Annotated in this window: 52 protein-coding genes (2 of these 52 only partly in view); 1 reads left to right on the top strand and 51 read right to left on the bottom strand. The window is 28.3% G+C overall.

What is annotated here, in order from left to right:
• From ACYUE0_RS01090 to ACYUE0_RS00850, 49 genes are all read right to left on the bottom strand, one after another.
• Nucleotides 1-2,252: the 5' portion of a penicillin-binding transpeptidase domain-containing protein gene (locus ACYUE0_RS01090; RefSeq protein ID WP_460269184.1), read on the bottom strand. Its footprint begins 625 nt before the window's first position; the window shows 2,252 of its 2,877 coding nt (coding positions 1-2,252); it begins with the start codon at nt 2,250-2,252; its stop codon lies beyond the left edge, outside the window.
• 12 nt (nt 2,253-2,264) lie between these two features.
• A complete protein-coding gene (mreD, locus tag ACYUE0_RS01085; RefSeq protein ID WP_460269183.1) occupies nt 2,265-2,756 on the bottom strand; it encodes a rod shape-determining protein MreD in 492 nt (163 codons plus the stop codon).
• An 11-nt stretch (nt 2,757-2,767) separates the two neighbouring features.
• Entirely contained in the window at nt 2,768-3,613 is an 846-nt protein-coding gene (mreC, locus tag ACYUE0_RS01080) for a rod shape-determining protein MreC (RefSeq protein ID WP_460269181.1), read from the bottom strand.
• Between the two features lie 3 nt (nt 3,614-3,616).
• Nucleotides 3,617-4,627 (bottom strand): rod shape-determining protein, encoded by a 1,011-nt coding sequence (locus ACYUE0_RS01075; protein ID WP_061995088.1) that lies wholly within the window; start codon nt 4,625-4,627, stop codon nt 3,617-3,619.
• A gap of 22 nt (nt 4,628-4,649) precedes the next feature.
• A complete protein-coding gene (radC, locus tag ACYUE0_RS01070; protein ID WP_460269192.1) occupies nt 4,650-5,315 on the bottom strand; it encodes a RadC family protein in 666 nt (221 codons plus the stop codon).
• A gap of 45 nt (nt 5,316-5,360) precedes the next feature.
• Complete coding sequence (locus ACYUE0_RS01065) at nt 5,361-5,936, bottom strand: Maf-like protein (RefSeq protein ID WP_460269180.1); 576 nt, start codon at nt 5,934-5,936, stop codon at nt 5,361-5,363.
• A gap of 12 nt (nt 5,937-5,948) precedes the next feature.
• Nucleotides 5,949-6,209 (bottom strand): DUF4321 domain-containing protein, encoded by a 261-nt coding sequence (locus ACYUE0_RS01060; RefSeq protein ID WP_010292695.1) that lies wholly within the window; start codon nt 6,207-6,209, stop codon nt 5,949-5,951.
• 492 nt (nt 6,210-6,701) lie between these two features.
• Nucleotides 6,702-7,409 carry an SPOR domain-containing protein gene (locus ACYUE0_RS01055; RefSeq protein ID WP_061995010.1) on the bottom strand — a complete coding sequence of 236 codons (708 nt, stop codon included), beginning with the start codon at nt 7,407-7,409 and terminating at the stop codon, nt 6,702-6,704.
• 101 nt (nt 7,410-7,510) lie between these two features.
• Nucleotides 7,511-8,107 (bottom strand): C40 family peptidase, encoded by a 597-nt coding sequence (locus ACYUE0_RS01050; protein WP_460269179.1) that lies wholly within the window; start codon nt 8,105-8,107, stop codon nt 7,511-7,513.
• Nucleotides 8,108-8,533: 426 nt separating this feature from the next.
• Nucleotides 8,534-8,920 carry a hypothetical protein gene (locus ACYUE0_RS01045; protein ID WP_460269177.1) on the bottom strand — a complete coding sequence of 129 codons (387 nt, stop codon included), beginning with the start codon at nt 8,918-8,920 and terminating at the stop codon, nt 8,534-8,536.
• A 631-nt stretch (nt 8,921-9,551) separates the two neighbouring features.
• Nucleotides 9,552-10,538 (bottom strand): tyrosine-type recombinase/integrase, encoded by a 987-nt coding sequence (locus ACYUE0_RS01040; protein ID WP_460269176.1) that lies wholly within the window; start codon nt 10,536-10,538, stop codon nt 9,552-9,554.
• A gap of 72 nt (nt 10,539-10,610) precedes the next feature.
• Complete coding sequence (locus ACYUE0_RS01035) at nt 10,611-10,868, bottom strand: HPr family phosphocarrier protein (RefSeq protein ID WP_061995014.1); 258 nt, start codon at nt 10,866-10,868, stop codon at nt 10,611-10,613.
• A gap of 16 nt (nt 10,869-10,884) precedes the next feature.
• Nucleotides 10,885-12,078 (bottom strand): pyridoxal phosphate-dependent aminotransferase, encoded by a 1,194-nt coding sequence (locus ACYUE0_RS01030; protein WP_061995015.1) that lies wholly within the window; start codon nt 12,076-12,078, stop codon nt 10,885-10,887.
• A gap of 395 nt (nt 12,079-12,473) precedes the next feature.
• Nucleotides 12,474-12,734, bottom strand: a complete 261-nt coding sequence (locus ACYUE0_RS01025) for a stage V sporulation protein S (RefSeq protein ID WP_010292705.1) — start codon at nt 12,732-12,734, stop codon at nt 12,474-12,476.
• Between the two features lie 138 nt (nt 12,735-12,872).
• On the bottom strand, nt 12,873-14,411 hold the full coding sequence (gene rny, locus ACYUE0_RS01020; RefSeq protein WP_061995016.1) for a ribonuclease Y: 1,539 nt from the start codon (nt 14,409-14,411) through the stop codon (nt 12,873-12,875).
• 609 nt (nt 14,412-15,020) lie between these two features.
• Nucleotides 15,021-16,073, bottom strand: coding sequence for a recombinase RecA (gene recA, locus ACYUE0_RS01015; RefSeq protein ID WP_061995017.1), 1,053 nt, complete (start codon nt 16,071-16,073; stop codon nt 15,021-15,023).
• Between the two features lie 257 nt (nt 16,074-16,330).
• Nucleotides 16,331-16,873: a CDP-diacylglycerol--glycerol-3-phosphate 3-phosphatidyltransferase gene (pgsA, locus tag ACYUE0_RS01010; protein ID WP_061995018.1), complete on the bottom strand. Its 543-nt coding sequence runs from the start codon at nt 16,871-16,873 to the stop codon at nt 16,331-16,333.
• Between the two features lie 44 nt (nt 16,874-16,917).
• On the bottom strand, nt 16,918-18,240 hold the full coding sequence (rimO, locus tag ACYUE0_RS01005) for a 30S ribosomal protein S12 methylthiotransferase RimO (protein ID WP_199868722.1): 1,323 nt from the start codon (nt 18,238-18,240) through the stop codon (nt 16,918-16,920).
• A 202-nt stretch (nt 18,241-18,442) separates the two neighbouring features.
• Nucleotides 18,443-20,719 (bottom strand): DNA translocase FtsK, encoded by a 2,277-nt coding sequence (locus ACYUE0_RS01000; RefSeq protein WP_207710399.1) that lies wholly within the window; start codon nt 20,717-20,719, stop codon nt 18,443-18,445.
• A 463-nt stretch (nt 20,720-21,182) separates the two neighbouring features.
• The gene (locus tag ACYUE0_RS00995) at nt 21,183-21,917 is read right to left on the bottom strand and encodes a ClpP family protease (protein ID WP_061995020.1); all 735 of its coding nucleotides are present in this window, start codon (nt 21,915-21,917) and stop codon (nt 21,183-21,185) included.
• 58 nt (nt 21,918-21,975) lie between these two features.
• The gene (dapG, locus tag ACYUE0_RS00990; protein ID WP_061995021.1) at nt 21,976-23,169 is read right to left on the bottom strand and encodes an aspartate kinase; all 1,194 of its coding nucleotides are present in this window, start codon (nt 23,167-23,169) and stop codon (nt 21,976-21,978) included.
• Between the two features lie 13 nt (nt 23,170-23,182).
• Nucleotides 23,183-23,458 carry a YlmC/YmxH family sporulation protein gene (locus ACYUE0_RS00985; protein WP_010292723.1) on the bottom strand — a complete coding sequence of 92 codons (276 nt, stop codon included), beginning with the start codon at nt 23,456-23,458 and terminating at the stop codon, nt 23,183-23,185.
• Nucleotides 23,459-23,533: 75 nt separating this feature from the next.
• Nucleotides 23,534-24,808, bottom strand: coding sequence for a M16 family metallopeptidase (locus tag ACYUE0_RS00980; RefSeq protein ID WP_061995022.1), 1,275 nt, complete (start codon nt 24,806-24,808; stop codon nt 23,534-23,536).
• Between the two features lie 305 nt (nt 24,809-25,113).
• Complete coding sequence (locus ACYUE0_RS00975; RefSeq protein WP_061995023.1) at nt 25,114-27,222, bottom strand: polyribonucleotide nucleotidyltransferase; 2,109 nt, start codon at nt 27,220-27,222, stop codon at nt 25,114-25,116.
• 102 nt (nt 27,223-27,324) lie between these two features.
• The gene (gene rpsO, locus ACYUE0_RS00970; RefSeq protein ID WP_010292729.1) at nt 27,325-27,588 is read right to left on the bottom strand and encodes a 30S ribosomal protein S15; all 264 of its coding nucleotides are present in this window, start codon (nt 27,586-27,588) and stop codon (nt 27,325-27,327) included.
• Between the two features lie 123 nt (nt 27,589-27,711).
• Complete coding sequence (locus tag ACYUE0_RS00965) at nt 27,712-28,674, bottom strand: bifunctional riboflavin kinase/FAD synthetase (RefSeq protein WP_061995024.1); 963 nt, start codon at nt 28,672-28,674, stop codon at nt 27,712-27,714.
• An 11-nt stretch (nt 28,675-28,685) separates the two neighbouring features.
• A complete protein-coding gene (gene truB / locus ACYUE0_RS00960) occupies nt 28,686-29,573 on the bottom strand; it encodes a tRNA pseudouridine(55) synthase TruB (protein WP_199868719.1) in 888 nt (295 codons plus the stop codon).
• Nucleotides 29,574-30,533, bottom strand: coding sequence for a DHH family phosphoesterase (locus tag ACYUE0_RS00955; RefSeq protein ID WP_460269173.1), 960 nt, complete (start codon nt 30,531-30,533; stop codon nt 29,574-29,576).
• 5 nt (nt 30,534-30,538) lie between these two features.
• The gene (gene rbfA / locus ACYUE0_RS00950) at nt 30,539-30,883 is read right to left on the bottom strand and encodes a 30S ribosome-binding factor RbfA (protein WP_010292736.1); all 345 of its coding nucleotides are present in this window, start codon (nt 30,881-30,883) and stop codon (nt 30,539-30,541) included.
• Nucleotides 30,884-30,900: 17 nt separating this feature from the next.
• Nucleotides 30,901-32,970, bottom strand: coding sequence for a translation initiation factor IF-2 (gene infB / locus ACYUE0_RS00945; RefSeq protein WP_199868717.1), 2,070 nt, complete (start codon nt 32,968-32,970; stop codon nt 30,901-30,903).
• 17 nt (nt 32,971-32,987) lie between these two features.
• Nucleotides 32,988-33,305 (bottom strand): ribosomal L7Ae/L30e/S12e/Gadd45 family protein, encoded by a 318-nt coding sequence (locus ACYUE0_RS00940; protein WP_460269172.1) that lies wholly within the window; start codon nt 33,303-33,305, stop codon nt 32,988-32,990.
• On the bottom strand, nt 33,292-33,561 hold the full coding sequence (gene rnpM / locus ACYUE0_RS00935) for an RNase P modulator RnpM (protein ID WP_061995028.1): 270 nt from the start codon (nt 33,559-33,561) through the stop codon (nt 33,292-33,294). Before rnpM ends, ACYUE0_RS00940 begins: the two co-directional genes overlap by 14 nt.
• Before the next feature lie 9 nt (nt 33,562-33,570).
• The gene (gene nusA / locus ACYUE0_RS00930) at nt 33,571-34,671 is read right to left on the bottom strand and encodes a transcription termination factor NusA (RefSeq protein ID WP_460269171.1); all 1,101 of its coding nucleotides are present in this window, start codon (nt 34,669-34,671) and stop codon (nt 33,571-33,573) included.
• Between the two features lie 15 nt (nt 34,672-34,686).
• Entirely contained in the window at nt 34,687-35,148 is a 462-nt protein-coding gene (gene rimP / locus ACYUE0_RS00925; protein ID WP_061995030.1) for a ribosome maturation factor RimP, read from the bottom strand.
• Between the two features lie 333 nt (nt 35,149-35,481).
• Nucleotides 35,482-39,825 (bottom strand): PolC-type DNA polymerase III, encoded by a 4,344-nt coding sequence (locus tag ACYUE0_RS00920; RefSeq protein WP_460269170.1) that lies wholly within the window; start codon nt 39,823-39,825, stop codon nt 35,482-35,484.
• 17 nt (nt 39,826-39,842) lie between these two features.
• The gene (ispG, locus tag ACYUE0_RS00915) at nt 39,843-40,892 is read right to left on the bottom strand and encodes a flavodoxin-dependent (E)-4-hydroxy-3-methylbut-2-enyl-diphosphate synthase (RefSeq protein ID WP_061995032.1); all 1,050 of its coding nucleotides are present in this window, start codon (nt 40,890-40,892) and stop codon (nt 39,843-39,845) included.
• Nucleotides 40,893-40,903: 11 nt separating this feature from the next.
• On the bottom strand, nt 40,904-41,941 hold the full coding sequence (rseP, locus tag ACYUE0_RS00910; protein WP_061995033.1) for an RIP metalloprotease RseP: 1,038 nt from the start codon (nt 41,939-41,941) through the stop codon (nt 40,904-40,906).
• A 13-nt stretch (nt 41,942-41,954) separates the two neighbouring features.
• Nucleotides 41,955-43,112, bottom strand: a complete 1,158-nt coding sequence (locus ACYUE0_RS00905) for a 1-deoxy-D-xylulose-5-phosphate reductoisomerase (protein ID WP_061995034.1) — start codon at nt 43,110-43,112, stop codon at nt 41,955-41,957.
• Nucleotides 43,113-43,234: 122 nt separating this feature from the next.
• Nucleotides 43,235-44,239: an AI-2E family transporter gene (locus ACYUE0_RS00900; RefSeq protein ID WP_460269169.1), complete on the bottom strand. Its 1,005-nt coding sequence runs from the start codon at nt 44,237-44,239 to the stop codon at nt 43,235-43,237.
• A gap of 3 nt (nt 44,240-44,242) precedes the next feature.
• Nucleotides 44,243-45,040 (bottom strand): phosphatidate cytidylyltransferase, encoded by a 798-nt coding sequence (locus ACYUE0_RS00895; RefSeq protein WP_061995036.1) that lies wholly within the window; start codon nt 45,038-45,040, stop codon nt 44,243-44,245.
• A 15-nt stretch (nt 45,041-45,055) separates the two neighbouring features.
• Nucleotides 45,056-45,814 carry an isoprenyl transferase gene (locus ACYUE0_RS00890; RefSeq protein ID WP_061995037.1) on the bottom strand — a complete coding sequence of 253 codons (759 nt, stop codon included), beginning with the start codon at nt 45,812-45,814 and terminating at the stop codon, nt 45,056-45,058.
• Nucleotides 45,815-46,234: 420 nt separating this feature from the next.
• Nucleotides 46,235-46,792 carry a ribosome recycling factor gene (gene frr / locus ACYUE0_RS00885; protein ID WP_061995038.1) on the bottom strand — a complete coding sequence of 186 codons (558 nt, stop codon included), beginning with the start codon at nt 46,790-46,792 and terminating at the stop codon, nt 46,235-46,237.
• Nucleotides 46,793-46,813: 21 nt separating this feature from the next.
• A complete protein-coding gene (gene pyrH, locus ACYUE0_RS00880; protein WP_061995039.1) occupies nt 46,814-47,539 on the bottom strand; it encodes a UMP kinase in 726 nt (241 codons plus the stop codon).
• A gap of 100 nt (nt 47,540-47,639) precedes the next feature.
• Nucleotides 47,640-48,557 carry a translation elongation factor Ts gene (gene tsf / locus ACYUE0_RS00875; protein ID WP_460269167.1) on the bottom strand — a complete coding sequence of 306 codons (918 nt, stop codon included), beginning with the start codon at nt 48,555-48,557 and terminating at the stop codon, nt 47,640-47,642.
• Between the two features lie 127 nt (nt 48,558-48,684).
• Nucleotides 48,685-49,386 (bottom strand): 30S ribosomal protein S2, encoded by a 702-nt coding sequence (gene rpsB / locus ACYUE0_RS00870; RefSeq protein ID WP_061995092.1) that lies wholly within the window; start codon nt 49,384-49,386, stop codon nt 48,685-48,687.
• Nucleotides 49,387-49,690: 304 nt separating this feature from the next.
• Complete coding sequence (gene codY / locus ACYUE0_RS00865; protein ID WP_010292762.1) at nt 49,691-50,464, bottom strand: GTP-sensing pleiotropic transcriptional regulator CodY; 774 nt, start codon at nt 50,462-50,464, stop codon at nt 49,691-49,693.
• A 582-nt stretch (nt 50,465-51,046) separates the two neighbouring features.
• A complete protein-coding gene (gene topA, locus ACYUE0_RS00860; protein ID WP_460269166.1) occupies nt 51,047-53,149 on the bottom strand; it encodes a type I DNA topoisomerase in 2,103 nt (700 codons plus the stop codon).
• A 260-nt stretch (nt 53,150-53,409) separates the two neighbouring features.
• Nucleotides 53,410-54,492: a DNA-processing protein DprA gene (gene dprA / locus ACYUE0_RS00855; protein WP_460269165.1), complete on the bottom strand. Its 1,083-nt coding sequence runs from the start codon at nt 54,490-54,492 to the stop codon at nt 53,410-53,412.
• Nucleotides 54,493-54,506: 14 nt separating this feature from the next.
• A complete protein-coding gene (locus ACYUE0_RS00850) occupies nt 54,507-56,030 on the bottom strand; it encodes a YifB family Mg chelatase-like AAA ATPase (protein ID WP_460269164.1) in 1,524 nt (507 codons plus the stop codon).
• Nucleotides 56,031-56,170: 140 nt separating this feature from the next.
• On the opposite strand from ACYUE0_RS00850, the gene ACYUE0_RS00845 reads away from it, so the two are divergent.
• The gene (locus ACYUE0_RS00845; RefSeq protein ID WP_460269163.1) at nt 56,171-56,545 is read left to right on the top strand and encodes a YraN family protein; all 375 of its coding nucleotides are present in this window, start codon (nt 56,171-56,173) and stop codon (nt 56,543-56,545) included.
• Between the two features lie 52 nt (nt 56,546-56,597).
• On the opposite strand, the gene ACYUE0_RS00840 is transcribed toward ACYUE0_RS00845, so the two are convergent.
• Together ACYUE0_RS00840 and ylqF are read right to left on the bottom strand one after the other, a co-directional pair.
• Entirely contained in the window at nt 56,598-57,395 is a 798-nt protein-coding gene (locus ACYUE0_RS00840; protein WP_460269191.1) for a ribonuclease HII, read from the bottom strand.
• 35 nt (nt 57,396-57,430) lie between these two features.
• On the bottom strand, nt 57,431-57,671 hold the 3' end of the coding sequence (gene ylqF, locus ACYUE0_RS00835; RefSeq protein WP_061995046.1) for a ribosome biogenesis GTPase YlqF. It continues 608 nt past the right edge of the window; only the last 241 of its 849 coding nucleotides appear in the window; its start codon lies off the right edge, out of view — the gene reads right to left on this strand; the stop codon is at nt 57,431-57,433.

Genomic DNA, 57,671 nt, shown 5'->3' with positions numbered 1-57,671 from the left:
ATAGAGTAATTTATTGCTATAGCCATATTCTCTATATCTTTATCTGAATATTTTTTAGCCTTTAACTCATCACTTGATTCAATTAAATCCTTTAATAGATTTTGCATCTTTGGTAATATTTCTTCTTCCTTAGCTTTTGCCTCTTTTTTCATCTCTTCTTTTATAGCATCTATCAAAGCAGTTTTCTTTTCATTTACTTTTTTAATTGCCTCTTTTTCTTTATTACTACCTTTTTCATCTTTTTTAGTAATATCAATTCCCTTATAATGAGGTGTAGTATTTATTGAATCAGTACCTGTCTGCATAAAATTAACTAACTGATTTACATAATCATTTGCAAACTTACTTTTACTTGATTCATAATTATATACTTGACCAAAATTTTCTGCTATCTCTATACCTGTTGAAGGTTTTGTATTTGAGCCTGGTTCAACACCTAACCCAAATTTCCAAGCATATTTTGCTAAGTAATCAAGTCCACTTGAACTTTCTCCACCTTTTGCAAAAAGTCTATCTGCAACATCATAGAAAAAATAGTTACAAGATACTTCTAATGCTTTTCTTATATCTATAGCTCCATGTGATCCACCTGCTGTATTATAAATCCAACAAGCTCCATGATAATCAGAGTATCTTTTATTATATTCACCATCATCATATATAAGTGTATCTGGTGTTATTACACCTTCCTCTAAACCTGCAATAGATGTAAGTGGTTTAAATATAGAACCTGGTGGTATTAATGTAAATGTTGCATAGTTATAAAATGGTTTTGGGAATATATCATAAATATCCTCTCTTACTGTTGTATTACCTTCAATAGAATTATTTAACGGAAACATTCTATTTAACATAATATTAACCTTATCTTCATAACTTTTTGTAGCAACTTCTTCTTGAGTTAATACTCCTGGTATTGATGTAAGACCTCTACTTTCAATATACTCTTTTCCCATTTTTTCTAAGTTAGGATTAAAGTATTTTTCTGAATCCTCTGCACTAAGTGATCCTTCTGTAAATATATTAGGATCATATCCTGGTCTACTAGCTAGTGCTAATATTTTTCCTGTTTTAGCATCCATGAAAACAGCTGCACCTCTAGTAGCATTAGTACTGTCAACGTCAGCTACTCTACCTTGTTTTTGTAAATTAGCCATAGTATCATCTAAAGCTTTTTCTGCTATTTCTTGTAAATTTTTATCAATGGTAAGTTGAAGAGTTTTACCTGGGTAAGCTTCAACTTCACCTAACGTCTTTACTTTTCTACCTTGTTTATTAACTTCAATACTTTCCTGACCTTTAGTTCCTTTTAATATATCTTCAAAGCTTGACTCAAGCCCTGCTTTACCAACACTATCGCTACTTACATCGTAACCTTTTTCTTCATAGTTCTCCTGTTGCCATGAATCTATCTTAGATGTATATCCTAAAAACGCTGAACCTAAATCACCATTTGGATAATATCTCATCGGTTGAGTTTCTACACTTATTCCTGGTAAATCCGGTTGTAGCTGTTCAAATAGAAATGCAACTTCCTTTGATAAGTTGTTTGCAATAACTACAGGTTTATAACCAGAGTAACTTTGCATTTTCACAGCATCTAAAACAACTAATAATCTTCTTTTTTCCTCTAATGTATATTCATCTTTATCTAATAAATCATATTCTTTTAATAATTCGTTTAGACAATCTTCCGCAGATACTTTTAATAATTCTTCATCTACTTTTTTAAGCTGTTCTTCAGTAAGGTCCTTTTCATCTTTTCCTGGGTAAAGTTTTTTTATTGCTATACTTTGAATTCCCCTATCTTTTTTGAATCTTAACTCCATCCAACGCCTATTTGCATCATCTGTAGCTTTAAAATTAAACCGAACTTTCGGATCTTTAGATGAATCTATAGCTATTGCAAATTCATCTACCATCGCAACACCTTTTTCATCTAATTTTTTAAAGACTTTATCCATAGTAGTTAAAAAACTTTCCTTACTTTCCGTTGTCTCTGTAAACATCAGTGTATAGCTTTGAATACTAGTTGCAAACACTTCTCCATTTTTATCTAAAATATCACCTCTAGGTGCTACTTTAGATACATTTTTATAGTTTTTTTCTGTCGATTGCTTTTTAAATTCTTCACCCATTACAACTTGCAAATACAAAAGTCTGGAAATTATACCTGAAAATATTATTCCCATTGCAATAAAAAACATCGTATATCTTGAAAATTTTTTATCTGTTTTTTTGTTTTTTACCATAATATCACGTTCCTAAAATCTCCATTCTTTCTTTATAAATTTTGTTTCTGAAAGTTTGTAAACATATCTATATAATATAATCGATAAAACCATATTATATAAACTAGTATATAATATATTTTCCGTATTTATTTTTATATTCATTAAATATAATACTATTAGTATTATTATACCTTTCAAAATACTAAGGAATAATGTAGAAACTATCGGTACAAATGATTTTTCTTTAAAAATACTTTTTCCTACTACTGCTGCTATATAACAAATTATCATATTTGTTAGCATATTGACCCCTATTCCATTAAAAAAGTATAGATCTTGAATTGCACCTGAGAATATTCCTAATAGTATAGCTTCCTTTTCCCCATTTATAATTGAATAGGATATAATAAAGATTAATACTAAACTTGGATACACAGACTTTATAGCAAAAAATGTTACTAATGTATTATCCAGTATGGTTAGTAATAATGTTATTCCTATTAGTGTTAATATTTTCTTCATATTATCACCTACTACTTGTTTTTATCACTATTTTCTTTGTCAACCACTATAAGAACTTGTTCTAATGTATTAAAATCAACGCTTGGCTTTATTACTGCACTTTTCATAACAGCTGCCTTATCTTCTTTTACATCTAAAACTTTTCCTATTTCTATGCCTTTAGGATAAATAGCACCTAATCCAGATGTTACTATTGTATCACCTACTTTTATTCCTGAATCAATAGATAACCCTGTTATTTCAGCTAAAAACTTATCCTCATTTCCTTTATATCCCTTTACTATACCATCACTCTCTTTTGTTGATAATACATATCCTGCTACTGCTATATTTTCATTACATAATGTTTGAATTGTAGCTCGATTATTTCCAACACTTGTAACTTGACCTACCAATCCAACAGAAGTAACTGCAATCATTCCTTTTTCTATTCCATCTTTGCTACCTCTATTAATAGTAAATCCATCTAAAAAATTTTGTCCACTTAACCCTACTATATCAGCACCTATATATTCATAGTCTGATTTTGTATCTTTAAATTTTAAATTTTCCCTCAATCTAGCATTTTCTTCTGTTAGCATTGTATTTTCATTTTTTAACTTATCTAAATTTTTATTGTCTTCTTTTAACTTTTCATTTTCAGATTTTAAATCTTTTATATGAAATATAAAAGAAAATGAATTTTTAACTTTATTACCAATATTATAAACAACACCTTGAACACTATTTAAAGTTGTTCCTACACCATTTTCCACGAAAGACACATGTTTTCTTTGCACAGTATAACCTATAAGAAATAAAAAGCATACTGACAGTATTATTACTAGTACTGCCAGTTTATTTTTTAGTTTATCCAATTTTTAGCCTCTTTTATCCATTATGTCAAGATTATCTAGTGCTTTACCTGCTCCTATAGCAACACAATCTAATGGTATCTCTGCAGCTTTTACAGGCATATGAGTTTCGTGGTTTATTAGTGCATCTAATCCTTTTAGCATCGCACCACCACCTGTTAACATTATACCTTTATCCATTATATCTGCAGCAAGTTCTGGTGGTGTTTTTTCTAGTGTAGTTTTTATTGAATCTATAATTGATGCTACTGGCTCTTTTAAAGCTTCTCTTACTTCACTTTCACTTATTTCTATAACTTTAGGAAGTCCTGAAACTAAATCTCTTCCCTTAATTTCCATATGTTTATCTTCTTCTCCTAGATCAAAAGCTGAACCTAGTTCTATTTTTACTGCTTCTGCAGTACGTTCACCAATCATTAAATTATACTCTTTTTTTATGTAAGCAATTATGGCTTTATCAAGCTCATCACCAGCAACTCTTAAAGATTTACTAGTTACTATTCCACCTAGAGAAATTATTGCAACTTCTGTTGTTCCTCCACCAATATCTACGACCATACTTCCTGTTGGTTCATTTACTGGAAGTCCTGCACCGATTGCAGCTGCCATTGGCTCTTCTAAAAGACACGCAAATCTAGCACCTGCACTTTTAGTTGCTTCTTCTATAGCTCTTTTTTCTACTTCTGTTACTCCTGATGGAAAACATACCACTATTCTAGGGCTTTTAAATCCATTTTTCGCACCAGCTTTTTCTATAAAACTTCTTAACATTTTTTCAGTTACATCAAAATCTGCAATAACACCATCTCTCATTGGTCTTATAGCTACTATATTTCCTGGAGTTCTACCTATCATTTGTTTTGCTTCTTCACCAACTGCTAAAACCTTATTAGTTTTTTTATTTATAGCCACAACTGATGGCTCTCTTAATACTATTCCTTTTCCTTTTACATACACTAGAGTATTAGCCGTTCCTAGGTCTATACCCATATCTCTTGACTTTGAAAAAAATCTCATCATCTTTTTTCTCCTTTCGTTTCTATAAAAATGCTCTTTCTTTTAAGCTAACATATATACCATTTCCTATAATAATATGATCTAAAACTTCAATACCAATTATTTTTCCACATTCTCTTAATCGCATTGTAATGTTTATATCTTCTTTACTTGGATTAGGATCACCTGAAGGATGATTGTGGCATACTATAACTGAAGCACTATTATTCTTTATGGCCTCAACAAACACCTCTCTTGGATGTACAATTGAGCTATTTAAACTTCCTATAGATATATCTTTTACAGACAAAACTATATTTTTAGTATTTAACATTATAAGCTTTAAATATTCCTTTTTCAAATGCTTCATATCTTCCATAACATAATTAGCAGCACTTAGTGGACTTAAAATTCTATACTCTTCACCTGACTTAAATGATTTAAACCTTTTAGAAAGTTCACATAATGCTACAAGTTGTGTAGCTTTAGCTTCACCTATCCCTGATAATTTCATAAAATCATTTATACTAGAATTTAAAAGTCCATTTAACCCCTTACAACTCACAAGTATCCTATTACATAATCTAAGAACATCTTCCTTTTTACTTCCTGTTCTTAATATTATTGCTAAAAGCTCAGAATTGGATAAACATTCACTGCCATATCTTAATAGCTTTTCTCTAGGTCTCTCACCTTTTGGCAAATCCATAATACTTAAATTCTTCAAAAAATCACTTCCCTGAAATAATTGTACTTAAAGATTTACCCCCATCTCATTAATCATTAAATTCAACCTATTTAAAGGCAATCCAACGACATTATAATAACAACCATTGATTTTTTCAATAAAAACAGCTGCTTTTCCTTGTATACCGTAAGCCCCTGATTTATCCATAGGTTCTTTAGTTTGTATATATTCTAATATTTGATCATCAGTTAACTTTGAAAATTTAACTTCTGTACAAACTGCATCTGATAGCATTTCATTTGTTTTTAAATTCAAAACTACTATTCCAGAATAAACCTTATGGGTAGTATCACTAAGACTTTTTAGCATATCAAATGCTTCTTTTTCATCTTTAGGCTTAAGCATCAGATTTTCATTATTAAAAACAATGGTATCACTAGCAATTATTAGTTTCTCACCTTTAACTCTATCTGCAACTTCCAAAGCTTTTCCTTTAGAAATCTTAATAACATAATCCCTGCACTTTCCTTCAAAAGGCACAGTGCTTTCATCAAAATTACTTGGAATTATTTCAAATTTATCAGTAATTAAATTTAAAAGTTCTCGCCTTCTTTGTGATGAGGATGCTAAAATTATATCCATACAAATTCACTCCTAATATTTCCTAAATAATATCATTGCTACTATTATACAAATAATAGACATTAAATTAAGCTTAAATTGTAATCCAAACGTTATACTTATAACCTTAAGATCTAGTAATATAGGTTGTTTCAGCCCTATAAAATAGGATAACCCTAAAATGTCTAAAAAGCTAACACTTTTTGACAAAACTTCCCCAATAAAGCTTCCAGAAATGCAGGCTAATAAAATAACAAAAATATACTCTTTTGCCTTTTTATCTGAACTCTTCAAATTTTAATCCCCCATTTTATTTCTTTATCTTATATAGTTTATCACTTAATAAAATTATTAACAAGTATATAAAACACATAATAATAAAAAATATATTTATTTTTATGTTTGAATTCTTTTTAATTTTTTTTAATAAACTATTAATTTTATGTAAATAATGTAATATTATACAAACATACATTATCATACTAAAAATCTATAACAATAGATTTTTAATATGACTATTTATTTTTAATTTTTAACAGTATATACGTTTTCTAAAAAACACATAAAAAAAGCAAAGACTTTAATGTCCTTGCTTCCTTATTTTTAACTTTATAAATATATATAGTTCCAAGTTGACTTTTAAAATTATCCATTTCAAAACTTGCATACCCAAATAGTGAGACATGCTTCGAATCACTTAGAATTCAACACTGCATCTTGTATGAAAATATTTTAAAGTTATTGAATAAATTTGAATTGGAGCTTGTTTCCCTATATATTTAATACTTATTTACTTTGCTGCTTTTCTTTAAATTTTGATATTTGATTATAAATAAAAGAATTCATCTCTGATGCCTTACTTTTATCCACTTCTTCAGGAAGTTTATTTATATGTTCTTTTAATTCATTCACTTCTTTATATGCATCATGATTTTCATTTATAGGATCTAATTCTGAAACCCATTTTTTAAGTTCTGTGGTTTTTACAGATTTTATTTTCGGATCCATTGCATTGTTTATAATATCTAATTCTGCCTCTATTATTTTTGCTAGCTCAATCATAGATAAATCTTTATAATATATCTTTATTATGTTTTTACTTGTATTTATTCCACTTTTCTCTAAAGTATTTATAACTTTTTCACTTTCATTTATGTTTTTATACATACCATAATATATTTTATATAAATCATTGTCTTCTATGACAAATGGACTTCCTGTTGCTGAAAGCTCTTTTAAAATTTTATCAGCATTATCTTTCACTTTAAATACTCCACACTGCAAAAGTACTATTTCACTTTTTTCTATTTCACTTTCTCTTACATTATTTTTTTCTTTAGATTCTATATTACTTTTATTGTTTCTAATATTAATTCCTTTCACTCCATCTAAAATCAAATAACTAAATAGCACACAAAAGAAAATAATAACTATCAATGGAAACAACTTAGTTCTTTTTCGTTTTGGCCTCACATCATATCTTGTGTATTTCATTTTTATCACCTTCCCTAATTTCTTGTTTATAAATTTATATTTATAAACCTAAGAGAATATGACTTTTAAATGAAAAAGTTAGATTATACTACCTTAATATACTAATCGAATATTCTTCTTGCGCCTACATAAGCATCAGAATAATATTTATTTATTAAACTACCCTTTATAACTCTTCCTGTAGTTTTATCCGCATAAACAAAATTATTGTTTCCAACATATACTCCTGCAATAGATAAATTTTGATTATCTGTTTTTAGAAACACCAAATCTCCATTAACTAATTCATTTTTAGAAACAGCTTTACCAAATTGAATTTGTTTAGAAACACAATGTGGCAAATCTACATTATACTTGCCATAAATATATTTTGTAAATCCTGCTGAGTCAAAAGATTCTGTTCCTTCTGCACCTTCTACATAAGGTCTACCTAATTTTGATAATGAAATATTTACTACTTCATTAGATTCTATAGGTATATTTTTTTCTTCTCCTCTTGACACTCGTTCAATGTTTTCATCACTATTAGAAACCGTTATAACTTTATCTGTAGATATAGTTGTGGCTCTTAGTTTCATGTTTATTTTCTCATTAAATATAGTATATGCATAAGTTATCTTATTACCAAAGGCTACTGCAATTAAAAACACTAGAAAAATACTAATTACACTTTTTCTAATCATTGTTTTTTTAATCATTAAATTTCCTCCTAATTTTTAAATCATCTAAATAACTATTATAAAAATATGAGTTACCTTATTATTGTATATAAGCTATCATATCTTTTTTAACTAATTACTTAAATTAACATTTGTTAGTTTTTAATTTTAATTTGCAAATTACTAAAATAATTTCTTGCAACAAAATTATTTTATATGCAAAATTCACTAACTAATTATCTAATTCTTATAGCTATTATAAATTATTAAAATACCATAAGTCAAATTTTAACCACTAAATTTAAAATGGAATTTTCAAAAAAATAATTAATGACACTTTATATTATATATTTATCTTAATATTCATTATATTTTAAAAAGTATTTTTCTAATAAGCTTACAATAAATATATTCACTATAAATTTTAAGCTCTTCTCAACTATTGAAAAGAGCTTAATTAATTTATTATCTATATAACATAGCTAATTTTACTATTTTTTCAACTATTTTTATGCTTTGTCTGTAAGGTAACCCTGTAGACAATAAACACTTAATTATTTCTGGATTATTCTTTTCTATTCTATTTATAGTCTTATTAATCTTCAAATCATCATACTTCTCCTTTATATACTCAAATTTATGTTCATTTTTAGATTCTATTAAACTATGTTTCACAAACTCATTTTCTTCAATTACAGCAGGCATTGGCGTTAAAAAACCTATGAATTTATTTTTTTCAAAATTGATAAGACCTCTCATACTATAAAGAGCCATAAATTCTTCCATTTCTTCTGATAATCTCATATTGTTTATATTTTGTAATGGAATTAAATCATATTCATCATAATTCATAATTTTACTGTCGCCAACATTTTAACTATATATTTTTTTGGCAACTTTCCCTCCTTTTTGTATTTTAGACCTATAATATATTGTTCAAATTTTCATTTCATAATATATACAATATAACGTATGCTCTATATATTTATTTTATGATAAACTTCCTTTTGTGTAATATATAGGGAAACAAGCTCAAATTTAAATTTATTCAATAACTTTAAAATATTTTCATATAAAATGCACTGTTAAATTATAAATGATTCAGAGCATGCTATTTTGGGTATTTAAGTTTTAGAGCGATCAATTTTAAAAGTTAACTTAAAATCTTATATAGTGAGATGATCTTAAATTACAATTTATTCATTATATTATTTATTCATTATAAAAAATCTTATTCTAAATATATTTTATAAATTCATAGGATTTTAAGTCATTCATTTATGCAATATATTTTTTAATGTTAAATAAAGCACAACTTAAAAATTCCCTTACTTTATGAATTAATTAATTAAAATACTATTTTAAAATAAAAAAAGATTAAAAACGAAGGATTAACTTCGTTTTCAATCTTTTTATTTATAATTTAAAATTCTCCACTTCACTTATAAAGTATATCTAATTTACACCTTCTTAAAGATATTTTTTAAAAAATATCTATTGCATCTCCTGCATTATTTTTAAGTTTATCTATTGAATGTATATACCTATTAGTTGTAGCTATATTTCTATGTCCTGCAAATTCTCTTACTTTTTCTATTGTCACGCCTTTAGTTATTGCTAAAGTTATAGCTGTATGTCTCATAGAGTGAACCTTTATTGCTTTTGTTATATTTGCATTTTTGCATATATTTTTTATTATATAATTTAAACTACTAGGATCTAATTTATTATCTTTTTTACTATTTCTTGAATGACCTAAAAACAAGTAGTCTTCTTTATTACCAACCTTATCTCTTGATGTAATAGATAGGTATTCATAAATAAACTCTAAAACCTGCTTTTGAAGCTTTACCATATCTTGTTTATTACCTTTTCGCTTTACTATAATTACATCATAATTTCCATAAGTACAAATATCTTTTATTTTTATATTTATTATTTCTGATTTTCTCAGCGCTGTCGTAAGTGCTAATCCAATAATAGCTCTATTTCTTATACCAATAACGTTATCTGTTTTTATGCTATTTATTACTTTTTTGCACTCTTCTTCTGTTAAAAACTCCGTTTCTTTATTATTAACTATAGGTTTTTCTTCTTTTAATCCAGAAAAAGGATTATATTTTATAATTTCTACTTCGTTATAATTATCCTTATATTTTAATAACCATTTATAAAGAGCACTTAATGAAGAAATTTTTCTATTTATTGTAGCTGAAGAAAATCCCTTCTCTGTAAGATATAATATATAATTTTGGACATGAAATATATTCACTGATTTAATATGATTTAATGTTATTTCTTCAACATTACTCACATTAAAAAAATCTTTTATATCTCTTTCATAACCTTTTGCCGTATTAACACTTCTATTACCTTTTATATCTAAAAAATTTTTTATAAAATGATTATTATTAACTCCTATATGTTTTAGTATTTCATTTTTTTCATTTGATAATATAATTTCATTCATATTCATCACCTATTTCAATTATAATAAAATATAAGAAAAACTGCTAATAAATCATTAGCAGTTTTTCTTATATTATTCTAAGTTGTTTATCAATTCACAAATATTTTCTAATGCTTTTTCTTCATCACTACCTTTTATCACTATATTAACAGTACTATCCTTATTAATTCCTAAAGATAGAATCCCTATTAAGCTCTTAGCGTTAGCAGCTTTATCATTATATTCAATACTTATTGATGACTTAAATGACGATGCTACTCTAACTAATAACGTAGCTGGTCTAGCATGTAATCCTTGTGAATTTCTAATTTTTAACTCTTTTGATACCACTGGCATCACCTCTTAATTATTGTATGTTTTTTATAAATTTTTCTATTCTGTTTAATCCTTCTTTTATATTTTCTACAGATGTAGCATAAGATAATCTTACAAACTCATCAACTCCAAATGCTATACCTGGAACTAACGCAACTTTTTCTTCCTCTAACAATAATTGTGAGAAAGTTAATGAATCTTTTATTGTTACACCATTAAATTCTTTACCTAAAACTTTACTTATATTAACCATAACATAAAATGCGCCTTCTGGTTTTACACAAGATAAATTATCTATTGAATTAATTCTATCAACCATAAAATCTCTTCTATTTTTAAATTCTTTTATCATATTTTCAACTTCGCCTTGTTCCCCATTTAAAGCTTCAACTGATGCATATTGAGATATTGAACAAGGATTTGATGTTGTATGACTTTGAATATTTGACATTAATTTTGCAATTTTTTCTGGAGCTGCAACATAACCAATTCTCCAACCTGTCATAGCATAAGCTTTGGAAACACCATTAATAACTATTGTTCTATTGTAAGCATCTTCTGAAAGGCTTGCTATTGATATATGACCTTCTGATCCATATAATAATTTTTCATAAATTTCATCTGAAATAATCATTATATCTTTTTCTTTAGCAAACTCTGCTATAGCTAATAATTCCTCTTTTGTATATGCTGTTCCTGTTGGATTATTAGGACTATTTAATATTAAGGCTTTTGTTTTTTCTGTTGTAGCTTTTCTTATTGCATCTACTGTTAATTTAAAGGCATTTGATTCTGAAGTTTCTACAAAAACTGGCTTTCCATCTGCTAGTTGTACTAGTTCAGGATAACTTACCCAATAAGGAACTCCAATTAGTACTTCATCATTAGGATTTAAAATAGCTTGAAATGCATTTGCTAAACATTGTTTAGCTCCTGTAGAAATTACTATTTGAGATGTTTTATAAGTTAAATTATTATCATTTTTAAACTTATTAACTATTGCTTCCTTTAATTCAACTATTCCTGAAGCAGCAGTATATCTAGTCAATCCCTTTTGAATTGCATCAATAGCAGCATTTTGAATATTTTTTGGAGTATTAAAATCTGGTTCTCCTGCTCCAAATCCAATCACATCTATTCCATCTGCTTTCATTTGTTTTGCTTTAGCTGTTATTGCTAAAGTTAAAGATGGTGAAATTTGTAAAGCTTTATTTGATAATTTCATAAATTAAACCCCCATTGCTCAGTATATTTTATGTAAACTTGAATTGATACCTTCATTTTTCCCTCTTATGAAGGATATGCTTCATACAATTTATACTATATCATTTATTATATGAAGTGTAAACAAGTTTATAGCGTATTTTGAACATTTACTAAATAAAGTGACACATTATATATTTATTTGTATATCACTTTAATTTTATATTAAATTATGATTCATTATATATTATGGTTTGTTTTTTATTATTCATTCTATATTTTTTATTTTTTTATAATAAAGTAAATTTAATGCTTAACTTTTTATTATATTTTCTCTATAGTCTTTAAAAAAACAATCCCAAAATAGAATTTAAATACTATTTTGGGATTGTGCCTATATAATTTATTTTCTAATAATTATCTAGGTTGTACAATTAATCTTATAGCAGTTCTTTCTTCTCCATCAATTTCTATATCTGTAAATGCTGGAACACAAACTAAATCTATTCCACTCGGTGCTACAAACCCCCTAGCTATGGCAACCGATTTCACAGCTTGATTAAGAGCACCAGCACCTATAGCTTGTATTTCTGCTGCTCCTTTTTCTCTTAATACCCCTGCTAAAGCTCCTGCTACTGAATTTGGGCTTGATTTTGCTGAAACTTTTAATACTTCCATGATTAACCCTCCTAGTAAATTTAAATTCTGTATAATTAGTTATTCTACAAAAGTTAAAAAAATCCTCTTAAATTTTTGATAAAAATAAATTTTTTCAAAATTTAAGAAGATTATTTTTGTCTATTTTATAAAAATTTACTATTTTGCATACTCTATAGCGCGAGTTTCTCTGATTACATTTACCTTTATTTGACCTGGGTACTCTAATTCTCCCTCTATTCTCTTCACAATATCCCTTGCCACCTCAATAGCACCTGTATCATCAATCTCTTCTGGTTTAATCATAATTCTAACTTCTCTTCCAGCCTGAATGGCATATGACTTTTCTACACCTTCATATGAATTTGCAATTTCTTCAAGCTTTTCTAAACGCTTAATATAAGCTTCTAAAGTTTCTCTTCTAGCTCCTGGTCTTGCCGCTGAAATAGCATCAGCCGCTTGAACTAAAACAGCTTCAAGTGATTGTTGTTCAACATCTCCATGGTGAGCAGCTATAGCATTTACAACTATTGCTGATTCATGATATTTTTTTGCAAGTTCTGATCCTATTAATGCATGCGGACCTTGAACTTCATGATCTACTGCTTTACCGATGTCATGTAATAAACCACATCTTTTTGCAACTGTTGGATCTATTCCTAACTCTGAAGCCATTAGCCCTGCTAAATAAGAAACCTCAATTGAATGTTTTAACACATTCTGACCATAACTTGTTCTGTACTTAAGTCTTCCTAATAGTTTTAACACTTCTATATGTAGACCATGTACACCTGTTTCAAAAGTAGCCTGTTCGCCTTCTTCTCTGATATCATTTTCTACATCCTTCTTAGCCTTTTCAACCATTTCTTCTATTCTAGCAGGATGTATTCTTCCATCAACTATTAATTTTTCTAAAGCTATCTTAGCAACTTCTCTTCTAATCGGATCAAATCCTGAAAGAATCACGGCTTCTGGAGTATCATCTATAATTAAATCTACACCTGTAAGAGTTTCAAGTGCTCTAATATTTCTACCCTCTCTACCAATTATCCTTCCTTTCATTTCATCATTTGGAAGTGAAACAACATGAACAGTAGATTCTGCAACATGGTCTGCTGCACATCTTTGTATAGCATAAGTTATAATTTCTCTAGCTTTTTTATCTGCTTCTTCTTTTGCCTTTTGTTCAACATCTTTAATCATGATTGCTGTTTCATGTCTAATCTCTTTTCTTACTTCCTCAAGCAAAACTTGCTTAGCTTCTTCTGAAGTAAGCTTTGATAATCTTTCTAATTCTTCTCTTTCTTTAGTATACAAATCTTGTATACTCGTTTCTAATGCCTCTACCTCTTGTTGCTTCTTATTAAGGGTATCCTCTTTTTTTTCTAATATTGCATTTTTCTTATCTAATGACTCTTCCCTTTGAATTACCCTTCTTTCAAGTCTTTGTACTTCATTTCTTCTTTCTCTAGACTCTCTTTCAAAATCCGTTCTTAATCTATGGACTTCTTCTTTAGCCTCTAGTATAGATTCTTTTTTTGTAGATTCGGCCTCTTTTTTAGCCTCCTCTATAATTTTTTTAGCATCTTCCTCAGACTTAGCAATATTAGCTTGTGATATATTTTTTCTAGTATAAATAACAACAAAAGTTCCAATTAAAATAATAATTAATAATCCTATTATAAACAATGCAGTCATTGTATATAAACACCTCCTTCTTCATTTTTAGTGCAATCTATTTTACTCCAAAATAAAAGTTAGAAAAGGTGTCATATTTTATTCAATTGGTAGCAATTATATTATGCTAAACCAGTATTTGTATTTATTTTATATTACTTTCTATATAATGTCAAGGTGATTAACATTTGCTAAAGAGTGCATAACACTAACCTTTACAAGGTTTTCATAGTGTCATTTTTATAATTTATTTTATTTTTTTATATTTTAAAATAATCAGGATATTATCTAAATTATAACCAAAATTCAATAGGTATATTCAAAGTCTTATTTTAAATATAATAATAATATTTTTTTTAATCTTGTAGTTTATAAAATACTTAACTGATACCAATTTACACCTTATTCTATGAATATTAACTTTCATTTAGAGACCTTGTATAGTTTTTTTATTGTTATAGCTGTTTTATATAAATAACCCTTAGAAAAACTATTCCTCATTAAGTATATATTATTAATATTAATATAAACAAGTATTTTAAATAAACTCTTTAATTTTTTTTTAATTTAACTAGCTTATATCTTTTTGGCATAAAAAAAAGGGGCTTTAACCCCTTGAATTTAAAAAATTTATTTTTTCACTTCTTTTTCTTCTTTTGAAGCCTTTTTTGATGAATTTGTTGATTCATTGTATAATGGCAAATCATATTTAGCTCTTATCTTATTTTCTATCTCTAACCTTAATTGAGGATTTTCTTTAAAATAGTTTTTAGCATTTTCTCTACCTTGTCCTAGTCTTACATCACCATAAGAGAACCATGCACCACTCTTTTGAACTATTTCTTCTTTAACGCCTATATCTAAAACATCACCCTCTTTAGATATACCTTCTCCATACATTATATCAAACTCTGCTTGTTTAAACGGAGGCGCCACCTTATTTTTAGTTATTTTTACTCTTGTCCTATTACCTAAAAATTCATCACCTTGTTTTATACTATCTATTCTTCTAACATCTAATCTCACAGATGCATAGAATTTTAACGCTCTTCCTCCAGGAGTTGTTTCTGGATTACCAAACATTATTCCAACTTTTTCTCTTAGCTGATTTATGAATACTGCTACACATTTAGATTTATTTATAGAACCTGCTAGCTTTCTTAATGCTTGTGACATAAGTCTCGCTTGAAGTCCCACATGTGCATCACCCATTTCACCTTCTATTTCAGCCTTAGGCACTAATGCTGCAACAGAATCTACTACTACTATATCTACTGCGCCTGAACGCACTAATGCTTCTGTTATTTCTAATCCTTGCTCTCCAGTATCTGGCTGAGATACAATTAAATTATCAATATCTACACCTAATGCTTTTGCATAAACAGGATCTAAAGCGTGTTCTGCATCTATAAATGCAGCAACTCCACCAGCTTTCTGAGCTTCCGCAACAATATGTAAAGCTACTGTTGTTTTACCTGATGACTCTGGTCCAAAGATTTCCATAATTCTTCCTCTTGGAACACCACCTATTCCAAGTCCTATATCAAGTCCTAAACAACCAGTTGAAATAGCATCTATCTCTAACACACTATTTTCTCCTAATTTCATTACAGAACCTTTTCCAAATTGCTTCTCTATTTGAGTCATAGCCGACTCTAAAGCCTTAAGCTTTTCACTATTCATATCGCGCCACCCTTTCTAATAAAAATCTAATATATAAACTTAATATATCATACTAGCAATATTTTTTTACTTAGTTAAACAAGTATACATTTTAAAATAAATGTTGTCAATTTATTTTATCATATTATTATTATACTTAACATTATATATTTTTTTAATCATTTTTTTAACTATATTTAACATAGTATTAAATAAAAAAACTAGTTAAAAACTAGCTTTTTTATCTGCAGTAAAATCATTTTCAAACTAAATCTGTTTTACTTCTCTGTATTTATGATATTTTTATTTTTTACGAAATAATCAATTCCTGAAATTAAAGTTATAATCACAGATAAAATCATAAACACTTTAGTTACAGCAATCAATATATTATTTGGAAAATTTAATGTTACTAAAGCTAATATTATAAAAGTCATTTGTACAACTGTTTTCCATTTACCCCATTGACTAGCAGCAATAACTACTCCTTCTGAAGCAGCAACTGTTCTTAATCCAGAAACAGCAAATTCTCTAGCAATTATTACCATAACCATCCATGCTGGCATAATTCCTAATTCCACTAAAACTACAAGTGCAGATGTAACTAAAAGTTTATCTGCTAAAGGATCCATAAACTTTCCAAAATTAGTTATTTGATTTCTACTTCTTGCTATATATCCATCTAACTTATCTGTTATCGATGCAACTATAAATATTATAGTTGCAATAAATATGCCTATTTTAGTATTAAAAGCCATGAAAAATAAAAAAAATGGCACTAAAATCATTCTTATTATTGTAAGCTTGTTTGCAAGATTCATAAAACACAACTCCCACTAAATATTTTTAAAACTTAACTTTAAAGCTATTTTTCCAATACAGCTATTAAATCATACTCTAATGCTTTAATAATTTTCACTTTAACAAATTGACCAATTTTTAACTTTTCCTTAGATTCTATAAATATTTCCCCATCTACATCTGGACACATAACAGAGTTTCTACCTATATAGACTTCTCCATCTTTGCTTTCTACTAAAACATCATAGACTTTTCCAACCTCATTTTTATTAACTTCTTTAGATATTTTTTGCTGTGTTTGCATAATTTGATGATATCTCTCTTCCTTTATTCCTTCATCAATCTGATTATCCATTTCTGCAGCTACAGTATCTTCTTCTTGTGAGTAAGTAAATACTCCTAGTTTATCAAACTTTATTTCTTTTACAAACTCATTTAATTCATTAAAATCTTCTTCACACTCTCCAGGGAACCCTACTATAAGAGTTGTTCTTAAAACTACATCTGGTATTTGCTTTCTTAATTTTAGTATATTTTCAGTTATATTTCTTTTTCTTCCTTTTCTACGCATTGATTTTAATATATTATCACTTATGTGTTGTATTGGAATATCTACATATTTACAAACTTTATCATTAGTTGCAAATTCATTTATTATATCATCTGTAAGTTCTTCTGCATAACAATATAAAACACGTATCCATTTAATACTATTTATTTTAGATAATTCTTTTAATAAAATATGTAGGCTTTTCTCTTTATATATATCTATTCCATAACTTGTTGTATCTTGAGCTACTAATATTATTTCTTTATAGCCATTTATAGCTAATTCTTTTACTTCCGAAATTATATCTTCCATTTTTCTACTTCTATATCTACCTCTTATTTTAGGTATAGCACAATATGCACAGGTATTATTACAACCTTCAGCAATTCTTACATAAGCAGTTGTACTGCCAGTTGTAATTATTCTTTTTCCTACATTTATATTAGAATCACTATAATTTGTATATGCTATTTGTTTATTAGTTTTTAATACTTTTTCAACACTTTCAATTAATTTATCATAATCATTAACTCCTAATATAATGTCTAATTCAGGAATTAAATTTAAAAGTTCACTTCCATATCTTTGAGTTAAACATCCAGTTGCTATTAAAACCTTACAATTTTCCTCTTTAAATCTTGACATTTCCAATATAGTATTTATAGATTCTTCTTTAGAACTTTCTATAAAACCACAAGTATTTATAATTATTATATCCGCATTTTCTGGTTCATTAACTACTTCATATTTTTCTTTTACTTTACCAACTATTATTTCAGAATCTATTCTATTCTTATCGCAACCTAAATTTACTACTCCTACTTTTAACTTGTTCATTTATTTCCTCCTGTTTATTATATATAATTGGAAGTTTTTCATTAGTTTTATAGTATAACACTTATATTTAAGAAGAATATTCTATAATTTTTCTTAAAGTTTAGAATATAATCATATTTGTACTAATTATAATATAGATTATTTAACCTAAATTCAATATTACAATTACATTATAACCTTATATTACAATTTTTAAAACATTTTATATTTCTTCCTTACTTAATAAAACTTGTCTTGGTTTACTCCCATTTCTCCCAGATATAATTCCGCGTTCTTCCATTTGGTCGATAATTCTTGCCGCTCTATTATATCCTATTTTTAATCTTCTCTGCAACAGTGACGTAGATGCTTGTTCTTCCTCAACTACTATTTTTATAGCTTCATTTAAAAGCTCATCACATTCACTATCTTGAGATGGTTTTATTCCCTCTTCTATTTGCTCAATTATTTTTTCCGAATACACATGTTCTTCAATTTGATTTTTTATAAAACTGACAACTCTTTCCACCTCTTCTTCTGATACAAAGGCTCCTTGTATTCTTAAAGGTTTAGATTCCCCAACTGGATAAAATAACATGTCTCCTTTTCCCAGTAATTTTTCTGCCCCAGATGAATCTAATATAGTTCTAGAGTCAATTTGGCTTGAAACTGCAAAAGATATTCTTGAAGGTATATTAGCTTTTATAACTCCTGTAATTACATCTACAGAAGGCCTTTGTGTTGCTATAACTAAATGCATTCCTGCCGCCCTAGCCATTTGTGCCAACCTTCCAATATAATCTTCAACATCATGCGGACAAACCATCATAAGATCTGCAAGTTCATCTATAATAATTATTATCCATGGAAGCTTCTCTTCTACGATTCCTTTAGATGCCATTTCATTATATCCTTCTATATTTCTTACTCCACTATCTGCAAAAATTTTATATCTTCTTGTCATTTCATTTACTGCCCAGTTTAATGCCCCTGCTGCTTTTTTAGGATCAGTTACTACTGGAATTAAAAGATGTGGAATTCCATTATATACATTTAATTCTACAACTTTAGGATCTATCAACACTAATTTGACTTCATCAGGTGAATATTTATATAAAATACTCATAAGTAATGTGTTTATGCATACACTTTTACCAGATCCTGTAGCTCCTGCAACAAGTAAATGAGGCATTTTAGTAAGATCTGATATAATAGAATTTCCTGCTATATCCTTTCCTAAACAAAATGCTAAATTTTTATTAAAATTATTAAATTCCTCAGATTCTATTACTTCTCTTAAGTATACCGCTGAAAGTTCTTTATTAGGCACTTCTATGCCAACAGCTGCCTTTCCTGGTATAGGTGCCTCTATTCTTACTCCTGAAGCCGCTAAGTTTAGAGCAATATCATCTGCTAAATTGACTATTTTACTTACTTTTACCCCTGCACTAGGTTGAAGTTCAAATCTAGTTACTGATGGACCTTTTGTGACTTGTGTAACCTTTGCTTCTACTCCAAAACTTTGCAGAGTATCTTGAAGTTTACTTGCACTATTTAAAAGTTCTTTTTTATCACCCTTTTTTAATTGACTTTGATCATTTTTATAAAGCAAACTAATATCTGGATTTTTATAATTTAAAATCTTATTATTATTAAAGTCATTTATATTTAATTCTTCTACTTTTTCCTCTTGACTTAAATTATATTTTTTTATTCCATGAAGGCTATTTTTTCCTTTTTCATCTGAATTTTCAAAAGCAAAATCTGTATTATCACAATTTTTATCTTCTTCTTTTAAAAATTCTATAATTTTTATTTTATTATCATCATTATTCTCTTTTTTATTTGTAAGGTCAAAAAATGGGTTATCTAATGATATGTCTTCTGTTACTGCAACGGTATCATTTATTGGTATATCGTTTTTTATAATTGTATTCTCAATGTTTTTATCTGAACTTTTAATTGTTGAACCGAAATTGGTAACCACATTTTTTGTGGTATGAATCATTTCTTTAATAGTACTATCTTTAATTAAAATTATTGCTAATAAATATACTGTTACAAATATAATATAACTTCCTATACTTCCTAAAAGTTTATATATTGGAAGAGTTATAAGATATCCTAGAACACCTCCATGAACTACAGTATAAGAATTATAAACTAACTTAAGACTTTCCATTAAGTTCCCATCTACATAATATTTAGGCAATGTAACCATTTGTACTATAAGAATAGTATCTATAATAAATAAAATTATTCCACAAACTTTTTTAGAAAAATCCATTTTGCCTTTAGTTATATAATTAAACCCTACAAAAATTAATATCAGTGGTAAGACATACGCTCCTATACCTACAATTCCAACTAATAAACTATAAAGAAATACTCCTAAAACGCCTGTAAAAGATTCTTTTTGATTAAAAAGAGTAGAACAAAGACTTAGCAATATTATTAGTGCTAATACTATTAATAATATTCCTTTCATTTCCTTACTCATAGATTTCGCTTGTTGTTTTTGTACTTTAGCTTTTGTCTTCTCTGACCTTTTTTTACCTTTTGTGCTATTTTTTGCCACTGTATCACCTCCGACATGATATATTTTAATTCTGTAACATAAGATAGAAACACAGTAATTAGATTTTTAAATACATATGTAAAACCTTTATTTTTAATTTAAAACTTATATTGATTACCATATACACCTATAGTATCCATTATAACCTTTTACGATATTTAAATCCATTTCATGAAATATTTTCATCTTATTCTTAAATAACATTATATATTATACTATATATATTTTATCTTTATATATATTTTTTTTAAATGATATCATGTTTTTAATATAAAATAATGCTTGTACATTTTTATATTAAAGTAAACTATTGATATAATTTACAAGTACTTTTGAATATAAACCACCTAATTTTAATTTCAAACTAAAAAATAGGTCAAAAGACCTATTTCAAGTTTGTTTTTATAAGCGCATTTAACTTATTTAAAGCTTGTGATATTCCACCAACTTCATCAATTAAACCACATTCTACAGCTTGTTTTCCTATAAGTATAGTTCCCATATCATTTAAAAGTTCATCAGTTTGAGCCATCAGCCTTCTTAATTCATCTTCTGAAATTTTAGATGTCCTAACTATAAACTCTACTATTCTGTCTTGCATTTTTCTAAAATATTCAAATGTTTGTGGAGCTCCTATAACCAAACCATTCATTCTTACTGGATGAACTATCATTGTTGCTGTAGGTGATATAAAAGAATAATGTGATGATGTTGCTAGTGGCACTCCTATAGAATGCCCTCCACCAATAACTAAAGACACTGTAGGTTTTGTCAAACTATTAATCATTTCAGCTATAGCAAGACCTGCCTCTACATCTCCACCTACTGTATTTAATACAACTAGTATACCCTTTACATTTTTATCTCTTTCCATTGCAATTAATTGTGGAATTACATGTTCATATTTTGTAGCTTTTGTTTGTGGAGATCCCACATTATGGCCTTCAATTTGACCAATTATAGGCAATACCTGTATACTTTCATCTACTTCTGGAACACTTTGAACCCCTAATTCCTTAATATTTTCAATATTTTCACTAGCTCTTATCTCATCTTCATTTTTTTCTACTTCATTTACAACATTCTTTGTTACTTCCTTTTCTTCTTTTTCTAAATTCATAAAACAACCTCCCTAAATGACATACTTATATTCTGTGCATTTAGGGACATGGTTATACTTATTGTTCTAAATTAAATTCTTTATGAAGGAGGTTTATAGCTGACTGTGTGTTTATTTCCTCTACTAAACACCAAATTGTCATATGCGAGTCTGCTGTTTGTAAAACCTCTATGTTTCCTTTCGTTAATGCCTTTAATATTCGTGCCATTACCCCTGGAACACCTTTCATTTTAGAACCTATTACAGCTATTTTACTGCAATTTTCTATATAAGAATACTCTAAGTTAATTTCTTTTAATATATATTTAAATTTATCTAAATCTTTACTTTCTATAGTAAAGATTTTTTGTTTCGGAAATACACTAATAAGATCTATACTTATATTTTCATTTGCTAAAATTTCAAATAAATCTATATATTCTTCAGTTCCATTGTGACTTACTGTTATTTGTACTCTATCTTTAATATGTGTTATCCCAGTAATAATACTGCTAGATAAATCACAAATTTCATTTGATATTGTAGTTCCTTCACAATCACTTAATGTATTTTTGATAACTAATGGGATCCCATATTTCTTTGATATCTCCACAGCTCTTGGATGTATAACTTTTGCTCCTTGATCTGCAAATTGAAATACCTCATCATATCCTATTTGTTTTATAAGGGCAGCTTCAGAAACTATTCTTGGATCTGCAGTCATTATTCCATCTACATCTGTATATATATGAACTTCCTTAGCATTTAACCCCGCTCCTAAAATTGCACCAGTAACATCGCTTCCGCCTCTCCCTAATGTTGTTAAATATCCATCTTCTCCAATTCCTTGAAATCCTGCAACAACTGGCACAATTCCTTTTTCTAACAGCTCAAGTATTCTCTTAGACTCAACATTTAATATAGTTGCATTTCCATAAGTATTATCTGTTTGTATTCCTGCAAGTCCTCCTGTTAATGGAACAGCATTAATATCCTCATTGTATAATTCGTTACACATTACTACTGTACTTATTATTTCTCCACACCCTAAAATAGCATCTGTCGCTAACAAATTGCTTCTTTTAAATTCATCATCTAATAATTGAAGTAATGTGTCAGTTGCATAGTTATCTCCTTTTCTTCCCATAGCAGAAACTACAACAACTGGACTATACCCATTTTCTATAGCAGATTTAACCTTTTTTACAACTAATTTTCTATTATTTTTACTTGAAACAGAAGTTCCTCCAAATTTTTGCACTAGTATCTTCATTAATACACCCCCGTTATATATGAGACCTTTTTAAAACTTCATCTTCTACATCAATTATTATAGTTCTTGATCCAATCTTCTTCACATGTTCCCATGGTACTTCCATAAGTCCATTACTTTTTAAAAAGCTAAATCCAGATTTATTTTCATTTAATAATAATAATTTTAATACACCTTGTTCATCTATAACAATATCGTTATTAGCTAAAAAATTGTATTTATCTCCGTCATTGATATTTATAATCTCATATCTCTCCATTTCACTTAAATATTTAATATTTTCCTCCATAGTTACCCCCCATTTCTTTTATGTGTATAAAGATAACTATGACTGTGTCTTTATATTTATGATATAAATTGTCTATTATTTTTCTATATTAAGTACATTTTCTTTATAACATTCATTTAATACATCTATATTCTTACCTACAAATGCTGCATTAACAACACCCTGTTTGAATGTTTTTTCTAGTACTCTCTCCACACTATCCATATCTATTTTATCAATTTTTTTTATTACATCCATAGGTGTATTTATTTTATTTTGAAACATAACGGATTTTCCATTACTAAACATTCGGCTACTAGTACTTTCTAATCCTAATATATAATTTCCCTTTAATTGTTCTTTAGTTTTAGCTAATTTATTATTATCTATTTTCTTATTAGCAAACTTATATATTTCACCCCTTATTGACTCTATAGCATGTTTAGCATGTTTAGGATTTAATCCAGCATAAACATTAATTAAACCATTATTAACATGTGAAGTCATATACATATATACTGAATAGCATACACCTAATTCTTCTCTTATTTTCTGAAATAATATAGATGATGCACCCCCACCTAAAATGTTAGATAATAATATAGATGTATACAAATCGTCATCGCCTACTTTAAATCCATTCAATCCCAAATTTATATGGAGTTGTTCTATATCTTTTTTTCTAAAACAATTGTTTTTTAAAATTTTTGGCGTTGAATATAAAGTTATATTTTTATTTACTGATTGCCATTTTCCAAAATAATTCTCTACTAATTTTTCTATATTTCTCATGTCTATTCTTCCACATATAGATATTACACAGTTTTCTGGTATGTAATGCGCTTTAACATACTCTATTAATAAGGCTTTACTAAATGATTTTACAGTAGACTCGTTTCCTAAAATAGGAAGTGACAATCCATCGTCTCCCCAAGCAGCCTTCGCATGTAAATCTGCAAGTACATCTTCCGGATTATCTTCACTCATATTTATTTCTTCTATTACAACACCTTTTTCTTTTTCTATATCATCTTCATTAAATAAACTATTAAATAACATATCAGATAAAATTTCCAACCCAAGATCTAAATGTGTATCCAAAGTTTTTATATAATAGCAAGTAGCCTCTTTACCTGTAAAAGCATTTATTTGACCACCTACATCTTCAATTTCTTCTGCAATTTCTTTAGATGTTCTATTTTCTGTGCCCTTAAACAACATGTGTTCTATAAAATGCGATATTCCATTATTGCTTAAATTTTCTTTCCTTGATCCATTTTCTACCCATAATCCTATAGAAACTGAATTAAAGTGCTCAATATTCTCAACAACTACCCGTAATCCATTATTAAGTCTAAATAAATTATACATTTTCTTCTCCTTGTTGAAGGTATTTTTAAAATTTATTATAAATATAATCTATATTTTGGTAAAAATCAATATAAACAATTTTATTTTTATATTTAATTTAAATCCTCTGTTATACGTTCTTATACTATTATTTAAAATAATAGCACTATATATACCTATAAAAAACATTATATACTTTACTTTTTAAAATTTAAATGTAATCACATATATAAGAGTACATTTATAATAAATTTTAATTCAACTTTTTTGTTTAACTATATAATTGCATAAAAAAATAAAAAGGCAATAAGCCCTTCTATTTATAATTACTTCTCTTCGTTATTACCCTGAGTATCTTTAATTGCATCTTTTCTTGAAAGATTAATTCTTCCTTGGTTATCTATTTCAGTAACTTTTACCAAAATCTCATCACCAACTGATACAATATCTTCTACTTTGTTTACTCTTTCTGCATCCAATTTAGATATATGAACTAAACCTTCTTTTTTAGGCATAATTTCTACAAATGCTCCAAATGCGGCTATTTTAGTTACTTTACCTAAATAGATTTCACCAACTTCAACTTCTTTAGTTATATCTTTTATCATCTTTACTGCTGCATTAGCACTTTCACTGTCATTAGACATTATAACTACTTTACCATCATCATTAGTATCTATTTTTACCCCTGTGTCAGCAATAATTTGTTTTATTGTCTTTCCACCAGGTCCTATTATATCTCTTATCTTATCTGGATGAACAGTAATACTATACATTCTCGGAGCATACTGAGATAACTCTTCTCTTGGCTCTGGTATACAAGTTTTTATCTTATCTAAAATATAAAGTCTAGCAATTTTAGCTTTTTCTATAGATTGTCTTATACAATTTTTAGATAAACCTTTTATTTTTGTATCTACTTGTATAGATGTTATACCCTCTTCGGTACCAGCTACTTTAAAGTCCATATCTCCAAAGAAATCTTCTATTCCTTGAATATCAGTTAAAACTTCTTCTTCACTTAAATCTTCACTAGTTATCAATCCCATTGCTATACCAGCTGCTGGTCTTTTTATTGGAACACCTGCATCTAATAGTGCTAATGTACTACCACATACACTTGCTTGAGATGTTGAACCGTTTGAACTTAAGACTTCTGAAACTAATCTTATAGTATATGGGAACTCTTCTATTGAAGGTATAAGTGGTTCTAAAGCTCTTTCAGCTAAAGCTCCATGTCCTATTTCTCTTCTTCCTGGTCCTCTTAATGGTCTAACTTCTCCTACGCTATAAGCTGGGAAATTATAATGGTGCATATATCTTTTGAATTCTTCTTCACCTAAACCATCTATTATTTGAACGTCTCCTAAAGCTCCCAATGTAGCAACGGTCATAACCTGAGTTAATCCTCTTGTAAATAATCCTGTACCATGGGTTCTAGGTAATATTCCTGTTTCACAGCTGATTTTTCTTATTTCTTCAAAGCCTCTTCCGTCTGGTCTTCTTCTTTCTTTTAGTAACATATTTCTTACTACTTCTTTTTGAATACCATATATAACTTCAGCTATATCACTCATTTTATCTTCATATTTTTCACCAAAGGCTTCGTTTATTTTTTCTTTAATTTCAGAAATTTTTACATTTCTTTCATCTTTATCAGTGATATACATAGCTTCTTTTAACATTTCGAAAGAAAATTCTCTTATATCTTTTTCTAAACTTTCTTCTACTTTATGAAGTTCTGGTGTAATTTTTTCTTTTCCAAACTTAGCTCTAGCTTCCTCTTGGAATTTTACCATTTGTTGACATTGATCAAATCCATAATTTATAGCTTCAATCATAGTCTCCTCTGGTATTTCATCTCCACCAGCCTCTATCATCATAACTCTATCTTTTGTAGCACAAACTGTTAATGATAATGAACTTTTTTCTCTTTCAGTTACTGTAGGGTTTGTTACAAATTCTCCGTCTATAAGTCCTACTGAAACTGTTCCTACTGGATCTACAAATGGAATACTTGATAAATATAATGCAGTTGATGCTGCATTCATCGCTAAAATATCTGGAACATTATCTTGCTCTACAGATACTACAGTACAAACAACTTGAACATCATTTCTATATCCCTTTGGAAATAAAGGTCTTATAGGTCTATCTATAGCTCTACCATTTAATACCGCTTTTTCCGAAGGCTTACCTTCCCTTTTTATAAATCCTCCTGGAATTTTTCCTACTGAATATAATCTTTCTTCATATTCAACACTTAGAGGGAAAAAGTCTATTCCTGCTCTAGGTTGTTCTGATGCATTTACATTAACAAGTACAACTGTGTCTCCATAATTCATGAAGAGCGCACAATCGGAAAGCATTCCTACTTTGCCATATTCAACCTTCATTTGTCTTCCTGCCACAGTAGTTTCTAATGTGTGAATCATTTGTTTGCCTCCTTTCAATTATTATAATTACTATATTATTTGTAACTATATTATTTGTTTTTTTCATTTACCTAAAATAATAGAGCGGCACAGCCGCTCTAATTATTTTCTTATTCCTAACTCAGCTATTAAAGCACGATATCTTTCTATATCTTGCTTCTTTAAGTAGTTTAAAAGACCTTTTCTTTGTCCAACCATCATTAGTAGACCTCTTCTTGAATGGTGGTCTTTTTTGTGAACTTTTAAGTGCTCAGTTAATTCTTTTATTCTTGCGCTTAATAAAGCCACTTGAACTTCTGGTGATCCTGTATCTCCTTCTGTTCTTGCGAATTTAGCTATTATTTCTTGTTTTCTTGCCTTATCCATGTGTAAAACACCTCCGATTGTAATATCCCCTTATTCCAAGTAGCCCGTTGGCAATTCAGTAAACTTAGCATAAGGTTCAAAGAAATTATATCAAATAAAATTATCTTTGTAAATTATTTATTGCTAATTTATATTTATATTTAGTTTTATACTTATATTTTTGACAAATTCTTTATCTTTATTCAATTGATTTACCAAATCTTCTATTATATTGAATCTTTTTTCTTCTCTAATTTTATGTACAAAATATAATTCTACAGATTCACCATAAATTTCTTTATCAAAGTCAAAAATATTTGTCTCTACGCTAAGATTTTTTCCATTAACTGTAGGATTAAATCCTATATTAGTCATAGCATGATACACGTTACCTTTATATCTTACTAATGTATAGTATACACCTCTACTAGGTAATATTAATTTGCTATCATACTTTAAGTTTATAGTAGGAAACCCCATTATTTTACTGCCTATTTGTTTTCCTTTTATAACATTACCTGAAATTGAGTATGTTCTTCCTAGCATTTCATTTGCTTTTTCTAGATTGCCTTCTTTTATATATTTTCTTATTTTAGAACTGCTAATTACCTCATCTTCTATTTTTACTGGCTCAACTATACAAAGAGAAAAATTTAATAATTTACTATATTTTTTCAATAAATTAACATCTCCTAAATTTTTATATCCAAATTTATAATTAAATCCTACAACTATACCTTTTACATTATAAGTTTTAACTAGTTTTGTTATAAATTCTTCTGGAGATATTTGCATAAGTTTTTTGTCAAAGGTCATAAAATTCAAAATATCTAATCCTAAATTTTCTAGCACCTTAATTTTATTTTTATTATCCATAATAAGTTTAGGTGCTATAACACTATTTATAGTTACTAATGGATGAGGATAAAATGTACAGACCATTGACTTTGCATTTTTACTTTTATTGCTTAAATTAAATTTTCTAGTCATTTCAATTGTTTGCTCTACTAGTTTTTGATGCCCCAAATGTATTCCATCAAAACTCCCCAATGCAACAAAAGTATCTGTGTTTATTTTTTCAGAAAAATTATCCCTCAATACTTTCATACATAATACCTCTAAATTAAAATTTTTATTAATTTAAATCCTATCTCTGTTTTCCTACCTATTGCTATTAAATCATTACTTTCATTATAAATTCTATGTATTTTAAAATCTTCAATATTATCAATGAAACTTCTATCTTTTACAGCAACACCATTTAAAAGTAATTTTTCAAATTTATTATTTACTATTAATTTAGGATAATCTAAAAATGCATTTTCAACTGGAACAATATACTGCTCTACATTGTCTTTATGTAAATCTTTTATATTTATACTATTTTCTTTAGTAAATCTACCAGTTGATGTTCTTTCTAAATCTGTCATAACTGCACCACATTGCAATTTTTCTCCTATATCATAGCATAAACTTCTTATATATGTCCCTTTAGAACATCTTACTTTAAATGTTGCATATGGTATATCTATATTTTCTATAGTAATATCATGTATTTTTACATCTCTTGCTGCTCTTTCTATTTCTATACCTTGTCGTGCTAATTCATAAAGTTTCTTTCCATTAACCTTTAATGCAGAATACATAGGAGGTACCTGTTTTATATCCCCTTTAAAAGAGTTTATAGCAGTTCTTACTTCATTTTCTGTAACATTTACTTCAAATGTTTTTATTACTTTACCTTCAACATCGTAAGTATCTGTTACTTCTCCAAGTTTTAGTGTAGCAACATACTCTTTTGTACCTTCCATTATATAATCTATTATTTTAGTGGATCTTCCAAAACATACTGGTAAAACCCCACAAGCTTGTGGATCTAAAGTCCCACAATGACCAACTTTCTTTTCTCCCAATATTTTTCTTAAATCCCTTACAACATCAAAAGAAGTCATATTTTTAGGTTTATAAATATTTAATATACCACTTTTTTTATTACTAAAACTCATTTATATCAACTCTTTTTCTAATATAGCTATTAATTTTTCTTTAATTTCTTCCATAGTAGATTCATAGTAAAATCCTGCTGCTCTAACATGTCCACCGCCATTAAATTCTTCTGCAATTTTTCTTACGTCCACTTTTTCCTTTGAACGCAAACTTACTTTAACCCCATTATCTGCCTCTTTTATAAGAGCAGTAACATCTGCACCCTTTATTTTAGTTCCAAAAATCAATAAATCCGATGTATCACTTTGTTCTAACCCAAGAGATTCTAAATCTGTTTTGTTTAAGTACATAAATACTGCATTATTTTCACATTGCATTTCCATTTTATCTATAACTTTTCCATACAATTTTACTCTATTAAATTCTTTGTTATCAAAAATTTTTCTATGAATTTCACTAAAATTTAAACCATTTTCTATAAGATAACCTGCAATTTCATGAGTAACTTTTGTTGCGTTACTATGTCTAAAAGATCCTGTATCAGTAAGTAATGATGTGTATATTCCCGCTCCCATGTCTTCTGTTATATGTATTTTAAGCATTCTTATAATGTTAAATACTATTTCTCCTACTGCCGCAGACTCAATACTTACATAATTAATATCTCCATACATTTCATTGGACATATGATGATCTATATTAATTATTGAATATTTTCTATTTTCAAAATCCAATTCTGCATTAATTCTTTTTTTGTCTCCACAATCTAAAACTATAACTAAATCAATATTTTCTTGTGGTTTATATTCCTCTATGTTAATTTCTTCAGCTACTTTCAAATAAGAGAAAGTATTTGGTATTTCTTCTTTACAAAGCACTTGCACATTTTTATTTAAACTTTTAAGCGCTAACATTAATGCTGTTGCGCTTCCTAGGGAATCTCCATCTGGTGATACATGGAAAGTAATAGCTATGCTATTACTTTCCATAATTTTTTCTACAACTTTTTCTAAATTCATACTAACTATTTCTTTATTTTATCAAATAAAGATTCTAGATGCATTGCTTTATCTAGTGTTGTATCTAATTCTATAATCACCTGTGGTACTTGTCTTAACTTAACATTTTTCCCTATTTCTTTTCTTATAAATCCAACTGAACTTTTTAATGCTGCAAGTGAGTCTTGTTTTTCTTTTTCATTTCCAAAAATACTAACATATATTTTAGCATAGCTTAAATCTTTACTTACGTCTACATCAGTTACGCTTACCATTGCAGTTAATCTAGGATCTTTTATTTTATTTTGTATGGTATTACTTACGTCTTTTTTTATTTCTTCGTTTATTCTACCGCCTCTATAATTTGCCACGTAACTCACTCCTTAAACTATATTTGTTTTGGTTTAATTTCTTCCATGATGTATGCTTCTACTATATCTTCTTCTTTAATATCATTGAATTTTTCTACGCTTAAACCGCATTCAAATCCTGAAGCTGCTTCTTTAACATCATCTTTAAATCTCTTTAATGAAGCTAGCGTAGATTCAAATATAACTACACCATTTCTTATAACTCTAACACTAGAGTTTCTTGTAATTTTACCATTTAATACATAACATCCTGCTATAGTACCAATGTTAGATATTTTATATACCTGTCTTACTTCTGCTCTACCTTGGATAACTTCTTTATATTCTGGATCAAGCATTCCAAGCATAGCTGCTTTTATGTCTTCAATAGCATCATATATTATTCTATATGTTTTTATTTCAACACTTTCTTTTTCCCCAGCAGCTATAGCATTGTTATCTGGTCTTACATTAAATCCTATTATTATCGCATTTGAAGCTGTTGCTAATGTAACATCTGTTTCTGTTATAGCTCCAACCCCACCATGTATTACTCTTACTTTTACATTGTCTGTTGAAAGTTTTTCTAAAGATTGTCTTATAGCTTCTACTGAACCTTGAACATCAGCTTTAACTATAACACCTAGTTCTTTAACTTTACCTTCTTGTATTTGACTATATAAGTTTTCCATTGAAACCTTATTAGAAGCTGTAAAGCTTTCTTGTCTAATTTTTTCTTTTCTATTATCAGCCATATTTCTTGCAGTCTTTTCATCTTTAACTACATTAAATCTATCTCCAGCTGCTGGCACTTCAGATAATCCTAAAATTTCTACTGGTATAGATGGTCCGGCTGATTTTATTTTCTTTCCTTTATCATCTATCATAGCTCTTATTCTACCGTAAGTAGTTCCAACTATTATAGAGTCTCCAACATGTAATGTTCCATTTTGAACAAGTAATGATGCTACTGGACCTCTACCTTTGTCAAGTTTAGCTTCAATTACTGTACCTTTTGCTCTTCTATCTGGATTTGCTTCTAATTCTAACATCTCAGAAGTTAAAACTATCATTTCTAATAGCGTGTCTAAACCTTCTCTAGTATGTGCAGATACAGGTACACAAATAGTATCTCCACCCCAGTCTTCCGCTACTAATCCATGTTCTGTTAATTCTTGTTTAACTCTATCTGGGTTTGCTGCTGGTCTATCCATTTTGTTTATAGCAATAATTAGAGGTACTTCTGCTGCTTTACAGTGGTTTATAGCTTCAATTGTTTGAGGCATTATTCCATCATCTGCTGCTACTACTAATACAACAACATCTGTTATTTGCGCTCCTCTTGCTCTCATAGCAGTAAAAGCTTCATGTCCAGGAGTATCTAAAAATGTTATTTTTTGACCATTTACATCTACAGTATAAGCTCCTATGTGTTGAGTAATTCCTCCAGCTTCTGTAGCTGTAACTTTAGAATGTTTTATAGCATCTAAAAGTGATGTTTTACCATGGTCAACGTGACCCATTATTGTAACAACTGGTGGTCTTTTTTTCATTTCTTCATCTTCTAATTGAATGTCTTCAACTTCTATTTCTTCACCTAGTTTTCCAGCTTCTTCTTCTTTTAATACAGCAAATGCACCAAACTTTTCTATTACTTTTTCAGCTATGTTAAAGTCTATTTCCTGGTTCATATTTGCCATTACACCTAAAAACATTAGTTCCTTAATTACTTCAACTGAAGATTTATTTAATTTTTCAGCTAAATCTTTAACAACTATAGTGTTTTCAATTTCAATAACTTCATCTACTGAATCATCGTCTGCTGAATCGTCATCTCTACCATCTCTATTTTTGCCTTTGTTTTTGTTTTTCTTTTTGTTTAATTTATTAACACTTTCATTTTCTATATGTTCATAAATTTCAACTATGTCGTTTTCTTTTGACTTATTCTCAGCAAAAAGTTCCTTAATTAATTCAGCATCTTCCTCATCTATGACACTCATATGATTTTTTGCTTCAACACCAAATTCTTCAAAAAGAACCGTTATTAATTCTTTACTTGAAACACCTAATTCTTTAGCTAATTCGTATATTCTTGTTTTCGCCAAAGCTTTCACCTCCAAATTTATATGCTTTTGTGATTATTCCATAATTCTATAAGCCTTTTGCTCATATTATCATCTTTTACACACAGTACATTTATCTCTTCTCTACCTAGTGGTTTTCCTAATTCATTTTTAGGAATATCCTCTATTAGTTGTACTGATTTTTCTTCCGAAATTTTTTTAAATTTCTTCTTAGTATTCTCTGCGCATTCTTTTGACAATATTATAAGATAAATCTTTTCTCTTTTTATTGCCTCTTCACATTTATTGTAGCCTTCTATTAAGTTTCTTGATTTTTTCGTTAAACCTAAAAATTGATAAAACTTATTGTTCATCATTTATCTCTTCCTTTAGCTTTATAAAAACCTCTTCGTCTATATTTACTTCTAAATTTCTCTCTAATCTCTTGGCTTTTATAGCTTTTTCAAGGCAATCAATACTTTTGCAAATATAAGCTCCTCTGCCTGGCTTTTTACCTGTCATATCTATAGAGATTTCTCCATCTTTATTTCTTACAACTCGTATAAGTTGTTTTTTATCTTTCATTTCCATACAACCAGTGCACATTCTTTGAGGTACTTTTTTTACCTTCATAGTTATCACCTACTCTTGAATTTCTTCAACTATTAAAAGTTCTTCATCATTTTCTTCAATAATTTCTAAAGCTTGTGATTTGCTTTTTATGTCTATTTTCCAGCCAGTAAGTCTTGCTGCTAATCTTACATTTTGACCTTCTTTACCTATAGCTAATGATAGTTGATTGTCATCAACTACAACTTTTGCACTCTTAGTCTCTTCATCAACCTTCACTTCTAATATTTTAGCTGGACTTAAAGCATTGGCTATATTTTCTTCAGGTAATTTACTATATTTTATTATATCAATTTTTTCATTTTTAAGCTCATTTACAATGTTTTGCACTCTTATTCCTTTTGGTCCAACACAAGCACCCATTGCTTCTACATTGTCATCATTTGAATAAACTGCTATCTTAGTTCTTGAGCCTGCTTCTCTTGCTATGCTTTTTATTTCTACAATACCATTGTATATCTCTGGAACTTCTCTTTCGAATAATCTTTTAACTAAACCTGGATGAGTTCTTGAAACTATTATTTGAGGCCCTTTTGTGCCATTTTTAACTTCTACTATATATAAACTTAACTTTTCATTGAAGTTATATTCTTCACCTGGCATTTGTTCATTAGGTCCAAGTATAGCTTCTATTTTTCCTAAGTTTATAAATACATTACCTCTATCTTTTCTTATTATTGTTCCTGTAATTATATCAAATTCTTTTTCTTTGAATTCATTATATATAATAGTTCTTTCTGCTTCTTTAATTCTTTGAATAACAACTTGTTTTGCTGATTGAGCTGCTATTCTACCAAAGCTTCTAGGAGTAACCTCCATTTCAGCTATGTCTCCAATAGTATATCTTGGGCTTATTTCTTTTGCTTCTTCTAAAGATATTTCGCAAGTTTCATCATATACTTCTTCTACAACTTCTTTTTGAGCATATACGTGAGTTTCTCCTGACTCTCTATCCATTGTAACTTTTACATTTTGTCCGTTTACAGAAGAGTTCGCATAATTCTTCTTATACGCTGCAACTAACGCATCCTCTATTGTAGTAAATAATAAATCTTCACTTATTCCCTTTTCATTTACAATTTCTCTAAGCGCATCTATAAATTCTTCATTCATTTTTAGTTATCCTCCTTATAGCGATGGGTTTAAAGTAACTTGTGATACTTTTTCTCTTGGAATAACTATTTCTTCACCTGAAATTTCTATTACTAAATTTAAAGTATCAAATTTCTTTAATACACCTTCATATTTTTTCTTCCCATTTAATAATTTTTTCAAGTTAACTTTAACATCGTACCCTATGTATTTTTCAATATGTTTATCTGTAAATAATGTTCTAAATATTCCTGGTGATTGAACTTCTAAAGTATACTCATCTGTTATAGGGTCCTCTATATCTAAAACATCACTTAACTCTCTACTAACCTTTTCACATTCTGAAAGCGATATTCCTTTTTCGCTATCTATATAAACTCTAAATATATATTCGCCTGCTTCTTTTACATATTCTAGATGATACATTTCACATCCACTTTTCTCAACTATTGGCTGTGCTAATCCGTTAAGCTTTTCAACTAAAATACTATTTTCCATACATTAACCTCCTTTTAACTTTTTATGAAGTTATACTGTCTAACTTCACTTTTTATTATAGAATGCATAAATATATGATATGTTCTATTGTCTAATGAATTCCACTGAATTTACTTTTTATTATATGACAAAACGCAACCTTAAAGTGTTGCGTTTCAATAAATAGAGAGTAGGCATAACCTACTCTCCCAAAAGTACAATTATCTCAAATCACTAAACCTTAGTGTTAGTATATCATAAAAAACAATCTATTTCAAGGGAATTTAAATAGGTATACTCTTACACCTATTTTGCTCTATTTTTCTAAAATTAATAACAAATAATCAAATTTTTTTAAAATAAACTTAATTGATTGGTTTCTGGTAAATTTTCTAATGCACCATGATTATCTAAAGATTCTATAACAGTTTTAGAAACTGCACTTCTTTCTTTTAAATCCTGTTTAGAAAGAAATTCTCCATGTTCCCTAGCTTCCATAATACTTTTAGCAGCATTAACACCAACACCTTGTAATCCACTAAGTGGTATTCTTATATACTCACCTTCTATTAAAAATTTAGTTGCATGAGACACATATATATCTACTGGCAAAAATTTTATATTCCTTTTATACATTTCATAGGATAATTCTAATATTGTCATTAAACCTTTTTCTTTTGGTCCTACCTTATTACCAAGTTCAGCTATTTCATCCATTTTTGCCTTTATGGCTTCCTCTCCTTTTATAACAACATCTCCATCAAAATCATCAGCCCTTACAGTAAAATACGTTGCATAATATGCTTTAGGATAATAAACCTTATAATAAGCAATTCTAACTGCCATCATAACATATGCTGCAGCATGGCCTTTAGGAAACATATATTTTATTTTTTTACAAGATCCAATATACCAATCTGGTACATTATTATCTCTCATTATTTGTTCATGTTCTTCTGAAAGTCCTTTTCCTTTTCTTACTTTTTCCATAATATTAAAGGCTATTTTAGGTGGCAACCCTTTATATATTAAATAAACCATAATATCATCCCTTGTTGATATACAGTCTTTTAGTGTAGTAAAACCTTCCTTAATATAATATTGAGCATTGTTAAGCCAAACATCTGTACCATGTGATAATCCAGATATTCTTACAAGATCTGAAAAAGTTTTAGGTTTAGTATCTAGTAGCATTTGTCTTACAAATTTAGTACCAAACTCTGGAATTCCATAACTACCAACTTCACACCCCAATTCCTCTACTGTTACTCCTAAGGCTTCTGGTGATGTAAATATACTTAAAACCTTAGGGTCTGAAAGTGGTATTGTTTGAGGGTCAAGACCTGTTATATCCTGAAGCATCCTTAATACAGTCGGATCGTCGTGACCTAGTATATCTAATTTCAGCAGCCTACCACTTATAGAGTGATAATCAAAATGAGTTGTTATTATATCGGAGTTAGGATCATCTGCTGGATGCTGTATAGGACAAAAATTATATATTTCGTTGTCGCTTGGAACTACCATTATACCACCTGGATGCTGTCCACTTGTCCTTTTAACTCCACTACATCCAATTGTCAATCTATCTATCTCTGCTGATGGAACATTAATCTCTTTTTCATCTAAATATTTTTTTACAAAGCCATATGCAGTTTTTTCTGCAATTGTTCCTATAGTACCTGCTTTAAAAGTATGCCCTTCTCCAAAAAGCACCTCAGTATATCTATGTATGTCTCCTTGGTTGTCACCGGAGAAGTTAAGGTCTATATCTGGCTCCTTATCTCCTTCAAAACCTAAGAAAGTTTCAAAAGGAATGTCATGTCCATCTCTAATATATGGAGTTCCACATTTCTCACAATTTTTTTCTGGCAAATCAACTCCAGAAGCTACTGAACCATCCATAAAAAACTCACTATGTTTACACTTTGGACAAACATAATGTGGCGGCAATCCATTAACTTCCGTTATATCTGTCATTGTAGCAACAAAAGAAGATCCTACCGATCCTCTAGACCCAACCAAATACCCATCTGATATTGACTTTGCAACTAATTTATGAGCTATAAGATAGAGCACCGCATATCCATTGTTAATTATAGAGTTTAACTCTTTGTCTAATCTCTTTTGTATTACTTCAGGTAAATCATCTCCGTATATCCTTTTTACATTTTTCATTGTCATATTTCTGATATCTTCATCAGCACCTTCAATTTTAGGTGGAAATGTTTCATCTGGAATTGGTTTTACCTCTTCAATCATATCTGCTATTTTATTTGGATTTTCTATTACTACCTCTCTAGCTTTATCCTCTCCTAAATATGAGAATTCCTTTAACATTTCTGTAGTAGTTTTAAAATATAGTGGTGGCTGGTTATCTGCATCTGAGAATCCTTGCCCTGCCATAAGTATCCTTCTAAAAACCTCATCATTAGGATGTAAAAAGTGCACATCACCTGTAGCTACAATTAATTTATTATATTTTTCTGCAAGTTTATAAATTTTACTGTTTATTTCTCTTAGCTGATTATCATCTTTAACTGTTCCATTTGCAATCAAAAATTTATTATTACCTATTGGCTGTATCTCTAAATAATCATAGAAATTCACTAGTTCCTCCATTTCTTCAAAAGATTTACCTTGTAATACCTCTTTATATATTTGACCCGCCTCACAAGCAGATCCAATTATAAGTCCTTCTCTAAACTGTTCTAAAAGACTTTTAGGTACCCTCGGCCTTCTATGAAAATATTCTAAATTAGATTTTGATATAACTTTATATAAATTTTTTATGCCTACTTGATTTTTTGCAAGTATTATTATGTGATAAGTAACAGCCTTTTTTATATCAAAATTTCCTAAAAACTCTTTATTTAACTTATATACATCAAATATTTCCTTTTCTTTTAACATATCTAAACAATGTAGTACTATTTCTGCTGTTGCTTTTGCATCATCAACAGCTCTGTGATGATTTTCTAAAGATATACCTATATGCTTACATATTGTATTTAACTTGTATCTTTTTAAATCTGGAAATAAAAATTTTGCTAAAGGAATAGTATCCATTATTGAATTTTTAAATTCTATTTTGATTTTTTTGCAATTAGCTTTTATAAAGGATGTATCAAAAGGAGCATTATGAGCTGCAACCATCGAATCTCCAACGAACTCTAAAAATTTAGGTAATACATTCTCTATAGAATCTGCATCTTTAACCATACCATTGGTTATTCCTGTAAGCTCTGTTATTTTATAAGGAATAGACCTATTAGGATTTACAAATTCATTAAATTTATCTACAATTTGATTATCTCTAATCTTAACTGCCCCTATTTCAATGATACAATCATTTTCACTAGAAAATCCTGTAGTTTCTAAATCAAATACTACGATATCTTCATTTAACTTCCTATTTTCATCAGCTATTATAATGGGTACTCCATCATCAACTAAATAGCCTTCCATCCCATATATAACTTTTATATCTTTTCCTTTAGATGCATTCATAGCTTCTGGAAATGCCTGTGCCACACCATGATCAGTTATTGCAATAGCCTTATGACCCCATTTTATAGCTGTATTTATAAGTTTGGATGCTGATACCAATCCGTCCATTGAACTCATATTTGTATGTGCATGAAGTTCTACTCTTTTCTCTTCACTTATATCATTTCTTTCAATTCTAGCCATTTTGTACATATGTTTCCCCATAAGTACTATTTCTCTTGCATAAGTATCGTATATAACTTCACCACTAACTTTACAGTGTAGTCCTACCTTTAAATTTTCCTGAAGTTTTTCTAATTCTTGATTTTTAAGAAAGCATTTTACCATTATGGAACTAGTATAATCTGTAATACAAAACGTAGGTATAATTCTCCCTGTTTTTGTTTCTATTATTTCAACTTTAAATATATCGCCAATTATGGATACAAATCCAGAAGTTTGATCTAAGTCACAAATTTGTGTTGGTTCCGTTGTAACATGACGCCCAATAATTAAATTCTCATCATTAGCATCTTTAGAGTTATCAAATCTTGGCTTTCTGTAAGAATTTACGCTTCCATTATTATTTTGCATTGAAGATTTTGGTTTGCTGTTTTCTGTAGAATTGCTTTTATGCTCTATATTGGTATTTTTCATAACTTCTTGTATTATATTTACATTTTCTTCTTCTTTTTCTTTAAAATAATCCACCGTTACAGTATTGTCATTAATTATTTTTATATGCCCATCTATACCATATACTTTTCTTAATGTGGACTTAATAGTTTGTTCCATATGTTTATTTTTTAATATATCGCATATGAATTTATTAGAAATTTTTATTTTTACAGTATTATCTTCAACTTCTTTTTCACAACTTAATAAAGCAGTTCTCACTGTTGGATTTTTTACTGTAACATCATTTATAAGATCTGTCCAATACATAGTACATACTTCTTGTAAATTTGCAGCTTTTATATCTACATACCATATATACTCTATATTTTTAAATACTTTTAATGCCTTATAAAGTATTAGCTCTACCTTATCTTTTATATCTTCATTTAGTCCACTGTCACCACTTAAGTATATTATTAGTTTTTCCGTTTTTTTAAGGTACTGAATCCTCAGTACCTTAATTTTATAATCAGAAATATCCTTATTTTCATCTAAATGATCTTTTAAAAGTTCAACTAGGCTTTTATTCATATTTTATCCTCCTAGTCCTATAGTTTTTCTATCTCCTTCATTAACTCTGAAACAAGATCTTTTTCATCTACTTTTTTTATAATTTCACCTTTTTTAAATATTATTCCACAGCCTTTTCCACCAGCTATACCAATATCTGCTTCTCTTGCTTCTCCTGGTCCATTTACTACGCATCCCATAACTGCTACCTTTATGTTCTTATTAATTCCTGCAAGTAATCCTTCTACTTCGTTAGCAATTTTTATAAGATTGATTTCTGTTCTTCCACAGGTAGGACAGGATACAAATTTTATTCCTTCTTTAATATATCCTAAAGATTTCAAAATTTCTTTTCCAACTTTAACTTCTTCTTCAACATCTCCAGTAATAGATACTCTTAAAGTATCGCCTATTCCTTGTGCTAACAATGAACCTATTCCAACACTTGATTTAACAGTAGCTTTAAAAGGAGTTCCTGCCTCTGTTACACCTAAGTGCAATGGATAGTCAACCTTTTCTGACATCAATTTATAACTTTTTATCATTTCACCTACATCTGATGATTTGATGGATATAACTATATCATAAAAGTCCATATCTTCTAATATTTTCACATGTCCTAATGCACTTTCCACTAAAGCCTCTGCACAAGGTCTTTTATATTTTTCAAGAATATCTTTTTCTAAAGACCCTGAATTAACTCCAATTCTTATTGGTATTTTCTTTTCTTTAGCAACTTTTACAACTTCTCTAACCCTTTCTTCGCTTCCTATATTTCCTGGGTTAATTCTAAGTTTGGACACACCATTTTCCATAGCTTTAATTGCTAATTTATAATCAAAATGAATGTCTGCTACAAGAGGTATATTAATATGTTTTACAATCTCTTTAATAGCTTCTGCTGCTTTTATATCTGGAACTGCACATCTAACTATATCACATCCTGCTTTTTCAAGTCTTAATATTTGTTCTACAGTTGCTTTAACATCTCTTGTATCTGTATTAGTCATAGATTGAACTGCTATTTTAGCATCTCCACCAATTTCTATATTCCCTATTTGTATCTTTCTAGTTTCTCTTCTTATCATCTTAACCACTCCTAAAATTGAATAGGATTAACAATATCCTTCACAAGCATAAATATCATAAGCCCCATAAGTGCCATGTATCCATAGTAATTTATTCTTGCAATAACTTCTTTATTAAACTCTCTTCGAGTTATTATTTGTAATATTAATATTAAAGTCCAACCACCATCTAATGCTGGAAATGGTATTATGTTAAATATAGCTAGTTGAATACTCAAGTATGCTCCTAAAAACATAAGGTTCGTAACACCTTGTCTTGCTACTGCAGTTGAAATCCTAATTATAGAAATAGGTCCACCAAAATCATCACTTGATATTTTCCCCTTGAATAACCTTCCAAAGAATTGAAAAGTTTGTTTTGTGAGACTTATTGTTTGATCAACACCATATTTAAAAGCTTCTCCAATTGTTGGAGTTTTCAATTCTGGATAAATACCTATTAAGAACTGATTTTCTTCTTTTGAAAATACTGGCTTTAAGTTTAAATTTTTATAATCGCCATTTCTTTCAATAGTAATTTTTAGTTCTTCACCCTCACTTAACATAACCTTTGTCGCAAAATCATTCCAAGTAGTTATTTTTTTATCGTCTACAAGTTTTATAATGTCTCCTTTTTCTACACCTGCAGTATATGCTGGGCTATCTTTTATTATGTCACTTACAGTTGGAACATGGATACCTTCTACATTTCCAACAAAGCCAAATAAGAATATAGCTAAAAATATATTCATTATTGGCCCTGCTAAAACTATTGAAAGTTTTTGCCATGAATTTTTATTTGCATATGCCCTTGGATCTACAGTAGTTACTTCATCATCTTCTCCATACATTTTTACATAACCACCTATAGGTAAAAGACATATCTTATATTCTGTTTCTTTTCCTTTTATGCCAAAAAGTTTAGGTCCCATACCTATTGAAAATTCATCTACACGTACATCATTTATTTTTGCAAGTATAAAATGGCCAAATTCATGTACTACAACCAAAACTCCAAAAGCTATTATAGCCATAAGTATATGTCCTATATTTTCAAATAACACTCCCATACTAATTTATCTCCTATATACCAAATTTATTTTTAACATATTTTCTAACCTCTTTATCTGTAAGTATGACTTCTTCTAAAGTAGGATTTTTTATAAATTTTAATGTTTCCATACATTCTTTTAAAATTTCTTCTATTTGTAAATAACCAATTTTGCCACTTAGAAATAATTCTACTGCAATTTCATTAGCTCCATTCATTATTGCAGGCATGTTGCCGCCTTTTCTTCCTGCTTCATAAGCAAGTTTTAAACACCCAAAAGTGTCCATATCTGGTTTCTCAAAAGTTAATTGTCCTAATGTATAAAAATTTAATTTTTCAGTAACAGATGGTTTTCTTACTGGATAGTTCATTGCATATTGTATTGGTAATTTCATATCTGTACTTCCAAGCTGAGCTATAACACTTCCATCTATATACTCTACCATTGAATGAACTATACTTTGTGGATGAACTACCACCTCTATATCTTCATAATCAACACCAAATAAATAATGTGCTTCTATAACCTCTAATCCTTTATTTACTAACGTAGATGAATCTATAGATATCTTTTTACCCATGTTCCATTTAGGATGCTTTAATGCCTGTTCTGCTTTTATTGTAGTAAGTTCTTCTCTAGTTTTTCCTCTAAAAGGCCCCCCTGATGCCGTTAATAATATCTTGTTTATCTTTTGAGTTTCATTACCTTGTAGGCACTGAAATATAGCTCCATGCTCTGAATCTACTGGTAATATTTTAACATTATTTTCTTTAGCTTCTCTTATTACAATCTCACCTGCTACTACAAGAGTTTCTTTATTTGCAAGTGCAATATCTTTTTTAGCTCTTATAGCTTTTATAGTAGGTATAAGTCCTATCATACCTACAACTGATGTAACTACCATTTCTATTTCTTCTAATGTTGATATTTTGATTAATCCCTCTAATCCTTCATAAACTAATATATCTAATTCACGTTCTTCACAATATGCTTTTACTTTAATATAACTATCGTTATCCATCATGGCTACATATTTAGGTTTAAATTCATCTATTATATCTATAACCTTTTTATAACTGGTATTTGCAGATATACCTATTACATTAAACTCTTCATTTTCTTGTCTAACCACATCTAATGTCTGAGTTCCTATAGAGCCTGTAACCCCTAATATACTTATGTTTTTCAAAAAAATCGCTCCTTCTTCTAGCTATACTATATAATTTAAATTTATAGCCTTTTGTTAAAACTTGTTATAAACTTACCTTTTTAAAATTATACTATTATGCCATAATTTCTTCAAATATAAATTTATTTTGCGTTATAAATTTTATCAAAATCATATGACTTTTCAAAGACAAATTCATTACAAGTTATCACATATAATACTCCTGTAATCATTCCAATTATACCAAAATTTTTAGTGCCAATATATATTGCAAGAATTAGTGGTATTGGAGGAATATTTAGTTTGCAACTCATAAATTTTCCTTGAATTATTTGTGTAGTTAAAAACAATATAATATATAATGTTAATAGCCCTATAACTATAAAATGATTTTTTATATAGAAATAATATAATGTTAATGGAACAAACACTATAAAAGTTCCTATATAAGGAATTATATCTAATATTGCGCAAATAATACCTAAAGATATACAATTTTTTATAGATAGTATCTTAAACCCTATTATTACAATAATCATATTTATAAAAGCAGAGTAAATTATTATTTTTATTAATTTGCTCATTTCATAAAACTTCTTCCTAACTCTCATATAATTCTCTCTACCTATTAATTCAATTATAAATAGAGCTACTGATTTTATATCAGCTAAGACAAAATATGCTATTATATTTCCAACAAAATAAGTTAATAATCCATCCGTTGTGTGAATAGCACCTTTTTTCAATACTCCACTTTTTAGAAACTTCTCCATAGTATTTAAAATTCTATTTTTAGCATCCATATCATTTAAACTTTGAAAAGGTATTATTTTTTTATAAATTTCACTAATATATAATAACAATCCACTTAATTCATCATTTATAAAAGAGACACCTTTATCAAATAAAAATGTACCTATAAACAATAAAACAATAAAGAAAAGGCAGTTTATAAAAACTATGCTAATAATAGCACTTGCCTTTTCTCCAAAAGTATCCCTTTTCCTTAACATTTTGTATAATGGTAGCGATACTAAGATTAAAGCAGTTGTCACCATAATAGGTCTTATATACTTTGTTATTATTATAGTTCCAATTATAAATAGTATAAGTAAAACAATAGAATAAAATAATTTTTTATATTTCAAACTCTACATCCCCATAAAAATTGTTATATAATAATATACTACAACTGATACAAAAAGTATGCTATCAAATCTATCTAATATTCCACCATGTCCAGGTATAAGATTACTATAATCTTTAATTTTCGCATGTCTTTTTATAGATGACGCTACAAAATCGCCTAACTGACCTACTATTCCTCCTAAAATTCCTATTATCGCATAATTATAAAGTGATATATTCACTCCAAATTTTTTTATTACATAACCATAGATAACGCAACCTAAAACACTACCAAATAGTCCACCAATTGCACCTTCAACCGTTTTTTTAGGACTAACTTTAGGAACCAATTTGTGCTTCCCCAAAGACCTTCCTGTGTAATATGCTAAAGTATCGCATCCCCAAGAAGATATAAATACTAACCATATTAAATATTGTCCATATTCTAACATGTTTATAAGTGGTAATAAACTAAAAAATATCGTTACATATAAAATACCAAACATTGTAGTTGCTACATCTATAAAATTATATTCTGTATTAAACACAGGTACAAACATAGTTATAAAAGTACCTAATACTAACATATATGAAACCATTTCAAAATTAAAACTTTCACCTAATGTAACAAAATACACTAAAGTTATTATATATCCTATAATGGAAATAGGTTTTAACTGGGATTTTTTACAAGCATTGTAAAACTCATAAAGTCCACACAGTGCTAAAACTAAAACAAAATATTTAAGTATAACTCCTCCTATTAGGAAGAATACTAGTGCCGGAGCTATCATAGCTGCACCAATGTACCTTTTATTCATAAAAATCTCCTTCCATTACTTTATATCACCAAATCTTCTATCCCTATTTTGATAATCATAAATAGCTCTTTCTAAATCTTTTTCACTAAAATCTGGCCACTTTATGTTAGAATACCAAAACTCTGAATATGCACTTTGCCATAATAGATAATTGCTCAATCTTTGCTCTCCACTTGGTCTTATTATTAAGTCTGGATCTGGCATACCTGCTGTGTATAAATTATTATTTACTAATTCTTCATTTATATTATCTATTGATATTTTTCCATCTAATAATTGCTTACATATTTCTTTTGTTGCTACTATAATTTCATCTCTTCCACCATAATTTAATGCAATATTTAATACAATACCTGTATTATTTTTTGTTTCTTCTTTTAACATATTTATTGCTTCTAAACTAGTATTAGGTAATTTATCTAAATCTCCTATTGTTTTTACTATTACATTGTTTTTCTTTAGGTCTTTACATTCCTTATGAGCAAATTCAATTATTAATTTCATAAGCGCACCGACTTCTTCCTTAGGTCTTTTCCAATTCTCTGTGGAAAAAGCATATAATGTTAAATATTTCACCCCTAAATCAGATGCCCTATTCAAAATTCTTTTTATAGTTTTCATACCTTCTCTATGACCAAGCATTCTAGCTAGTCCTCTATCTTTAGCCCATCTTCCATTTCCATCCATGATAATTGCTATATGTTTTGGTATATTATTACTATCTAAAATTATTTCTTCTTCTTTTTTTTCATTTCCCTTAAAAAAATTCAACATGTTTATCTCTCCATTCTAAATCTAAAAAGTAATTTCACTTTATTTTTTATCTATTGTTTCTTTTATATGATTCTAAGCTAACTATTTAAATTTTTCATTTTAAAATCTAAATATCCCAAAAATCCCTACAATCTTATATATATCTAAATTCAATAGTTTATTTGGGATGAAAATATTTTTAGTTATTGAATAAATTTTAACTCAACCCTATATATCTATAAGATATGTTAAAGTAGAATTACACTTAATAATAATTTTATCAAATATAAATAAAAAATAAAGATTTATTTATATTTAAGTTTTTAAAAATAGATTTAAAAATTTATTTTATATTATGCATTTTTAGTAATATAAATTCAAATTTAATTTTAAACCAATAAAAACCTGCATAAATGCAGGTTTTTATCTATTAATATAAAATTAAATTGACATAACTTCTTTTTCTTTTGCTGCAACAATTGTATCTATTTCTTTTACATATTTGTCAGTTTCCTTCTGAATGCTATCTTCTGACTTTTTAGCTTCATCCTCAGTAATTTCTCCGTCTTTTTTAAGGGCTTTTATTTTATCATTAGCATCTCTTCTTATAGCTCTAACTGCAACTTTTCCATCTTCGCCAACCTTTTTTATATTTTTAACAAGATTTTTTCTTGTCTCTTCTGTTAGCTCAGGAATCATTAATCTTATAACCGCACCATCGCTAGTCGGATTTAATCCTAAATCTGATTTTAAAATAGCTTTTTCAATATCTTTTAAAGAACTTTTATCCCATGGCTGTATTAAAAGTACTCTCGCTTCTGGAGCAGATATATTAGCTACTTGGTTTAGCGGAATCATGCTACCATAGCATTCAACTTCTATTCTGTCCAACATTTTTGGATTTGCTCTTCCAGCTTTCATTGTTGATAATTCACCTTTTAAAACTGTAAGAGTCTTTGTCATTTTTTCATCAGCATTTTTTATTATTTCTTTAACCATACAATAAACTACCTCCAAAAATTATTTATTACAAGATACTTTAGATACTAGAGTACCAATTTTTTCACCTTTTACAGCTTTAATTATATTTTCTGGTTTATCTAATCCAAATACTAATATTGGAATATCATTATCCATACATAGTGATGTTGCTGTAGTATCCATAACTTGAAGACCTTTTTCTATAACATCAAAATAACTTAAGTTATTAAATTTAACAGCATCATTATATTTATATGGATCTTTATCATAAACCCCATCTACTTTTTTTGCTAATAATATTACATCTGCTTCTATTTCTGCAGCTCTTAAAGCTGCTGTAGTATCTGTTGAAAAATATGGATTTCCAGTACCCGCTGCAAATATCACTACTCTTCCTTTTTCTAAGTGTCTCATGGCTCTTCTTCTTATATAAGGTTCAGCAATTTCTTTCATTTCAATAGCTGTTTGTACTCTTGTGTGTACTCCAGCACTCTCTAATGAATCTTGAAGTGCTAATGCATTTATACATGTTGCTAACATACCCATATAATCCGCAGTTGTTCTATCCATATCTTCACCTTGTCTTCCACGCCAGATATTTCCTCCACCAACTACAGCTCCAACTTCAACACCCATTTCTACTAATTTTTTAATTTGTAAAGCTATTTCACTAGCTATATCAAAATCTATACCATATCCCTTATCAGCAGCTAAAGCCTCACCTGAAAGTTTAAGCATTACTCTTTTATATTTTGCAGCTTCCATATATATTGTACCTCCAAATTATTATAATTCCATCAAAAATTTGTAAATTTATATGTTTATTTTAAAAAAAGAGAACACAGAGGTTCTCTTTTATTTTTTATTATTTACCTTGCATTTTTGCAACTTCTTCTGCAAAGTTATCTTCTTTTTTCTCGATTCCTTCTCCTCTTTCGAATCTAGCGAATCTAGCAATTTTTATGTCAGCACCTATTTTCTTAGACTCTTCTTGAAGATATTTAGTTATTGTATAGTCAGGATTTTTAACCCAAACTTGATCAACTAAGCAAACTTCTTTTAAGTATTTTTTAACTCTTCCGTCAACCATTTTTTCTACTATTTTTTCTGGTTTGCCTTCATTTAAAGCTTGAACTCTATAAATTTCTTTTTCTTTTTCTATAGTTTCATGATCAACAGCTGTTTCATCTAAGAATAATGGGTTTGCAGCAGCAACTTGCATAGCAACATCTTTTCCAACTTGAGCTACAGTTTCATCTTGTTTATCACAAGCAACTTCAACCATAACAGCTATTCTTCCGCCACCATGTATATAGCTTTGAAGCATTCCATTTTCTACGCTAAATCTTTTAAATCTTCTTACAGACATATTTTCTCCGATTTTAGCTATTAATGCTGTTAATGTATCTTTTATAGTAGAAGCTTCATCTTCTATGTATTTTTCTTCTATTAGTTCTTCTACAGTAGTAACATTTGAATAAGTTATTTGCTTAGCTATGTTTTTAGCTAGTTTAACAAACTCTTCATTAGCTGCAACGAAATCTGTTTCACAGTTTAATTCTACTATAGCACCTTTTTTATTATCTTCTGAAATATAAGTAACAACTAGTCCTTCAGCTGCTATTCTTCCTGCTTTTTTAGCAGCTGCAGCTAACCCTTTTTCTCTTAATATTTCTATTGCTTTATCCATATCTCCATTAGTTTCACTTAAAGCTCTTTTGCAGTCCATCATTCCTGCACCAGTTCTTTCTCTAAGTTCTTTAACCATGCTTGCAGTTATCATTTATAACTCCTCCTACTCTTAACTAATTTAAAAGGTAAATGAAAGTTATTTTCACTTACCTTTTAAATTTATTTACTCTACTAACATTTTTTATTCTAAAATGTCAATTATTCAAGGTAAAATAAAATTACTCAGCTAATTGTTCACCTTGTCTTGCTTCGATTATAGCATCGCTTAATCTCTCAGTTATTAGTTTTACCGCTCTTATAGCATCATCATTTCCTGGGATTACATAATCAACTTCATCTGGATCACAGTTTGTGTCAACTATAGCAACAACAGGTATTCCTAATATTTTTGCTTCTGATATAGCATTTTTTTCTTTTCTTGGATCTACAACAAATAATGCTCCTATATTATTAGCATCCATGTTTCTGATTCCGCCTAAGTTTTTCTCTAGTTTTTCTCTCTCATTTTTTAATAGAGTAACTTCTTTCTTAGGTAAAACGTCAAAAGTTCCATCTTCTTCCATGTTGTCTAATTCTTCTAATCTTCCGATTCTAGTTTTGATAGTTGTGAAGTTTGTTAACATTCCACCTAACCATCTATTATTTACGAAGTGCATTCCTGATCTTATTGCCTCTTCTTTAATAGCTTCTTGAGCTTGTTTTTTAGTTCCAACGAAAAGTACATCTTTTCCTTCTTCTGATACTGATTTTAAGAAATCATAAGCTTCATCGATTTTCTTAACTGTTTTTTGTAAGTCGATGATATATATTCCGTTTCTTTCTGTGAATATATATGGAGCCATTTTAGGGTTCCATCTTCTTGTTTGGTGTCCAAAATGTACACCAGCTTCTAATAATTGTTTCATTGATATTACTGCCATTTTTAAATTCCCTCCTGGTTTTTCCTCCATTGCCCTCATTTTTTCTAAAAAACCTTCAAAATAAGGCACCTTTCTAGAAAATACAGCAATGTGCGTATTCTTACCTGTGTTAGTATATCATAATACTAAACAGTATTCAATATAAAATTTCACTTCATTTAAAAGTATTTTTAATTATAAATTAACATTATTATTATATCCAAATAAATACTTTAATAAACGTATTTTTATTTTTAGCTTCTATTTAATGGGATTAATTTCAATATAATACAGCATATGATTAAAAAAAATAGAGCATAATGCTCTATTTTAATTTATCCAATTCTTCTATTAACTTCTCATTAAGTATTTTTATATGAGTACCTTTCATACCTAAAGATCTTGATTCAATAACTCCAGCACTTTCAAATTTTCTTAATGCATTTACTATAACTGATCTAGTTATTCCAACTTTATCAGCTATTTTAGAAGCTACTAACAGACCTTCATATCCGTCTAACTCATTAAATATATGTTCTACAGCTTCTAATTCTGAATAAGAAAGTGTTCCTATTGCTAATTGAACTATAGCTTTCTTTCTTGCTTCTTCTTCTATTTCTTCATTTTTAGCTCTTAATATTTCCATACCTACTATAGTTGCACTATATTCAGCAATGACTAAATCTTCTTCAAAGAATTCTTTATTAAATCTAGCTAATAATAAAGTTCCTAATCTTTCTCTATTTCCATTTATAGGTACTATAGTAGAAAGTTTTCCTTCAATTTCACAATCTTTTTCTCCTTCAAATACGCAAATTCCTTTGCTTGAAAGATTAGCTCTTGTTTCATCTACACCTAAAAGTCTTTCATTATAATCTTCTGGGAATCTCATGTTGTTCACAACATGATCTTTAACAGTTTCACACTCAAATCCTCCAGCAAAATTATATCCTAAAACTTTTCCTTTTCTGCTTATAACATATACGTTACAATCTAATACTTCGCTTAATAAATTACATATCTCATCAAAAACTACTGGTTCTGTTCCTGACTTTTGTAAAATTTTATTTAATCTTCTTGTTTTATCTAATAGCGACACTTCTACTTCTCCTCCTTTATAAACACTAGTTTATATTCTTTCTTGTTTCTACTCCCACAAATCAATCTACTACAAATAAGCTGTCACCCGAAACATTTCTTGCAATTTTTAGGTAATTAAAAATTTTTTGAATTGTTTATGATACTAATTATCATATCATATCATTTTTAAAATTTCAATGTTTTTTTACCTATTTCGACAAATATATTATTTTTTTGTAAATTTATATATTTATAGAAATATTAAATTAAAATTAAGTATATAATAAATTTCAAAGCAATTAATTTAATTTTTTTTATGTAATTATTATTATTTTACTATATTTTTAATAAAATATACTTGAAATTTTTTCATGTTCCAAAAATTATGTAATATCTAAAGTATATAGCATATAGATTTTGCTATATACTTTTTTAATAAAAAATTATAGCAAAATCTAATTAATTTGTAGCGCTTATAATAAATATTAATTAAGAATGATTTTATTTAAATAATATATTTCTATTTTATTTTACCAACTCAAGCATTATAAAACTTTTTAACGAATTTGTAAAGTTTTTTGTTTTTCACAACAATTAATATTTAGTTTTCTTCTTCTTTTGCTTCTTCTTTTAGCTCTTTTCTATATTTGCATTCTTTATTTGCACATTCTAAATAGTTTCCTTTAGTTTTAGTATATCTTTTAACTAAAATATCATTACATTCTGGACATTTTTCCCCAGATGGTTCAAACCAACTCACGAAATCACATTCTGGATATCCACTGCATCCATAAAAAGTTCTTCCTTTTCTACTTCTTTTTTCCAGTATTTTCTTTCCACATTTAGGACATGGTACATCTAATTCTTTTGCTATTGGTTTAGTGTTTTCACATTCTGGATATCCAGGACATGCTAAGAAATCTCCAAATCTACCATGTTTTACAACCATCAATCTTCCACATTTATCACATGGTATATCTGTTACTTTATCTTCTATTGTTATTTTAGCTATTTCTTTCTCAGCTATTTCTATAGCTTCTTTTAATGGTGTAAAAAATTCATCAACAATTTTTTTCCACTCAGCAGTACCTTCTTCTACATTATCAAGTTTACTTTCCATTTCTGCTGTAAATTCCACATCTACAATCTGCTTGAAATACTCGGAAATTAAATTATTAACTATATGACCTAATTCTGTAGGATCCAACACCTTTTTATTTCTTTCAATATATTTTCTATCTAATAATGTTGATATTGTAGGTGCATAAGTACTCGGTCTTCCTATGCCATTTTCTTCTAACGTTTTAACTAATGATGCCTCGGAAAATTTTGGAGGCGGTTGAGTAAAATGTTGTTTTCCTTCAGTATTGTTTTCTTTTAATTCATCACCTGATTTTAAATCTGGTATTTTAAGTGTTTTACTTTCTTCATCGGATTCACTTTTATAAACTTTAGTAAATCCATCAAATTTTACAACTGATCCACTAGCTTTAAAAGTATAATCATTATTATTAATACTTATTGATGTACTATTTAATATACAAGAAGCCATTTGACTAGCCATAAATCTATTCCATATTAAAGAATATAATTTAAATTGAGTATCTTTTAATGTTTGTTTAGCAATTTCAGGTGTTATCTCAACATTACTTGGTCTTATAGCTTCATGTGCATCTTGGCTATTTTTTTTACCCTTATAAACTCTTTTTACATCTGGAATATACTCATTTCCAAAAGTATCTTTGATATATTGTTTTGAAGCCTCTTGAGCTTCATCAGATACTCTAACAGAATCTGTTCTCATATATGTTATTAATCCTACAGTCCCAAAACCTTTTATTTCTATACCTTCATATAATTCTTGTGCCACTGACATTGTCTTTTTAGTAGAAAAATTTAATTTTCTATAAGCCTCCTGTTGCAATGTACTTGTAGTAAATGGTGGTAATGGATTTTTATTTTTTTCTGTATTTTTAATATTTCCAACTACAAAATTACCTTGTTTTAATTCTTTTATTATTGCATCATTTTCTTCTTTTGATGATATTTCTATTTTTTTACCTTTTTTATTGTGTAATTTAATTGAAAACTTCTCTTTTAGAGAATTTTTATAAACTTCACATTCTATAGACCAATATTCTTTCGGTATAAATTCCTTTATCTCTTTTTCTCTATCACAAATTATTTTAAGTGCTACTGACTGAACTCTTCCTGCACTTAATCCCCATCTTACTTTTCTCCATAATATAGGGCTTATCTTATATCCTACCAATCTATCTAAAACTCTTCTTGCTTGCTGAGCATCAAATACATTTTCATTTATTAATCTAGGATTCTTTATTGCAGATTTTACAGCATTTTTAGTAATTTCATTAAATTCTATTCTGCATTTTTCACTTCCATCAATCTTTAATATATTAGCTAAATGCCAAGAAATAGCTTCACCCTCTCTATCAGGGTCAGTTGCAAGATAAACTTTTTCACTTTTTTTAGCTTCTTTTTTTAATTTTTTTATTAATTCACCTTTTCCTCTAATAGTAATATATTTAGGTTCATAATTATTCTCTATATCAACGCCTAATTGGCTTTTTGGTAAATCTCTAATATGTCCCATAGAAGCTTCAACTACGTAATTTTTTCCTAAATATTTTTTTATGGTCTTCGCTTTAGCTGGTGACTCAACTATAACTAGTTTTTGACCCATCGTATCCCCTCCAGTAATTTCGTCATTATTTAATTTAACATTATACTACTTTAATTTAATATATTAAAACAAGCTAAAACTTTAACTTACATATTAACTTAAAATGTTTATTTGTAGTTTAAAAAGTTATTCAATTGAAAACTTTACAAGCTTGCCATCACTCTTTTAAGAATCAAAATCTTACATGTATAACTTAAGAAACAATTTTGTATTCCTATAATAGTTATTCATATTAAATATTTATGTGTAAAAATGTTATTTTATATACTCTTATTTACCTTAACATAATAATTGCCATTTAAACAACATATTTCTTCTCGTAGTTGCATTTCAAATAATACCCCATACAATTGAGTTATGTCAATATTAGAACTTCTTGCTATTTCGTCAACATGCATTGGTTCACTGGTTAAAATCTCGTATATTCTATCACATATCTCACTATAACTTTTCCTAACATTTTTATTTGCATTATAAGTTTTTTCAATTTCTAATAAATTTATAATATCTTCTACACTTGTAAATGGATATGCACCATCTTTTATTAATTTATTTGTACCTTTATTTTGCTCTAAAAATATGGATGCAGGTACTGCCATAATATCTTTTCCTTGTTCCAATGCCCAATTAGCTGTTATTAAAGATCCACTCTTTTCACTAGCTTCTACAATTATTATCAAATTAGAAAGTCCACTTATTATTCTATTTCGAAGAGGAAATCTAAACCTTTCTGGTGGTGCATCAGGTGAAAACTCTGATAATATACATCCCTGATTTTCAATAATTTTTTTATATAAATTTTTATGTTCTTTAGGATATATAACATCTATGCCACAACCTAGAACCCCGCAAGTATATATTCCATTTTCTATTGATCCTTTATGTGCTTCTCCATCTATTCCTCTTGCAAGTCCACTTATTATTTGAACATTAGTATCTTTAAGTTCTCTACAAATAATTTCCACTATGTTTTTCCCATAATAACTAGCTCTTCTAGAACCAACAATAGCGATTTTTTTATCATTATTATTTAATTTGTCTATATTCCCTTTATAAAATAGTCCATAAGGCATCTCATTTATATTTAACAAGCTCTTAGGATATTTAGCATCCTTTATATTTAAAAAACTTATACCTTCCCTCTCACATAGTTCTTGAAGGTTATATAACCTTTCTTCACTATAAGTTCTTAAAAGGGTTTCTACAAGTCTATTTTTTCTATTACTATTTTCTTTCATAAAATTATAAATATTTTTTTCATTTTTAAGTTCTTTTAAAAGTTCTAGTTTTATACTATTTTTTATAGGGGCTATAGCTAACCAAATCTTATACTTATCGTACATCTTTAATTCTCCCTTTATATAATTTCACTATTTATAAATTTTCTATAATTCAGTGCTTCGATTATATGTTTTTCTTCAATATTTTCTTTACCTTCTATATCTGCTATAGTTCTACTTACTTTTAAAATTCTACTGTACACCCTTGTACTTAAATGAAATTTATTAAAAGCTAATTCTAGTATTTTACTTGTCTTATTATCTATTTGACAATATTTTTTTATATGTTTTTGTTTCATTTCAGAATTACTCTTTATGTTTTCACTTTTAAATCTTTCTACTTGTATTGTTCGTGCATTTTCAACCCTTTCACGTATTTCTTTTGAACTTTCTTTTTTTATATTACAATTTATCTCTCCATAGGATAAAGGATTAACTTGTGTGAATATGTCTATTCTATCTAGAAGTGGTCCCGATAATTTTCCAATGTATCTTTTTATTTCATAATCACTACATCTACAAGGCTTTATATTGGTTCCATAAAATCCACAGGGACATGGATTTAATGCAGCAACTAACATAAAACTAGATGGATAGGAAACTGTTCCTGCATTTCTAGTTATTTTAATTGTTCTATCTTCTAAAGGTTGTCTTAACATCTGTAATAAACTTTTTTTAAACTCTAATATTTCATCTAAAAATAACACTCCATTATGGGCTAATGAAATTTCACCAGGCATTAGATTCCTTCCACCACCAACAAGAGCTACTTCTGTTATAGTATTATGCGGACTTCTAAAAGGTCTTCTTTGTATAAGTCCGCCTTCATAATTCACACCCTCATGAACGCTATATATTTTTGTGACATCTAAAGCCTCTTCATAAGTCAAATTAGGTAATATTGATGTTATTCTTTCTGCTAACATTGTTTTACCAGACCCTGGAGCACCATGCATTAATATATTATGCCCTCCTGCTGCAGCCACTTCCAAAGCTCTTTTTGCCGCTTCTTGTCCTATAACTTCTGAAAAATCTCTAGAACTTTCTTTTGCTATTTCTTTTACCTCTTCATAGTGATATGACGGCATATCTTTATGCAATAAAAACCCCACTGCTTGCTTCAAGCTATTTAGTGGATAAATTTGTATACCCTTTATCATTGAACAATCAACATAATTGTCATAAGGAATTAATAACTTTTTAAATCCTTTTTTACTTCCTTCAATAGTTATTGGTAAAACACCCTTAACTTTTTTTAGTTTTCCAGATAAAGATAATTCGCCCATTACCAAGTACTGATCCATACTTTCTATCTCTATTTGCTTACTCGCTATTAATATACCTATAGCTATAGGCAAATCAAATATAGTACCTTCTTTTTTTAAATCAGCAGGTGCTAAATTTATAGTTATCCTATTATTAGGAAATTTATATCCTGAATTAATTATTGCAGCTCTAACCCTATCCTTCGCCTCTTTTACAGAAGTATCTGCCATACCAACTATATTAAATGATGGTATTCCTCTTGAAATATCTATTTCTACAGATATAATAATTCCTTCTACTCCTAAAAATGTGGCACAGGATAATTGTATAGCCATATTTATCCCTCCTTATTGTTTTCATGTTAATTGTTGACAGGTTCCTATGATAATAAACATTTTCAAATCTAATTTGTTTATTATAGTTATACTTGTCAATAATAAAAATATATTTGTTTTGGTTCTAGGAGGTCATATCATTGAAAATTTTTAATAAAATCATTGGAGATAATGGTGAAGATTTAGCTGCGAGCTATCTAAAAAAACATAAGTATAAAATATTATGTAGAAACTTCACTTATAATATTGGTGAAATAGATATAATAGGTAAAAATGAGGATTCTATTTGTTTTATAGAAGTTAAAACTAGGCAATCAAATTATTATGGGTATCCTAGTGAAGCTGTAAATTTTTATAAAGAAAAGAAAATAATAAAAACTGCACAATATTATATCTGCAAAAATAAACTATTTAATTATAGTATACGATTTGATGTTGTTGAAATTCTTCTAAATGACTATAAACCTCAAATAAATTTAATTAAAAACGCATTTTGGGTAAACGGTTACGTATAATTTTATAAATAGTCTCAAAATAAAAATCAAACTTTATTTTGAGACTATAATTTTACTTATTTAATATGTTTGTTAAAAAGCTTTTTCTATGTATTTCAGTTATACCAATTTTTTTTATAGCCTGAACATGTTCTTCTGTTCCATACCCTACATTTTTGCAAAATTTATATTCTGGATAATACTGGTGGTAATCTTCCATGATTTTATCTCTATAAACCTTAGCTAATATAGACGCACAAGCTATAGATGCACTTTTAGTGTCACCTTTTATTACACTTTTATTTTCTATATCAAAGTCTTTTATTAAATACCCATCAGACAAAACTAAATTTGGCTTTCTATCTAACCCATGACATGCTCTTCTAAAAACCTCTTGGTTGCACCATCCAATACCTTTTCTGTCTATTTCTTTATTATCTATAACTGATATATTATAACTTACAGCTTTAGACTTTATTATTTCACTTAGATAATTTCTCTTTTCTGGTGAAAGCTTTTTAGAATCATTAATATATAGCATTAATTCTCCATCATCCATATAATCCAGGTCCAATATTACAGCAGCTGACACTATCGGACCTGCTAAAGGACCTCTTCCAACTTCATCTACACCTGCAACATATTTGAAATTTCCAAAGCTTTTATCAAAAAGGTACATATTTTTTACTCTGCTAATTTCAGCTTCATAGGTTATTATAAACTTTTCTAACTTTTCACCTAATTTATTTACATTTTTTCTGCTATCATCATTTAGCATTTTTATAAGTTCTATAAATTCTAATTTTGAAGTTTTTATATCATGGCCATTTTGAAAATTCAAAACATATTCTTTAACAAGAGCAAATTTCATTTGACTCAAATCTATAATTTCCAATGTATATCACCCTATTTCTCTGGTTTTTCTAATGATATATTTCCTAACTTACCACCTCTAAATTCATCCAATAGCATAACGGCTACTCTATTATAATCTATATTACCACGTGCTATAACTGCCCCTCTTTTCTTCCCTATATTATCCATATTTTCTAGTGCTGATTCACTAAGTTCAGGAAGCTTATATCTTTCCTTCAATCTTTCTGGATAATTAATTTGAAGAGTTTCTATTAATTTCAAAGCTAAATCT

The organism is Clostridium sp. CTA-19 (assembly GCF_054767855.1).
This window is presented reverse-complemented; position numbering and strand designations above follow the sequence as displayed.

Excerpts from the sequence above, each read along its gene's own strand:
- ACYUE0_RS01030 (WP_061995015.1), bottom strand. The coding sequence starts at position 12,078 with ATGAAATTATCAAATAAAGCTTTACAAATTTCACCATCTTTAACTTTA.
- rpsO (WP_010292729.1), bottom strand. The coding sequence starts at position 27,588 with ATGGATAAGGCAAGAAAACAAGAAATAATAGCTAAATTCGCAAGAACA.
- ACYUE0_RS01045 (WP_460269177.1), bottom strand. The coding sequence starts at position 8,920 with ATGAATTATGATGAATATGATTTAATTCCATTACAAAATATAAACAAT.
- topA (WP_460269166.1), bottom strand. The coding sequence starts at position 53,149 with ATGGGTCAAAAACTAGTTATAGTTGAGTCACCAGCTAAAGCGAAGACC.
- ACYUE0_RS01050 (WP_460269179.1), bottom strand. The coding sequence starts at position 8,107 with ATGATTAAAAAAACAATGATTAGAAAAAGTGTAATTAGTATTTTTCTA.
- ACYUE0_RS00995 (WP_061995020.1), bottom strand. The coding sequence starts at position 21,917 with ATGAATTTAGAAAAAGAAGAAAAGGAAGTAACAAAGAATGTTGTAAAT.
- rny (WP_061995016.1), bottom strand. The coding sequence starts at position 14,411 with ATGACTGCATTGTTTATAATAGGATTATTAATTATTATTTTAATTGGA.
- ACYUE0_RS00850 (WP_460269164.1), bottom strand. The coding sequence starts at position 56,030 with ATGGCTATACAATTATCCTGTGCCACATTTTTAGGAGTAGAAGGAATT.
- ACYUE0_RS00890 (WP_061995037.1), bottom strand. The coding sequence starts at position 45,814 with ATGTTGAATTTTTTTAAGGGAAATGAAAAAAAAGAAGAAGAAATAATT.
- ispG (WP_061995032.1), bottom strand. The coding sequence starts at position 40,892 with ATGATAAGAAGAGAAACTAGAAAGATACAAATAGGGAATATAGAAATT.
- ACYUE0_RS00955 (WP_460269173.1), bottom strand. The coding sequence starts at position 30,533 with ATGAATTTAGAAAAAGTTGTAGAAAAAATTATGGAAAGTAATAGCATA.
- dprA (WP_460269165.1), bottom strand. The coding sequence starts at position 54,492 with ATGTACGATAAGTATAAGATTTGGTTAGCTATAGCCCCTATAAAAAAT.
- ACYUE0_RS01040 (WP_460269176.1), bottom strand. The coding sequence starts at position 10,538 with ATGAATGAAATTATATTATCAAATGAAAAAAATGAAATACTAAAACAT.
- recA (WP_061995017.1), bottom strand. The coding sequence starts at position 16,073 with ATGAATAGTGAAAAGCTTAAGGCTTTAGAGTCGGCTATGACTCAAATA.
- frr (WP_061995038.1), bottom strand. The coding sequence starts at position 46,792 with ATGGTTAAAGAAATAATAAAAAATGCTGATGAAAAAATGACAAAGACT.
- ACYUE0_RS00975 (WP_061995023.1), bottom strand. The coding sequence starts at position 27,222 with ATGATTCACACATTAGAAACTACTGTGGCAGGAAGACAAATGAAGGTT.
- pyrH (WP_061995039.1), bottom strand. The coding sequence starts at position 47,539 with ATGGAAGCTGCAAAATATAAAAGAGTAATGCTTAAACTTTCAGGTGAG.
- ACYUE0_RS00985 (WP_010292723.1), bottom strand. The coding sequence starts at position 23,458 with ATGGAGGAAAATATTAAATATTTAAGTGAAATGGAGAGATATGAGATT.
- ACYUE0_RS00895 (WP_061995036.1), bottom strand. The coding sequence starts at position 45,040 with ATGAATAAAAGGTACATTGGTGCAGCTATGATAGCTCCGGCACTAGTA.
- truB (WP_199868719.1), bottom strand. The coding sequence starts at position 29,573 with ATGAGTTTTAGTAATAAAAAAAGTGGTATATTAAATATTTATAAACCT.
- rnpM (WP_061995028.1), bottom strand. The coding sequence starts at position 33,561 with ATGAAGGTAAAAAAAGTACCTCAAAGAATGTGCACTGGTTGTATGGAA.
- ACYUE0_RS01055 (WP_061995010.1), bottom strand. The coding sequence starts at position 7,409 with ATGAAATACACAAGATATGATGTGAGGCCAAAACGAAAAAGAACTAAG.
- ACYUE0_RS00965 (WP_061995024.1), bottom strand. The coding sequence starts at position 28,674 with ATGAAAGTATTGAGGGATAATTTTTCTGAAAAAATAAACACAGATACT.
- dapG (WP_061995021.1), bottom strand. The coding sequence starts at position 23,169 with ATGAAGATACTAGTGCAAAAATTTGGAGGAACTTCTGTTTCAAGTAAA.
- ACYUE0_RS00980 (WP_061995022.1), bottom strand. The coding sequence starts at position 24,808 with ATGTATAATTTATTTAGACTTAATAATGGATTACGGGTAGTTGTTGAG.
- ACYUE0_RS00840 (WP_460269191.1), bottom strand. The coding sequence starts at position 57,395 with ATGAAATTTGCTCTTGTTAAAGAATATGTTTTGAATTTTCAAAATGGC.
- ACYUE0_RS00920 (WP_460269170.1), bottom strand. The coding sequence starts at position 39,825 with ATGAATAAAAGCCTAGTTGAACTTTTAAAAGATCATTTAGATGAAAAT.
- ACYUE0_RS01000 (WP_207710399.1), bottom strand. The coding sequence starts at position 20,719 with ATGAGTAAGGAAATGAAAGGAATATTATTAATAGTATTAGCACTAATA.
- mreD (WP_460269183.1), bottom strand. The coding sequence starts at position 2,756 with ATGAAGAAAATATTAACACTAATAGGAATAACATTATTACTAACCATA.
- rimO (WP_199868722.1), bottom strand. The coding sequence starts at position 18,240 with ATGAACAAGTTAAAAGTAGGAGTAGTAAATTTAGGTTGCGATAAGAAT.
- ACYUE0_RS01065 (WP_460269180.1), bottom strand. The coding sequence starts at position 5,936 with ATGGATATAATTTTAGCATCCTCATCACAAAGAAGGCGAGAACTTTTA.
- rseP (WP_061995033.1), bottom strand. The coding sequence starts at position 41,941 with ATGGGAGTGTTATTTGAAAATATAGGACATATACTTATGGCTATAATA.
- ACYUE0_RS01025 (WP_010292705.1), bottom strand. The coding sequence starts at position 12,734 with ATGGAAGTATTAAAAGTTTCAGCAAAATCAAGCCCAAATTCAGTAGCA.
- rimP (WP_061995030.1), bottom strand. The coding sequence starts at position 35,148 with ATGGAAAATAGTATTTTAGTTGAAAAGCTTAACGGATTAGCACAGCCA.
- radC (WP_460269192.1), bottom strand. The coding sequence starts at position 5,315 with ATGGATTTGCCAAAAGGTGAGAGACCTAGAGAAAAGCTATTAAGATAT.
- pgsA (WP_061995018.1), bottom strand. The coding sequence starts at position 16,873 with ATGAATCTTGCAAACAAGCTTACAATAATAAGAATGATTTTAGTGCCA.
- ACYUE0_RS00940 (WP_460269172.1), bottom strand. The coding sequence starts at position 33,305 with ATGATGAACAATAAGTTTTATCAATTTTTAGGTTTAACGAAAAAATCA.
- rpsB (WP_061995092.1), bottom strand. The coding sequence starts at position 49,386 with ATGGCAGTAATATCAATGAAACAATTATTAGAAGCTGGTGTACATTTT.
- tsf (WP_460269167.1), bottom strand. The coding sequence starts at position 48,557 with ATGATAACTGCAAGCATGGTTAAAGAACTTAGAGAAAGAACTGGTGCA.
- ACYUE0_RS01075 (WP_061995088.1), bottom strand. The coding sequence starts at position 4,627 with ATGAGATTTTTTTCAAAGTCAAGAGATATGGGTATAGACCTAGGAACG.
- nusA (WP_460269171.1), bottom strand. The coding sequence starts at position 34,671 with ATGAATGAAGAATTTATAGATGCGCTTAGAGAAATTGTAAATGAAAAG.